This is a genomic window from Streptomyces sp. NPDC058246 (assembly GCF_042881985.1).
Lineage (GTDB): Bacteria > Actinomycetota > Actinomycetes > Streptomycetales > Streptomycetaceae > Streptomyces.
Window position 1 is genome coordinate 1 of record NZ_JBHVWZ010000033.1, and the last position, 57,671, is coordinate 57,671.

Here is a 57,671-nt window from a genome sequence, read left to right on the forward strand (position 1 = left end):
CCCCTGAACAGGGGCGCGGGGACCTGCGCAAGGGAAACCCTCAGTCGACCTCGGCGACCGCCTGGGCGAACTGGGCCTGGTACAGGCGCGCGTACGCCCCGCCCGCCGCGAGCAGGTCGGCATGCGCGCCCTGCTCCACGATCGAACCGTTCTCCATCACCAAAATGGTGTCCGCGTCCCGGATGGTGGACAGCCGGTGCGCGATGACGAACGACGTCCGCCCGTGCGCGAGCTTCGCCATCGCCTTCTGGATCAGCACCTCCGTCCGCGTGTCCACGGAACTCGTCGCCTCGTCGAGCACGAGGATCACCGGATCGGACAGGAACGCCCGGGCGATGGTGATGAGCTGCTTCTCACCCGCGCTCACCCCCGACCCCTCGTCGTCGATCACGGTGTCGTAGCCGTCGGGAAGAGTGCGGATGAAGCGGTCCGCGTGCGCCGCGCGCGCCGCCTCCTCGATCTCCCCGCGGGTGACGCCCACCCGTCGCCCACCACCACCCTTGCCGGAGGCGCTTCGCGCCGCCCCCTCCACTCCAGCCCCGTACGCGATGTTCTCCGCGATCGTGCCGCCGAACAGCCAGGTGTCCTGGAGCACCATGCCGATCCCGGCCCGGAGTTCGTCGCGGGACATCTGCGCCACGTCGACGCCGTCGAGGGTGATCCGGCCGCCGGTGACCTCGTAGAAGCGCATCAGCAGGTTCACCAGCGTGGTCTTGCCGGCGCCCGTCGGGCCCACGATGGCGACCGTCTGGCCGGGCTCCACCTTCAGCGACAGGCTCTCGATCAGCGGCTTCTCGGGGTCGTAGCGGAAGGACACGTTCTCCAGCGCCACCCGCCCGCGCAGCTCGTCGGGGCGGAGGGCGGGGACCGGGTCGGCCTCCTGCTCGTCCGCGTCCAGGAGTTCGAAGATCCGCTCGGCCGAGGCGACGCCCGACTGCACCAGGTTCGCCATCGACGCGACCTGCGTCAGCGGCATCGAGAACTGGCGGGAGTACTGGATGAAGGCCTGTACGTCACCGATGGACAGGGAGCCGGACGCGACGCGCAGGCCGCCGACCACCGCCACCAGCACATAGTTCAGGTTCGACACGAACATCATCAGCGGCTGCATGACCCCGCTGTTGAACTGTGCCTTGAACCCGGCCTCGTACAGCTTGTCGTTCTGCTCGGCGAACTGCGCCGCCGACTCCTCCTGCCGCCCGAACACCTTCACCAGGGTGTGGCCGGTGTACATCTCCTCGATGTGCGCGTTGAGCTTGCCGGTGGTGCGCCACTGCTGCACGAAGTGCGGCTGCGAGCGCTTGCCGACGCGGGTGGCGACGTAGAAGGAGAGCGGGACCGTGACCAGCGCGACGAGCGCGAGCAGCGGGGAGACCCAGAACATCATCGCGAGGACGCCCACGATGGTCAGCAGGGAGTTGATGAGCTGGCCCATCGACTGCTGGAGCGTCTGTCCGATGTTGTCGATGTCGTTCGTCGCCCGGCTGAGCACCTCACCGCGCTGCCGCTTGTCGAAGTACGACAGAGGCAGCCGCGAGAGCTTCGCCTGAAGGTCCTCGCGCATGTGGTAGACGGTCTTGTTGACGGCCCGGTTCACCAGCCGCGTCGCCACCGCCATCAGCAGGCCGGCCAGCAGGAACGTACCGAGCGCGAGCAGCAGGATGTTCCCCACGGCGCCGAAGTCGATGCCCTTGCCCGGGGTGAAGTCCGTCCCCGAGAGCATGTCGGCCATGCCGCCCTCGCCGCGCTTGCGCATGGAGGCGAGGACTTCGGCCTTGGTGGCGCCGGCCGGCATCTGGCGTCCGACGATCCCCGCGAAGACCAGGTCGGTGGCCTTGCCGAGGATCTTCGGGCCGACCACCGAGAGCGCCACGCTCAGGACGACGGCGACCAGCATCGTGTACATGGTGACGCGCTCGGGCTTGAACTGCGCGAGGAGCCGTTTTCCGGACCCCTTGAAATCCATTGAGCGCTGATCGGGGCCGCCCCCGGCCATCATCCGCCCCATAGGCCCGGCCATCAGGCAGCCTCCGCTTCCGTCAGCTGGGAGAGCACGATCTCCCGATAGGTCTCGTTGGACGCCATCAGCTCGTGGTGGCGCCCCGTGCCGACGACCCGGCCCTCGTCGAGGACCACGATGCGGTCGGCGTCCCTGATGGTCGACACCCGCTGGGCGACGATCACGACGGTCGCCTCGGCGGTCTCCTCGGCGAGCGCCGCGCGCAGCGCCGCGTCGGTCGCGTAGTCGAGCGCGGAGAAGGAGTCGTCGAAGAGGTAGATCTCGGGCCGCTGCACCAGGGTGCGGGCGATCGCGAGCCGCTGCCGCTGGCCGCCCGACACATTCGTGCCGCCCTGCGCGATGGGGGAGTCCAGGCCGTTCTCCAGCCGCTCCACGAAGCCCTTGGCCTGCGCCACCTCCAGCGCGTGCCACAGCTCCTCGTCGGTCGCGTCCGGATTGCCGTACCGGAGGTTCGTGGCCACCGTGCCCGCGAAGAGGTAGGGCTTCTGCGGGACCAGGCCGACCGTCTTGGCCAGCAGCTTCGGCTCGAGGGTCGCGACGTCCACGCCGTCGACGAGCACCTCGCCGTCGGTGGCGTCGAAGAGGCGGGGGACCAGACCGAGCAGCGTCGACTTGCCGCTGCCGGTGGACCCGATCACGGCGGTCACCTCGCCGGGCCGGGCCACCAGGTCGATGGCCTTGAGCACCGGCTCCTCGGCGCCCGGGTAGCGGAACCCGGCCTCTCGGATCTCCAGGTGGCCGTGGCGGCGCAGCTCGACGACGGGCGCGCTCGGCGGGACCACGCTGCTGTCCGTGGCCAGCACCTCCTGGATGCGCTCGGCGCAGACCTCCGCGCGCGGCACCATCATGAACATGAAGGTGGCCATCATCACGGACATCACGATCTGCATGAGGTAGGCGAGGAACGCGGTCAGGTCGCCGATCTGCATGCCGCCGCTGTTGATGCGGTGGGCGCCGAACCAGACGACCGCGATGGACGACAGGTTCACCACCGTCATGACGATCGGGAACATCAGCGCCAGCAGCCGCCCGGTGCCCAGCGACACGTCGGTCAGCTGGGTGTTCGCACCCTTGAAGCGATCCTTCTCGTAGTCGTCGCGCACGAACGCGCGGATCACCCGGTTGCCGGTGATCTGCTCGCGCAGCACCCGGTTCACGGTGTCCAGGCGGACCTGCATGGTGCGGAACAGCGGCCGCAGCCGGCGCACGATGAGGGTCACGCTGACGCCGAGGACCGGCACCACGGCGATGAGCACCCCGGACAGCGGTACGTCCAGGCCGAGGGCCAGGATGATGCCGCCCACGCACATGATCGGCGCGGAGACCAGGAGTGTGAACGTCATCAGGGTGAGCATCTGCACCTGCTGGACGTCATTGGTGGTGCGGGTGATCAGCGAGGGCGCGCCGAAGTGACCGACCTCACGGGCCGAGAAGGACTGGACGCGGTCGAAGACGCCCGCCCTGAGGTCCCGGCCCACGGCCGACGCCGTACGGGCGCCGTAGTAGACGGCCCCGATGTTGCAGACGACCTGGGCGAGCGAGATACCGATCATCACGGCGCCGAAGGACAGGATGTAACCCGTGTCCCCCTTCACGACACCGTTGTCAATGATGTGCGCGTTCAACGTGGGCAGATAGAGCGTGGCGCAGGTCTGCAGGAACTGCAGCAGCACCAACAGGGCGATGGGCTTCTTGTACGGACTGAGGTAGGTCCGAAGGAGTCGTATGAGCACGCGGGGTCTCTCGGAGTCGACGACGGCAGGGCGATCTACGGACGATCGGGGGTCGATCGGCGGGCGATCGGTGGTGCACCACCCCCTATCGTCGGACACTCCACCGGTGTTACCTCAACTGATTAACCCAACTGCGGGCCAAGGGTGGATGTGACCTCGGACCTCGGACGTACGCCGGTGGGGTGCTCACGCCCGGAATGCCCCCGGATGCGTCTGTTCCCGTACGGACACGTACTGCTGTCGTACGGCCTGTCCCACGGCGAGTTCCTCGCCGGGCTCCAGCACCTGGGCGACCGCACCCTGCCAGACCGGGGGCAGCCGTGGGTCGAGCGTGCCCTGGGAGACCCCGAGTGCCCAGGCCGCCTGGCGGGCCGCGCCGAGCGCCGCGTAGTCCGCGGGCTGCGGCACGACGACCTGCGCGCCGAAGAGCGCGGGCGCCACGGCCTGTACGGCGGGCAGCTCGGCGGCCGGCCCCAGCAGGAAGATCCGCCGTACGTCGACACCGCGCCCGCGCAGTACGTCCAGCGCGTCCGCGAGCCCGCACAGCATGCCCTCGAAGGCTGCCCGCGCCAGATGCTCGGGCCGCATCGACTCCCGCCGCAGCCCGGCCAGCGTGCCCGCCGTGTGTGGCAGGTTCGGCGTCCGCTCGCCCTCCAGATACGGCAGCAGTACGAGCCCGTGGGCGCCCGGCGTCGACTTCATCGCCAGGTCGGACAGGCCCTCCAGGTCGGGCACGCCGAGGAGTTCGGCGGCGCCGCGCAGCGCCCGTACGGCATTGAGCGTGGTGACGACCGGCAGATGCATCCCGGTCGCGTCCGCCAGTGAGGTGATCATCCCGGTGGAGTCCACCAGCGCCTCGGGGTGTACGGCCATCACGGATCCGGAGGCGCCCAGCGACACGACCGCGTCGCCGAGGCCGATGCCGAGCCCGAAGGCCGCCGCCATCGTCTCGCCGGTCCCGGCGGAGATCAGCAGCCCCTCCGGCGTCGTACCGGCTGCGTCGGACGGGCCGAGCACCTCCGGCAGCGCGGCCTGGTGCCCGAGCGCCAGCTCGACGAGATCTGCCCGATATCCACCGGTCGCCGCCGACCAGTAGCCGGTCCCGGAGGCCCCGCCCCGGTCGGTGGTCCGCCGCACGGGCCGCCCCAGCAGCTGCCAGACGAGCCAGTCGTGCGCCTGCAGGAGGACCGCGGTCCGCAGCGCGGCCTCGGGCTCGGTCTTGTTCAGCCAGCGCAGCTTGGTCACCGGCTGCGCGGCCTGCGGCACACAGCCCACGGCCTGCGCCCACGCCTCGCGGCCGCCGAGCGCGTCCACCAGGTCCGCCGCCGCGACCTGCGCCCGCTTGTCGCCGCCCACGAGCGCCGGCCGCACCGTGTTGCCCTGCGTGTCCAGCGGGACGAGCCCGTTCTGCTGCGCGGACACGCCGATGGCCTGCACGCCTTCGAGCAGCCCACCACCGGCGGCTTCGCCCAGGGACAGCAGCCAGGCCTGTGGATCGACGTCGGAAGGACGCCCGCCGCCCTCGGTGGCTTCCACCGGATGCGGCGCATACCCCTGCCTGAGCACGGCACCCGTGTCCGTGTCGCAGACGACGATACGAGTGAAATCGGGCGAACTGTCCAACCCGGCGACTATCCCCATGGCGGAAATTCTGCCGTACGACGAGGGGTGAGCGCGCCGCGCGGGCGCGCTCGGGCCGGGGCTAGGTGTTCGTGGTGCCCCAGTCGTCCTCGCCGCTGCCGTTGGTGTTCCGCTCCCGCAGCGACCGCACCCGGCCGGCCACCGAGTCGGGGACGTGGTCGCCCACCTTCTCGCCCACCGTGTGCAGTGCCTTGCCCGCGATCTGGCGGCCCTGCTGGGCTGCGGTCTCCGCGGTGTTGCGTACGGCGGGGTTCTGCGCGACCTGGCGCGCGGACTTCTTCAGCTGTTCGTAGCGTTCGCGCCCGGCGCGTGTGCCGAGCACGTAACCCACGATCAGTCCGGCGACGAATGTGAGCCGGTAGCGCATGACGGCCACCCTTCCCTTGCGTCGGCATCGGTGTGGGGGGAACCGATTGGCGGAGCACCCCCCTGCTTGCGCTAATGTATGTGTCGCAGCGAGCGCACGCCCCCTGGCGAATACCCAGGTAGGTGCGTTCGATGCAACGAGGCAATCCTCCGTAGCTCAATTGGCAGAGCAGCCGGCTGTTAACCGGCAGGTTACTGGTTCGAGTCCAGTCGGGGGAGCTCGATCTCCTGTAGCTCAATTGGCAGAGCAGCCGGCTGTTAACCGGCAGGTTACTGGTTCGAGTCCAGTCGGGAGAGCAGCGGAAGAGGACCCCTCCGGGGTCCTTTTTCATGTCCGCGGGAACCGCGCAGGCCGCGCCGAAGTCCTCATGGTCGTGCGATGCCGACCATCCGAAGCAGGAGATCGTATGAGCGGCTATGCTGCGGCAGACGGCGCGCACAAATGTGCGCGACGCGCCGTAATGGGGCGGTAGCTCAGCCGGTTAGAGCAGCGGACTCATAATCCGTCGGCCGTGGGTTCGAGTCCCACCCGCCCCACCACGCGCTACGCGTGAAGAAACGATCTGACCAGCAACTTGGCTGGAGGATCCGGCGAGTTGAGGGATCCCGGCGGCCCGCCTCGGTCACGCTTTCCTGGTCGACAGGATGGATTTGGGCCGCGGATTCCCGCCAAGTCCGACATGGGCCATATGGGGTGACTGTCCCTCGGGTGGAGCAGGTCTCCGCCGGCCCGTCCCCATCGGAGACGGCCCCAACCGAAAGCGGCCGGACGTCCCGGCACCCTCCGCACAGGCGGGCGTGTCCGTGCGCCGGGGCAGGTCCGGGTCCTGGAACGGGACAGCGGAGGGCCTCTCCTGGCACGTCTCCCACGCTCGGTCCGGCTGACCCCGATGGGCCGCGCGATGCTGCCCCACACCCGCGCCGCCCTCGCCGACGCGGCCCGCGTACGGCTCGAGACCCTGGCCGACCGCAGGTGGGTGCAGTACGCCGCGGGCGACGGCGTCGCCGAGATCTCGACCGGAGCTGCGCCGCGGCCGGTTTCCGGCCGCATCCGGCGGTGCGTACCGACCAGGCCGCATCCGGCGGTGCGTACCGACCAGGCCGCATCCGGCGGTGCGTACCGACCAGACGGCCGCCGCGCCCCTGCTCGCCGCGGCCCGCCCGGGGCCCACGCTGGTCCCCGCCGACGTCATTCCGCCTCATTTCGCGGGCCGCCTGCTCAGCCCCCGACCCCGCCCGTGCGCGGCACCCCGGCCGCGTGCACCCGGTCCCACCCGGACCCACTGACCACCGCGTTCCTCGACACGCTCGCCGATCGCGCCCGCGTCATGCCCTCGCACGTTCAGGATCAGCTCGGCCCCGGCCCGCAGCGAGGATGACCGAGATCGTGGCGTCGGTAGTCTTCCGGGCGCCGGGGTGCTTCCGGCTCCGTGCTCCCGGCCACTCGGAGTCCCTCGTCGAGGGAGCCGCCCCTTCCGTGGCCGCCGAGCTCGCGGTCCTGCTCGAAAGCCTGGAGGGCTGACGTCATGTCGTATCTGTTCCTGGGGTTCGTGGGTGTGCTCGCCGGCATCCGGGCCCTGGCGCTGCGCCGGCGGCAGCTGAGCACGGCCGCCGCGCCGTCCTCCTCGGTGATCCTCCGGCCGGGGGTCCTCGCGGTGCTCGCCGGGATCGTGATCGCGGGCGGGGCCTTCCTGCTGGCGGGCGGAATCGTGGCTCTGGTCCAGGGCTGAGGGCCGGGCGGCCCCTCGTCGAGCGAGGGGCCGCCCGGCGTCTTTCGTCAGAAGCCGACGGCCACCTCCAGCCACTGCGGGTTGCCGTGGGAGATGAAGGAGGACTGGCCCGCCACGTCGTCGTACGGGAAGCCGTAGGCGAGGTTGTTGATGGCGTTGTCGTGCCAGAACTTGGCGTAGTAGTTGGCCGGCGCCGACTTGTAGTACTGGGTCGGGTCCGACTGGCCGGAGGACGGCAGCGTGGCCACGTGCCGGTTGAGCGCGGCGCACATGTTCGGATTGCTCGCCATGCTTCCGGCGCAGCCGAAGATGTACTGCGTGGTCTCGTTGACGCCGACGGACTGGGCGTAGGAGGTGAAGTAGTTGGCGTTCGCCCCGCCCGGTTTGAAGCTCGGGTCGCTGCCGGGGGCGATGATCCGGTACGGGGCCTGGCTCTGCGCCAGCACCTTGAACTCCTGCGGGACGGCGTTGATGAAGTCCTGGAAGACCTGGGACCGGGACTTGGCGAAGAAGGCCTGGGTCTCGCCGACCTGGACGTCGTAGCCGTCATAGGCGTGCAGGCGCATCGCCAGGGGCAGCCCGTAGGCGTCCACGCGGGTGGTGTTGCCGTTGAAGACGCCACCGCCGACGGTGAACTCGATGAAGTCGTAGTACTGGCTGTTGGGTGAGCCGACGTAGAAGTACATCCGGCCGGACGAGTTGGCGGGCATGTCCAGGTAGGGCTGCTCCGCGATGGAGTGGGTCTGGCCGTTGAAGCTCCAGTAGACCTGGCTGTCCGGGTAGGCGCCGTTGGTCCGGTTGAGGATCGCCACCTCGATCGCGTTCTTGGCGGTCGGGATCTTGCTGGTGTCGCCCCAGAAGTCGCCGGTCGGCGGGGGTGTCGTCCCGCCGCCGGTGCCGTAGACCTGGAACTCCCAGAGCGAGTAGCCGTACGGGGTGGCCCGCGCTGTGCCGTACAGGCGGACGTACCGGCCGGAACCGGTGACGTTGAGGGTCTGCACCCCGCCGGTGCCGGCGGTGGTGGAGTAGATCGAGGTCCAGCTGGTGCCGTTGGTGGAGGTCTGTATCTGGAAGGCGGTCCCGTAGGCGGCCTCCCAGTTGAGCACCACCTGGCTGATCTGGGCCGTGGCGCCCAGATCCACCTGGAGCCACTGCGGGTCGCTGAACGCGCTGGACCATCGGGTGGTCGTGGAGCCGTCCACGGCGGCCGAGGCGGGGGTTCCCACCGCCTCCGTGGACGAGGCGGTGGCCGGCTTGCCCTGCGAGAGCAGGGTGCCGGCCGCGTGCGCGGAGGGCTGGTCCACCGCGACGACGAACGCCGCCAACAAGGCGACGAGCAGGGCGAGGAGGAGGGGGGTTCCGGGTCTGTCCTGAGCCGGCCGACGGCGCTGGTGCGCCGGCGCGGGGGGAATGCTCGGCATGGTTTCTCCTGAACAGGTGGGGGCCTGTGGATCCTGACGTGCCTGAGGTGCTGGCGTGCGTGAGGTGCCGGACGTGCCTGACGTGCTGATATGCCTGACGTGTGACGTGTCTCGCGTGTCTCGGTGAGCGTCGTAAGTACGAGAGAGCGCTCTCTCGGGTGGTTGGTATATACCTTCGCCGTGGTTCGGTGTCAACGGAACGAGCACGCGGACGTGCTTACCGGGCGCAGTCCCCAACTCCGGGAGTACGCCGCCCGGTTGAAGCGTGCCGGGACCGGTCCCGGGCCGGCGGTTCTGGCGTGACGGCTCGGCGGGGGCGCGTTTCCGAGGCGGACAGTGGCTGGTGAGGACCGATGGCTGAGATCAACGACGTACCGCGCCGAGTCCGGGCTCGCCGGCGCACGGGCCCTGGGGCTCTCGAGCTTCGGCGGCATCGGGATCATGGCCGGGCGGGCCGGCCGGGAGGGGTCCCGGCCGGCGTACGACCTCCGGGGCCCTCCCGGCGGACGTGGCGTCGAGTGGCCTGATATGAAGCCTGGTTGACCTGCGGATTCGTTTCGTCCGGTGGCCCGTTGGGCAGGGATCCGGCAGCGTTTGACCCGGTCCACCGGACCGAGGGAGGGGGAGCGCTGTGCGTGACCATGTACGGACGCCGGACGGGCGGCTGCTGCGCGTCGAGGTCTCGGGGGATCCGCGCGGTCGCCCGGTGTTCCTGCTGCACGGAATGCCCGGCAGCCGGGTCGGCCCCCGGCCGCGGTCCATGTTCCTGTACCAGCGAGGTACCCGGCTCATCAGCTACGACCGCCCGGGTTACGGGGGGTCCGACCGTATGCCGGGGCGGCGCGTCGTCGATGTCGTGCAGGACGTGGCGTGCGTGGCCGACGCCTTGGGTCTTGAGCGGTTCGCGGTGGCCGGGCGGTCCGGGGGCGCGCCGCACGCACTGGCGTGTGCCGCGCTGATGCCGGAGCGGGTGACGCGGGCCGCCGCGCTGGTCGGGCTCGCGCCGCGGAACGCGGAGGGGCTGGACTGGTTCGCCGGGATGGCGCCGTCGAACGTCCATGAGTTCCGGACCGCGTTCAACGATCCCGAGCGGTTCGTCGCTCGGCTGATTCCCCGGTCGGCTGCGATCAGGCGCGACCCGGTGCGGCTCCTGCAGGAGTTGCGGCACGAACTCACCGACGACGACCGGCAGATCGTGTCGGACAACACGATCCGGTCGATGCTGCTGCGCAACTACCGGGAGGCGCTGCGGACGTCTCCCTACGGGTGGGTCGACGACGCGCTGGCGCTCACGGGGGTGTGGGGGTTCGATCCGGCGGAGATTCAGGTGCCGGTGTTGTTGTGGCACGGGGTGAAGGACGTCTTCTCGCCGGCGTCGCACTCGTCCTGGCTCGCCGCCCGGATCCCGCGGGCCACGGCTGTCCTCGAACCTACCGCGGCGCACTTCGCGGCGTTGCGGGCCCTGCCCAAGGTGCTGACGTGGCTGCTGGGTGACACCAGGGTCTTCGCCCCCTCCGCCCCTGCCCGTCCCGTACCGGGGGCGCTGCCCCCGAACCCCCGCTCCTCAACCGCCGGAGGGGCTGTCCCCAGCCCGTCCGGCGTTTGAGGAGGCGGCACTCCTTCCGTCACACCGCCAGCGGTTCCAGGTCCCGGTAGATCCGGCGCTCGTCGGCCGCGACCCGGGTCATCCCGTTCTCGTCGCCGAGGAGCGCCCGCAGCTCGCCCAGCGCCTCGTCGCGCAGCCGGCGGGCCTCGTCCTTGCGGCCCAGTGCGGCGAGCGTGAGGGCGGAGTTGGTGACGACGGCGAGGGTTTCGGGGTGGTGGGGGCCGAGGACGGCGCGGAGGGTGATGACCGCGTTCTCCTCCAGTTTCCGGGCCTCGGCGAGACGGCCCTGGTCGGCGAGGACGTTGGCGTAGTTGATGCCGGTGAAGAGGGTGTGCGGGTGCTGTTTCCCGAGGACCTCGCCCATGCGGCGCAGGACTTGGCGGAAGACCGCCTCCGCCTCCTCCGTGTCGCCACAGCCCCAGTGGAATATCCCGAGGTTGTTGAGTGCGGCCTGGGTGTAGGGGTGGGCTTCGCCCGGCACCTTCATGTACTCGGCCACCGCCTTCCGGGCCACCTCGCGCGCGGCCTCCCGCTCGTCGGCCGCGAACAGGTCGGCGGCCATGTTGAGGTCACAGGCCAGCCAGTCCGGCGTCGGGGTGTCGTACTGAGCCCGGTACTGCGCGCACGTCGCCGTCGTCAGCCGCCGCGCGTCCTCGAACTGGCCCGCCCTGCGCAGCGACACGGCCAGCGACTTGGCGCAGCTCAGCGTGCCGGGGAAGTCCTTGCCGAGGATGCGTTTGTGGGCGTCGTAGGCGCGGGAGAGGAGGGAGACCGACTCCGTGTACCGGCCCACCTCGCGCAGGTCGCGGCCCAGCCGGGCCGCCGAGGCCAGCGTGTACGGATGGTCGGGGCCGAGCACCTCGATACGGCGGTCGTAGGTGTCCTGGTCGATGACGCGAGCCTCGCCGTAGCGGCCGACCATGCGCAGGGCGAGCGCGAGGTTGTTGGCCGCGCTGAGGGTGCGCCGGTGGGACTCGTGGAAGATCTGGCTGAAGCCCTCGTGCGCCTCCCGCGCGAACTCCACCGCCGACTCGTACACCCCGAGCGCCGCCAGGTCGCTCGCGAGGCCGGACATGGTGACGTAGGTGTGAGGGTGGGAGGGACCGAGAACCCGCTTCTGACGTTCCAGGAGCTCGCTGTTGATCTCTCGGGCCTCGACGTAACGGCCCTGCGAACGCAGGATGTTGCCGAGCTGGCAGCGCAGGTACAGGTACTGAACGTCGTCCTCGCCCAGAATCGGCTTCCAGTGGTCGAGGAGCTCCTCGGCGAGTGACTGGGCGCCGGAGAACTCGCCGCGCTTCCACAGGTAGCGGACGCGGTCGATGAGCAGCCTGCGGGTCGGCGCCTCCGTGCAGTTGCGGGCGTCGGAGGCGGCCAGGTGCGGCCAGATCACCGCGAACCTCGGCCAGGTATCGGGGTCGTCGATCGGCTCGTCGCCGTCGGGCCGGCAGCCCGCGAGTACGGTGTGCACGACGTGCCGGGCGTGCCGCTGCTCCTCCTCGCTGAGCTGCGAGCGGATCACCGCCTGGACCAGCCGGTGGACCTGGATGCTGTTGCTGACCTGGTCGACCTTGGCGAGCGCGAACCGGCCGATCTCGCGGATGACACGGCCGAGCAGCAGACTCTCCTGGAGGGCGGGATCGTACGGCCTGAGGGCGTCGATCATCTCCTTGCTGTACAGCAGGTGGGAGGAGATCGGTTCGGCGGCCAGAAACGCGCAGAGCTGGAGCAGCCGTACCGAGGCGGGGGAGCGTTCGCGCAGCCTCGCTATGGAGATGTTCCAGGTCGCGGCCACCGTCTTGGGGTAGTCGGCGGGCTGGTTGAGGTCCAGCACCTCCGTCGTCTGGTCGGCCAGCTGCCGCAGGTACTCCTCGATCGGGGTGGCCGTCTCGGCGAGCCAGGCCGCCGCCTGTTCCACGGCCAGCGGCAGGTCGCCCACCGCGATCGCCACCTGGTCGGCCTCCTCGGCGCTGAGTCCCGAGGCGCGCCGGGTGAGGTGCTCCACGCTCTCCTCGCGCAGGAACACGTCGATGGGAAGGGAGGCGCCCTGCTGGGCCCAGGCCTGGTTGCGTGAGGTGACGAGGATGTGGCCGCCGCCTTCGGTGGGGAAGTAGCGGGTGAGCTTCGCGGGGTCGTCGGCGTTGTCGAAGACCAGGATCCAGCGCTTGGTCGGCGCGCCGCGGCCGAGCATCTGCACGGCTTCCTGGCTGGCCAGGTTGATGTCCTCGCCGCCGGGCGCCCCGATGCGGGCGGCGAGTTCGGCGAGCGAGGAGACCACGTTGCCGGGGTCCTCGGCGGAGATCCACCACACCAGGTCGTAGTCCGCCATGAACCGGTGCACGTACTCCAGCGCCACCTGAGTCTTGCCGACCCCGCCGAGCCCGAACAGCGCCTGCGGCTGCGGCAGGACGACGGACATGCCACCGCCGAGCTGGTCACGGACCCGGTCCAGGATGACGTTGCGGCCGGTGAAGGTGTTGTTGCGCTGCGGCGCGTTCCAGATCGCCGGGGTACTGCCGGGGAAGCGGGGCCCCGAGGGGCCGCTGTCCAGGGGCCGGCCCGGCAGTTCCAGGACGCCGAGCAGCGCGCTGATGCACTGGGTCTCGTCGAGCCGGTGCAGATCGACCGGGTTGTGGTCGAGATACGACTCCGGCAGCCGGACCTCGTCGACCCGCAGCGGCACCAGCGTGCCGCCGGGGACCTCCGTGTCGGACGCGATGAGGGCGCGCCAGACGGTGTCGGCGTTGCGGGACTTGCGGAAGGCGTTCGACAGCAGGACGAGGGTGCGCTGCGCGGGGTCGGTGTGCTCGACGGGTCCGGTGGCGATGTCGTGCGGGACGACGTGACAGCCGGCCCGCTTGAGGAGCGCCTCGGCCCAGTCGGCCCACATCCGGTTCTCCGCCGCGTACACGATGACGACATCGGCCGCGGTGGTCATCGGCCGCCGCCGCAGGAACGCGTCGCGGCAGCGCAGCCGCACCGGCTCCGGCACCGGCGGCAGCGCGGTGACCTCGCCGTCCGAGATGACCGCCGTGAGCCGCTCGAAGGCGGACAGCAGCGAGTTGGCGATACCGCTCTCGTCACCGACGGTGGCGAGCGTCTCCTCGTACGCGTAGTACGGGCGGTACGGGATCTCGACGGCGCCCCAGTACGCGGTCAGCTCCTCGCCGCCGAGTTCCTCGCCCCCGAGCCCCTTGGGCAGCCCGTCGAACTTCAGCCGGGCAAGGGCACGTCCCGCGTCGACCTTCTCCTTCTCGCCCTCGTCGATCCGCATCGGCACGGGCAGCACCCGGATCCTGCGCTTGCGGTAGCCGTCCTCGACGCTGCGGGCGACGGCCGCCGCGCCGTCGAGGGACTGGTCGCTGAGCGTGAAGCAGTCCACGAGCACGTCGGGCATCTGCATGGTGCAGATGTCGGCGTTGTCCGAGAGCCCGGTCCGGCTGTCGATCAGGACGTAGTCGTACGACGCCTTCATGTCGTCGCGCAGCGCGTCGAGGAAGAGCCCGCCGCCGAGCCGCTCGTAGAAGTTGTCCCACTCGAAGGACGACACGGTCGCGGAGTACGAGCGGTCCTGGCGTCCCGCGGAGAGGAAGTCGAGCGAGCCGCCCTCCAGGAAGCGCAGCCCGAGCCGCTCCGGGGTGAGCGAGATGGCGTGCTGCTCCACGCGCGCGTAGTCCAGGTGCCAGGCGCCGGAGCGCTGGGTTCCGGTGGTCGCGGCCCAGGCGTACTCGTTGATGATGTCGATGACACCGGTGGTGGCCGCGAGCGCGTTGGGGTCGAGGAAGGGGTGGAAGAAGCGGTGCAGACCGGGGGCTTCCAGGTCCCAGTCGACGGCCAGGACGCGTTTGCCGTTGGCGGCGAGGATCCACGCGGTGTTGGCCAGGGCCATCGTCCGGCCGGTGCCCCCTTTGTACGAGTAGAAGGTGATGATGCGTCCGTCCTGCGCGGCCGTCATGCTTCTTCTCCTCCGTCGTCGGATCCGCCTTCGTCACGCGGCGAGTGAATGGGGCCCATCAGCCGGGGCCTGCTGATCGGCGGGCCCGCGGGCGGATGCGCCTCGGCATGCTTGAGGTACTGCCGGGTCGCGTGCGCGACGACGGCCGGCAGTACGTCGGTGAAGGCCTTCAGGGTGGGTACGCCGTTGACGGCGACCCGGCAGTCGGTGCGCCGGCCCCGGTCCAGGATGGTCGGCAGTGTCCGCTCCAGCTCCGCCGTCAGCTTGCGGCCCTCCTCGCCGTGGCACTGGATGTCGGCCCGGTTCCACGGGACGATCGCGCTGACCCAGGGACGCGCGTTCGCGTCGAGCGCCGCGAGTCTGCGCCGCCGTTCCTCGTCGGTGAGCGCCCATCGGTCGATGAGCAGAATCCCGGGGCGGCTCGGTGCCGCCTTGTCGGAGTCGTCCGTCACCAGGGTCTCGCCGGTGTCCTCGTCGTCGAACGACGACACCGTGATCCGGTAGTCGAGGGAGCGGATCAGCTCCTCGGCGAGCGAGGGCAGCGGCCGCGTCGACTCCGAGTGGTACGGGTTCCAGTCCTGCGCGTCCTCGCCGTACGGACGGGCGTCCCGGTGCTCCGGGATGGTGTGCCGGGTGGGCGCCGCCACGGTGAGATGAATGCGCCGGGGGCCCTCGCCGCGCGGCTTGAACGCGCTCGGCGTGCTCTCGTACGGCCGGGGCCTGCTGGACGGCAGCGGCGACTCGTGCGCGATCTGCACGATCCGCTGGGCGAGTCCGAGGACGGTCTCCTCGTACTCGTCGTGCAGCCGGTTGAGCTTGATCAGACCGTAGATCCCGTTGGCCGCGTACCGGTCTCCGAACGCCGCGTGATCCACGTGTATATGCCGTACGGAGTCCGGGAGTTGGGCGTAGTCGATATGCGTCCACAGGGCGGGGACGATGGCGGGCACGGCGCCGGAACCGGTGGCCCGCGCCCGCAGAATACGTTCGTTGAACGCGAACCATTCCCGACCGCAACTCTCACTCGTGAAGTACCGCGGCGAGAACAGCGGCACGAACACCCGGCACGTCGCGAGATTCTCACTGAGCTTTTCCGGCCACCCGTCACCCGAGCGCATCTCGCGGTCCATGAACCCGGCGGGCGCGCCCGCCGGGAGATCCGTGAGCGCCATGATGTGGTCGCACAGATCCGTGAAGAGGACGTGCACCCAGTGATCCGGATCGCCGTTGCCGGTCCCCCAGGCCGGTGTGTGGGCGTAACTCAGGAAGAAATACGGCCGGTTGTCCGATGCCCGTTCAGGTATGTCCACGCGCCCCCCTGCCTGTGGATGAGCCCCTACGGGATGTTCACCTGGCCGGAACCCACAATCTTCCCGACCGAGCGCCCACACGGGTCGCCTCTTTCACGTCAATCCATGGCGATATCCAGACATCTGGACACCGGCCTGGTCGACGGCTTCCCGCATCCCGAAGAGCAGCACCGTTTTCCCCGCCATTTCCCGTTCCGTCACGAGATCACGCGGCAGCCGTGCCCCGATCGCCCCGAAGTCCCCGTCGTACAGCACGATGTCCTCGTACGTGGTCCAGTGACCCGGTTCACTCACGACACAGTGGTACGCCCGGCGCGCGGGCGCGGGCCGCAGACGGTACTCGGCGAGATGGAACGCGCTGCACACCTCGAACCCCACCCGGAACAACAGGACTTGAGCGTCGGCCGCGTACAGCTTCGCCAGCGGGGAGCCCTCGCCGAGATGACAGTGCGGATCGTGCTCGCCCAGCAGCTCACCGGCCCGGGGGCCGAGCGCGGCCAGCGAGGTGTGCGGATGCCGGCTGCGTACCGCGCCCGGCGTGGTCCGCACGCACTCGGCGAGCACGCCCATCGTCGGACAGGGCGTCTCCTGGGGATCGAACGGAGGCATCGACGCCCGGAACGCCGCCTCCTCGCCCTCGGACATACCGTCGGTGAGCGCCTTGTACGCCCGGGAGGTGAAGGAGTTCTCGGGCGAGAAGGTGGGCACGACGAGCGTGCCCTCGGGGCCGAGCACGTCGAGCAGCGCGTCCCGCACCTCGGCGGCGCGCAGCCCCGCACTACCGAGGGAGGCGTGCACCATGAGGATCCCGCCGGGGCGTACGCCCAACTCGGCGAAGAGGGCGGCTAGTTGAGCGCGCGTCCGGGGAGTGCCCGGTCGGGTCCGGTCGCGTGGGGCGGCGGGAATGCTTCGGTCACCTGGGCCGGCCGGATCGCTTTGGTCATCCGGGTCGGCCGGTTGGGTGCGGTCGTGTGGGGCGGCGGGAATGCTTCGGTCACCTGGGCCGGCCGGTTGGCTTTGGTCATCCGGGTCACCCGGGTCGGCCGGTTGGGTGCGGTCACCTGGGTCGGCCGGATTGCTTTGGTCGTCCGGGTCGGCCGGTTGGTTTCGGTCATCCGGGTCGGCCGGTTGGGTGTCGTCGGGTGAAGGGGGCCGTCGGGTGCCGTCAGCCACGGTGGGCCGCCCATTCGGCTCGCAGCTCCTCGGCCAACACCGCTCCGGTCTCGGTCAGTTCGTCCTCCGGCCGGGCGGCCAGCCGCTCCAGGGCGCGGCCCGCCCGCTCCAGCGCGGCGGCGCGCGCATCCTCGTCGCCCGTCCAGTACGCGGCGTTGCCGAGCTCCCGGCTCGCCTCGTCGAGCAGCCGCCCTGCCCTGTTGCCCGGCACGTTGAGATCCACCGTCTCGCGCAGCGCCGTCAGCCGCGCGAGGCGTCCGACACGCGGCAGTTCCCGTACGAACTCCTCCGGCTCGAAGTCGACGGCCAGCCCCAGCGCGCCGAGCCCGTGCGCGCCGAGCCGCACTCCGGCGCCCGCCACGAGCGGGGTCACCGTGGTGACGTGCAGCGCGTTTACGTCGGCCGGCCGGCCGGGCTCGCGCTCGGCCGCCAACTCGTAGGCCGAGCGAAGCCGTTCGGCGAAGCGGGCGCGGTCGTCGGGGGCGAGAGGAGGAGCGACGGGCACCGGATAGCAGTCGCGGAGCGGATCGGCGTCGTCGAGACGCAAGCGGGTGCCGTCCGGGAGCGAAAGGGCGGCCAGCGGGCGCCACCCGCCGGGGCTGTCCTCGGGGGAGCACTCGTCGCCCGTCGCGGTACGGACCCGGAGCCGGCCGGCGGTCACCGCGACCTCGATCCGGCCGGGCTCGGGCAGAGTGAGGGTGCCCAGGGTGGGGAGGTACAGCTCGGGAGCGGTCTGGTCCCAGGTGAGCTTGAGGTCGGCTCGGGCGTGGACGGCGACGCCGACGGCCGCCGCGGCGAGCGGTGCGACGGTGGCCGGCTGATGATCAAGGGAGTGCCTCAGAGCGGTGCGCACATAAGGGTGAGCGAGGACCTCGTCGACATGGGTCATGCCGTCCGCCGCGCCGTCCAGGTCGAGGAAGGCCCGCCACAGTTCGTCCCAGTCCGGTTCCGCGGTGTGGCGAGCCGCGACGGCGGCGAGGAGAAGGCGGTTCAACTCGCCCTGGGACCACCAGAGTTCTTCCTGACTCTTGACGGCCGGGGAGAGCGCGCGCTCCGTGATCCGCTCGGCGACTCCTGCCACGAAGGCCTTCAGGTCGGCACAGAAGACGGACGGGTTGTCGAAGGCCCGCTCGCCGCTGTACCGGTGCGCGTAGAGACCTCCGCCGCATGATTCGACCACGGGGCAGCGGCGGCAGGTCTCGCTGACGCCCTCCAGTCCCAGCTGCCGTGCGCGTACGCCTGGGTGCCGCGCGAACTCCTCGAAACTGTGCCGGAAGACGTCGTACCCGGTCGCGGGAGCGCCGTCGTAGGCGGTCTTGAGTGAATCCGCCTGCTCGAAGCTGCCGTCGGTCTCCACCACGGCGAGGTCGCTCGGAGCGAGGCCCATGGCCTCCGTCAGGCTCGATCCGCCCCGCAGGGTGCTGAGGACCGAGTCGAAGGTCCGCACCGGCACGGTGCGCCCCTGCCGGTCCCAGTGATCAAAGATCTCGAGGAGCCAGTCGGCGTAGGCGGTCGGTGAATCCGCCGGTCTCGGCGGCGGGCTGTCCCAGGTCGAGTGCGGGAGCAAGTAGTCGATTCTGGGCGGTTGAAGCGATACGAGGGCGTCGTGCACCGCGAGGGGATCGTTGGCCACATCCACGGTGCAGAGCAGGCCGCTGTAAAGATGCCGGTACTCGGGAGAGCGCAGCAGGGTGATCGCCCGCAGCACCCGGTCGTAACTGCTGCGCCGTCTGCGGTCCAGCCTGTGCCGGTCGTTGGCCACCCGATCGCCGTCGAGCGAGATGCTGACTTTGACGCCGAATTCCTTGAACACATTGAGATGAGCGGTGTTCAGCTGCACGCCATTGGTGTGAATCCGGAGATCGAGAGTGGTGACCGGAGTGATAGTGCGAGTGAGTTCCGCACAAATGTTTCTCATACGAGCGGGGCCCACGAGAAGGGGTTCGCCACCGTGAAGGATCACCGAAACGGACGGTAGTTCATGTGCTTCCGCATATGCCGCGAATCTGCGCGCAACTTTCCCGACCGTTTCCTCGGGAATTGCGGGCGGGCGCCCTCGCCAGCTTTGGTCGGCGTGCTCGTACACGTAACAGTGATCACAGGCGAGGTCGCATCGGCTGTGAATTTTGAGAACGAGCTGCTGCAGCGTCACTCGGCGAAGGGTAGTGCCAGAGCGGGGTGGCGTGTACCAGTAACTTCTTGATCACGCAAGGCGGTTGATGGCTCCGGAGCGCGGGCACGGGCGCACGGGCGGTCGTGGAGCCGCCGGTGCGCCCATGGCGAAGTCTGACGCCTAGAGGGCCGAGTCGAAGGTGATCGGCTTGACCGGACGCCTTCCGGGGATGCCCGTCGCCCGTCCGGCAGCGGGGGCGATGGCCGACAGGGGCGTGTGCTGCTTGCGCACGGGCCGGAGGTCGGCTGGCTGGTGCGTCGTCGGCGTCACCGAAAGGTTCATTTTAGGACTTTCGAGTCTGAGGCGGGGGATATCTCTTCTTCTTAGGCGGACCCTACAGGAGATCAACGGCAATGGCCTGTGGGATCGGCCGATTCCGCCGCAATATTGCCGGGTCCGGCCGACGGTAATGCGGGTGGCGGTGGAACAGGAAACGCTGGGCTGTCCGAGTGAATGCTGAACGTCAGTTCGGCGGGTGTCCGCGGATCAGATCGGTGACTGCCAGGTGGCCGTCGTGCCCGTGTCGCCGGCGTCCGTGGCGCCGTCGTCGTGGACCGTCAGGCGGACGGCGGCGCGGCCGTCGGGCAGGGTCGCCGCCGCGTCGACCGTGACCTCGATACGGGACACCCCGGTGCGGTGCGAGGCGGCCGCCAGCGCGCGGCGCAGACTCGCGAGCAGATGACCGGCCACCGACTCCGGGACACGGCTTTCCACGGCACCGGTGAACCGGGTCGACGGCTGGAAACCGAGCACCGCCGCCGCGCCCGCCGTCTCGCGCAGCACCTTGCCGCGCAATGTGGTCGGGGCGTCGGCGGGCGGCTGTTGCAGCGCGAAGATGGCGGTACGCACTTCCTGGATGGTGGACTGCAACTCATCGACGGCCCGGCCGAGGATGGCGTACACGTCCTCGCCCGCACCGCCGCCGCCCGCGCCGGTATCGCCTGTGCCGCTGTCGCCCCTGCCGGCGTCGCCCGTGCCGCTGTCGGCCGTGCTCCTGCGCTGCGTCGATTCGAGCATCATGCCGGTCGCGAAGAGGCGTTGTACCACGAGGTCGTGCAGGTCGCGAGCGATGCGGTCGCGGTCCTCGTACACGGCGAGGCGCTCGCGGCTGTGCTGGGCGTCCGCGAGGACCAGGGCCAGCGCGGCCTGCGAGGCGAACTGCGTGGCCAGCAGCCGTTCCACCGAGGTGTACGGCCGGTCGCCGCGTCGGCGGGGCAGCGCGAGCGTGCCGATGAGCCGGCCGTCCGCCTGGAGGGGGAGCATCATGCTCGGCCCGAAGCGCGTGCGGACAGGGGTCGTCATCCGGGCGTCGGTCGCGGAGTCCTCGATGAACACCGGTTCACCACCGAGGAGTTGTTCGAGGACGGGACTGCCCGGGGCGATGGTGGTGCCGACGATGTCACCGGGGTCCTCCCGTGTGGACGCGGTCACGATCTCCATGCCGCCGTCATCGGTGGGCTGCAGGATGACGCCTGCCGAGGCGTCGGCGAGCATCCGGGCCCGTTCGGCGACGGTCATCAGCGCGTCGTCGGCGGCCTCGCCGTGGAGCAGTGCGGTGGTGACGGCCGCCGCGCCCTCGATCCAGCGCTCGCGCTGCCGTGCGGTCTCGTACAGGCGGGCGTTGCCGATCGCGATGCCCGCCTGGGTGGCGAGGACGCGCAGCAGCTGCTCGTCCTCGTCCGTGAACGGGCCGTCGAGCTTGTCGGCGAGAGAGAGATTCCCGAACATCTCCTCGTCGACGAGGATCGGGACGCCGAGGAAATCGTCCGACCGGCCGACGACGCCCCGGCCGTTCTCGACCGCGGCCTCGACCTCGGTCCCCGGCTCGGTCTCCGGCCGGCCCACCGTACGGACCTCCATCAGCCCGTCGTGCCCCGGGTCGACCATGCTCAGCGCCGCGTACCGCGCGCCCGTCAACTCGGCCGCGCCGTCAACGATGTGCTGGAGGGTGGCCCGCAGTTCGAGATCGGTACCGACACCGAGGACGGCTTCCAGGAGCGCGGGGAGACGGGGCACGGGGTCGCTCATACGGGGCCCTGGACGCTGGGGCCGTCAGCCCGCCGCGGGGTCGAGGACCAGCGGCTCGATCTTGCCCTCCAGCATGTAGCCCAGGCCCTGGACGGCACACACGTCGGGCCGCTCGGCGATGTGCACCGGCATGCCCGTCGCCTGCCGCAGCATCTGGTCGAGCCCGGGCAGCAGCGCACTCCCGCCGACCATCATGATCCCGCGGTCCGCGAGGTCGGCCACCAGGTCGGGCGGGCAGGAGCGCAGCACCTTGCCGATCCCGTCCAGTACGGCGGTGAGCGGGGTCTGGATGGCATCGCGTACGGCGGCGGTGTCGACCTGCACGGAACGGGCGAGGCCGGTCGCCACGTCGCGTCCGTGGATCTCGGTCGACGCCGGGCCGTGCGTGGTGAGGCCGTTCCCGGAGAGGGCGAGTTGCAGGGGCCGTACGGCCTGACTCGGCAGCATCAGCTCGTGGTGGTGCCGCAGATGCTGCACGATCGCGTGGTCGACGGCCTCGCCGCCGACCGGAATGCGTTCGGCGGTCACGATCGAGCCCAGCGACAGCACGGCCAGCTGGGTTGCGGCCGCCCCGCACACCATGACCATGGTGGCCTCGGGCTGCTCTACGGGCAGCCCGCATCCCACCGCGGCGGCGATCAGCGTGTCGACCAGCTCGACCCGCCGCGCCCCCAGACCCACCAGTGTCTCGATCGCGGCGCGCTGCGCCAGCGGGTCGGCGTCGTGCGGGGTGCAGGCGGCGGCCCGCAGCCGCGGCTTGCGGCGCAGCGTACGGCGGACCTTGTCGCCGAGCAGATGGCGCAGCATCCGCTGGGCCATCTCGATGTCGACGACCGTGCCGCCGGACACGGGCCGTACGACACGGATGTAGTCGGGCGTGCGGCCCGTCATCTTCTCCGCGAACTCGCCGACCGCGATCAGCGCGCCCGTCTTCGTGTTGATCGCGGCGACGCTCGGCTGGTCGACGACCAGGCCCGCGCCCTTCACGTACACACGGGTCCGCGCCGCGCCCAGGTCGACGGCGAAGTGGCAGCGGCGCAGCCGCTCCAGACTGGCGGTCATGGCAGGTCCTCCCGAGAGCGCAGACCGTGGGGACCCGCCGGTCGGCGGTCCTCTCTCGCATCGTGCGGGCGCCGCGTGCGGGGCGCTCTCTGTGGGGGGCCGGGCGGGGTGCCGCTGGATGGGTGATCTTGGGCTGTCCTGGCGGGAAGCCGCCAGGGCGCCTTCCCGCCAGGTTCCGGCAACTCCCCCGCAACACAAGGCCCCCGACACTCTTCGCAGCACGACCAGGGTCTGCCGCCGACGGCCGCTGACGAAGAGAGGCATCGATGACCAGAGAACCAGCGAGACGCGGAGCCGCGCTGCTGTCGGCCGGGCTCGTGCTCGCCCTGCTGCCCCCGGGGCAGGCGGACGCGCGGGACTCCGGCACCTCGGCGGAAGCGACGAGGCCCGCCTCCGCCACCCGCACCGTCTCCCTGGTCACCGGCGACAAGGTGACCGTCACCGACCTCGGCGGCGGCAAGAAGACGGTCACCGTCGAGCGCCCCGAGGGCGCCACCGGCGCCGTGCGCACCCAGGTGGTGAACGGCGCCGTCACCGTCGTACCGGACGAGGCGCTGCCGTATCTGCGGGCGGGCACCCTCGACCGACGGCTGTTCGACGTGAGCGAGCTGATACGGCAGGGGCTCACCGACCAGAAGACGGCGGAGCTGCCGCTGATCGTGACGTACGAGAAGCGGGCACGCGCCGTCACTCCGCGCGGCGCCGAGACGACGCGCGCCCTACCGAGCATCGGCGGCGCCGCCGTCGACGCCGCCAAGGGGCGGACCTTCTGGCAGTCCCTGACCCACCGGTCCGGCATCGGCAAGGTCTGGCTCGACGGACGCGTCAAGGCGGACATGGCCGAGAGCAACGCCCAGATCGGCACGCCGAAGGCCTGGGAGGCCGGGCTGACCGGGAAGGGCGTCACGGTCGCCGTCCTGGACACGGGCGTCGACACCGGCCATCCCGATCTCGCGGGACGGGTCTCTGAGACCAGGAGCTTCATCGACGGGCAGGAGGTCGCCGACCGCAACGGGCACGGCACGCACGTCACCTCCACCGTCGGCGGCAGCGGCGCCGCCTCCGACGGCAGGGAGCGGGGCGTCGCGCCCGGGGCCACGCTCGCCGTCGGCAAGGTGCTCAGCGACCAGGGCTCGGGCAGCGAGTCGCAGATCATCGCCGGTATGGAGTGGGCCGCGCGGGACGTGCACGCCAAGGTGATCTCCATGAGCCTCGGCTCGACCGAGCCCAGCGACGGCACCGACCCCATGGCCGAGGCGGTCGACACCCTCTCCCGGGAGACCGGCGCCCTCTTCGTCGTCGCCGCCGGGAACACCGGCGCCCCCTCCTCCATCGGCTCGCCCGGTGCCGCCGACTCCGCGCTGACCGTCGGCGCGGTGGACTCCGCCGACCAGGCCGCCTACTTCACCAGCGCGGGCCCCCGCTACGGCGACAACGCCCTCAAGCCCGACCTCGCCGCCCCCGGCGTCGACATCCTCGCCGCACGCTCAGGGCTCGTCGGCGGCAGCGGCTACTACACCTCCATGAGCGGTACGTCGATGGCCACCCCGCATGTCGCGGGCGTGGCCGCGCTGCTCGCGGAGGAGCACTCCGACTGGACCGGCGCCCAGCTCAAGGACGCGCTGATGTCGACGTCGAAGCAACTCGACTCCTCCGCGTATGTGCTGGGCGCGGGGCGGGTGAGTGTTCCGGACGCGGTGGACGCGAGCGTGACCGCCACCGGCAGCGCGGACCTCGGGTACTACAGCTGGCCGTACGAGGCGAACAAGCCCGTGACAAGGACGGTGACGTACACCAACTCATCAGGATCGGCCGTCGAGTTGAGCCTCGGTGTGCAGGGCGCTCCCGACGGCGTGGCCACTCTCGCCGACTCCACGCTCACCGTGCCCGCGCACGGCACCGCCTCCACGACGGTGACCGGCGACGGCTCGAACGCGCCGGTGGGCGACACCTCCGGGCAGATCGTCGCCTCCGTGGCCGGGACGCCCGTCGCGCACACCGCGTTCGGGCTGGTCAAGGAGGAGGAGCGGTACACGCTCACTGTGCACATCAAGGACCGGGAGGGTGCGGCCACGGCCGCCGACGTCGTCGTCCAGCAGCTCGCCGCGGGCGTCGACCCGTTCCCGGCGGCCGTCGGTGACTCCGGGACGGTGGAGCTCCGGCTGAAGCCGGGGACGTACAGCCTGACGTCCTTCCTCGACGTGCACGGCAGCCACGGCGCGGACTCGCTCGGCCTCGGCTTCCTCGCCGCCCCCGAGATCACCCTCGACCAGAACCGCGAAGTCACCCTGGACGGACGCCGGTTGCGGGAGGTGCGGGCGAAGGCCGACCGGCGGACCGAAACCCGGCAGCTGCTCATGGAGTACGACCGGAACGCGGGCGGCTCCGACCTGTTCGGCGCCGTTCAGGTGCCCGTCGCGTACGACAGCGTGTTCGCCGCGCCGACGCCGAAGGTGACGAAGGGCGGCTTCGAGTACCGGACGGTGTGGCGGCTCGGCAAGCCGCTGCTGGAGGTGGAGGGCATCGGCGAAGCGGTCGTCCAGCCGGGCGGCACGCTGATCGAGGGGCGCAGCAGGCTGCCGCTCGTCGATGTCGGGGACGGCGTCTTCACCGGCAAGGACGTGCGCGGCAAGGCCGTGCTCGCACGGCTCGCCGCCGGCGTCGAGCCCGCCGCGATCGCCCAGGCCGCCCAGGACGCGGGCGCCAGGGCCCTGTTCGTGACCGACGACTCGCCGGGACGCCTCAACGCCTGGTTCGGGACGGACGACGACGCGGACCGGCCGCTCCAGATCGCCACGGTGAACGCGGCGGACGCGGCGCGGCTGCGGGCACTCCTGGGGGTCTCCCGGGGTCGAGCGCCGTCCAAAGCCCGGGGGAGGGTCGACATGACCGGGACGCGCGACACGCCGTACGTGTACGACCTCTCGGAGGGCCACCAGGGTGCCATCCCGCGCGGGGACCTCACCTACGAACCCGGCAAGCACGAACTCGCCGTACTGGACACCCGGTTCCACGCGGTGAAGCCGGTCTCGGGCGGAGAGTTCCGGTACTCGATCACCGACGCCTTCCCCATCGGGATCGGCTTCCAGGAGCGGATCGACTACCCGGCCGAGCGGACCGATTATGTCTCCACGGGCGCCGGGCAGTTGTGGCACGAGTCCGTGAGTGTCGGGGACGGCACCCTGGAGGAGCGCAGCGGACTGATCCGGTACGAGGGAGGCACGCACCCGGCGCTGAACTGGTTCGGGCCCGTCTGGCACCCGTGGCTCGGCACCGGACTCGGCTGGGGACAGCAACGCGCCGGCAACCAGATCCAGTTCAACACCCCCGGCTGGGGAGACTCCGGGCCCGACCACACCGGCTTCGGCGACGTGTGGAGCGACGACACCGGGATGACCCAGGTCACCGAGGTGTACCAGGACGGTTCACTCGTCGACCGGCGGAAGGGCTCGGGTGCGTACGTGTGGGACGCGCCCGCCGACGAGCACACGTACAAGGTCGTCACGGACACGACGCTGGACGCGGACCGCTGGAAGCTGTCCACCGAGGGCCACTCCGAGTGGACCGTCAGATCGGCGGCCACCCCCGAGGACCACTACACCTTCCTCCCGCTCCTCAACCTCGGCTACGACGTCGACACCGACCTCGCGGGCGATGTGCGGGGCGGCAGCCGGGTGCCGGTGGGGCTCTACGCCGAGTACGTGAAAGGCGCGGCCGGCGCCGGGACGATCGGGGGAGGGCGGCTGGAGGTGTCGTACGACGACGGGAAGACGTGGCGGACGGTGCCGCTCACGGGCTCGCTCAGCGGCGGAAAGTCCTCCTGGGAGGGGACGTTGACCGTGCCGCGCGACGCGGACTTCGTCTCGCTGCGGGCCTCGGCCGGTGACGACCGGGGCGGATCGGTCCGGCAGGAGGTCGTCCGGGCGGTAGGAGTGCGGTAGCCGCCCCTCTGTGCAGGCGGTGTCGCCTCCCCTTGGGAGGGGGGAGGCGACACCGCCGACGTTCTCAGTTCCCGTGCTCCGTGATGCCCCGGATCACTCCCAGGTCTCGCAGGTCCTGCGGGCGAATGTGGAGCTGTCCGGCCGTCGCTTCGACCTCTGCCGGGGTCCGCTTCAGGATCGCGGCCGCGAGCTCCGGGGCGATCACCGAGAAGTAACTGTCCGGCGTGGCCCAGGTGTTGCCCGGAGCGGCCAGCGCCAGCGCACCGCCCGAGCCGCCCTCGCCGATCACCAGGGTGGTGACGGGCGTACGGGCGGTGGCCACCGCGGCGAACAGGTCCGCGATCGCGGCACCGGCCCCCTGCCGCTCGGCGTCCGCGTCGTTCGCGGCCCCCGGGGTGTCCACCAACGTCAGCACGGGGATGCCGAGTCGGCCCGCGAGACGGATCAGCCGGGCGGCGGTGCGGTATCCGGCCGGACGGGTCGCGGTCCCGCACTGGGCGGCGTAGGCTACCGGCCGCCCGTCCCGCGCGAAACCGAAGCCGCACAGCATGCCGTCGTCCGTGCCACCGCACCGGTCCCCGCTGATCGCCGCGCGGCGCGCGAAGTAGGCGTCCAAGTAGGCCTCCGCACGGGGCCGTTCGGGGGAGCGGGCGCGCTGAACGGCGTCCCAGCCGGTGGTGGGGAGGACGGGGGTGCCGAGGGCGGGCGGCACCGGCGCGGGGCCGGGTGAGGGCTCGGCGGGCGGGGGCTGCGTGGCGGACGCGTCCCCGGGCGTGGGCCTGGTGAGCAGGCTCAGCCACAGGGCGAGCGTGCCCCGTAGGTCTTCCGGCCGTACGACGGCGTCCACCGCGCCCGCCGCCAGCTGCGCCCCCGCCGTGTACGCGGCCGGATCCGCGTCCGGCGGCCGGACCCGGGAGCCCGCGAAGCCCACCTGGGCGCCGGGCAGCGCCAGTGTCACGTCGGCGCCCGCGCCCAGCGTGGCCCAGCCGCCGCCCGTCGTCGGATCCCGCAGTACGGCGATCTGCGCGAGCCCCGCCTCACGCGTGAGCGCCGACTGCCGTGCCACGCGCTGGAGTTGGGTGAGCGCGACCATGCCCTCCTGCATCCGGCTGCCGCCGGTCGCGACGAGCGAGACGACGGGGAGGCGGTGCTTGCGGGCGTGGGTGTACGCGGCCTCCAGGCGGTCGCCGGTGCGCTCGCCGAGCGAGCCGCCGAGAAAGCCGAACTCGAAGGCGATCAGTGCCGCCGGGGTGTCGCCGAGGGCCGCGGTGCCGCAGACGACGGACTCCTCCTCGCCGGTGCGGGCGACGGCGCGGGCGCGCGAGGCGTCGTACCCCTGCCAGGAGAGCGGCCCGTCGGACTCGTATCCCCTCGCCGGGGAGGGGAGTTCCGCAAAGCCGTCGGTGACCAGGGCGATGGCCTCGCGCGCCGAGAACCGTCCTTCAGTCACGCGGCAGCGCCCGCTTCAGGATCTTGCCCATGTCGTTGCGGGGCAGGGACGCGAGGAAGCGCACGGTGCGCGGCCGTTTGTGCGGGGCGAGGCGGCGGGCCACATGGTCGGCCAACTCGTCGGCGGACGGCGGTGACTTGGGATCGCCGGGGACGATCCAGGCCACGATCCGCTCGCCGAGATCGTCGTCGGGCTCCCCGGTGACGGCGGCCTCCCGTACCGCCGGATGCTCCAGCAACGCGTTCTCGATCTCCCCGGCGCCGATCTTGTAACCGCCGCTCTTGATCAGGTCGGTGGCCTTGCGGCCGACGATGCGGACGGAGCCGTCGGGGTCGATGACCGCCATGTCGCCGGTGCGGAACCAGCCGTCCTCGGTGAACGCGGCGGCGGTGGCCTCGGGCCGGTTCAGATAGGCGGTGAAGAGGTTCGGCCCGCGGACCTGGATCTCGCCGACGCTCTCGCCGTCGTATGCGCCGGTGGGGGTGCCGTCGGCGTCGTACGCCGCGATCGTCGTCCCGTCTTCCTCGACGAGCCGCAGATCGACGCCGGGCAGCGGTACGCCGACCGTGCCCGGGCGTGGCTCGCCGTCCGCCCGGACACTGGTGATCATCAGCGTCTCGGTCATGCCGTACCGCTCGACGACCCTGCGTCCGGTCGCCGCCGTGATCCGCTCGTGGTCGTGCACGGGAAGCGCGGCGGACCCCGAGACGAGCAGCCGGGCCCGGCCGAGCGCCTTGGCCAGCTCCACGTCCTCGGTGAGTGCCTCGGCGAGCCGGTGGTACATCGTCGGCACACCGAACAGCATCGTCGCGCCGTCGTTCAGCTCCCGCGCCACGCCCTCGGCGCTGAACCGCCCCAGATGCCGTACGGACCCGCCGCGCCGCAGCGGCCCCAGAATGCCCAGGATCAGCCCGTGCACGTGGAACAGCGGCAGCCCGTGTACGAGCACGTCGTCGCCGGTCCACTGCCAGGCGTCGGCCAGCGCGTCCAGGGTCGAGGCGATCGAGCGGCGTGGCAGGACGGCGCCCTTGGGCGGGCCGGTGGTGCCGGAGGTGTAGACGATGAGGGCGGGGTCGTCGGGGCTGGCTAGGTCGGCGGGGCCGGCGGGGTCGGCCTCCGGGGTCGGCACGGTGACTGCTCCGGTGCCGTACACCTCGACATCGATCCGCTCCAACCCCTCCACGCTCTCGGGCAGTTCATCACCCCGCCCGGCGAGCACCACCGACGGCGCACTGTCGCCGAGAATGTGCCCCAGCTCACCCTCCCCCGACTTCGGGTTGAGCGGCACGGCCGGCACCCCGGCGAGCAGCGCGGCCACCACTGCGACGGCCGTCTCCAGGGTCGGCGTCGCCCACACGGCGACCCTCCGGGCGCCGCCGAGCCGCGCGGCCAGTTCACCCGCCGAGGCGGCGAGTTCCGCGTACGTCAGGGACCGATCACCGAAACGCAGCGCGGACCGCTCCGCGACCGAGCCGCCCACCAGGGCCGGAAAGAGGGAGGACACGCGTACTCCTTGGCAGTAGAGGACCTTCTGCGGTGCCACGTCACCACACAACCGTTCCTACACCAGGGCGAGGGAAACCTGCCGGAGCACGAGATCGATACCGCCGACGTGATGCTCGGCATGGCGTGACGATCGTTCCCGAAGTGGGAACGATCGTTCGGGAAACCGTGGCGCCGGCCGCCCCGGCCACGTAGTCTCGGCCCACAGCGCGAGAACTTGACGAGTCAACTGCCGGGAGCCCCTTGGTGAGTGAGTCCCCGACGCCCCCGACGACCCTTCCCGAGACACTCGCCCGCCTCGACGCGTGGATCCGGGAGCAGGGCCTCGACCGGGGCGAAGTCCTCGACCCTCGTGTGCTGTCGGGGCGGACAGCCGTATCCGAGGGAGAGATCCGGGCGCTGCTCGACGGCGCGGCGCCGCACGAGGACAAGGTGGACGACCGCATCCGGGGGCGTGTGCGCGCGCTGTACGAGGCCTGTCTCGCGGAGAGCGGGAGGCGGCCCGCCGATGTGTGCCGGGAGGTCGCCGCCCGGCTCGGGATCAGCGAGAAGTGGGCACGTTCCCTGCTCAACGGCGACAAGATGCCGAACGTGCCGGATCTCACCCGGCTCGCGGAGTTCTTCCACATCGCCGAGGGCACGAAGTTCTTCACGGATCCGGCCGAAGTCGCCCTGAACGGCGCCCTTCAGCGCATCCTTCGGGAACTCGAAGGCACCGCGCAGGACGGACCGCTGCTCAGGTTCACGCTCAAGCACGGAGTCGTCACCCTCGCCCTGCGCGGCAAGCGGCTCACGCCCCGCAAGCAGGAGGCGCTGGCCCTCATGCTCGAATCCCTGCTCAGCGGCGAGGAGGCGGAGCGATGAGGATGGCCGGCACCTTCCGTCGGCTCACGGCGGCGCTGCGTACGCCCCGGGGCGACTCCGAGATGCGTGCCCTCGCGGTGGAGCTCAGCCGCGTACTGCGGAAGCGGATCGACATCCCGGTCGACGTACGGGAGCTCGCGGGTGCCCTGTGCGAGGAGATGAGCCGGCGCCGGGGCGGCCGACCCGTCCAGCTCCGCTTCGAGCGGTTCCCCGACGAGATCGAGGTCACCGGTCTGTGGATGGAGTTCCACGACTTCGACCTCGTCATCATCGAGGAGCGTGCTGAGACGGTGCAGCAACTCGTCATCCTGGGCCATGAGTTGTGGCATATGAAAGAGGGCCACCGCGACCACCACGTGGACGGCGCGGCGGCCGCCGCCCGCGCCCTGTCCAAGAACCCGGACTGGCACGGGCCCGACTCGCACGGGCCTGACTCGCACGACGCCGACTCCTCCGGTCGCGACCGGCGCGATCCTCACTCCTCCGGTCCGTACCGGCGCGATCCCCACGCCCATGGTCCCGACGGGCACGACGCCGACTCCTCCGGTCGCGACCGGCGCGATCCCCACTCCCACGGTCCCGACCGGCACGATCCCGCCTCCCACGGTCCGCACGAGCGCAGCCCCGACAAGCGCAGCCCCGTCTGGGAGGAGATCGCCCTCACCGTCGCCGCCCGCAACGGATCCCACGAGGCCGACGAGGCGGAGGCCGAGGACTTCGGCCTGCACCTCGCCAGCGTCTTCCGGTCCTGGGTGACCGGCTCCCGCACCAGCGGCCCCGTCGACCCGGTCGGCCGGGCCATCCAGGCGTCCCTCGGCTACCGCGGACCCGAGGACTGACCGGCGATGAATCCTTCCCGCTTCTTCGACGGCCTGTACATCTCCTTCTGGATACCGGCGGCCGTCCTCACCGCCGCCCTCGGGATCAAACTGCCCAGCATCATCAAGCTCTGGAAGGACCCGCTGCTCCGGGCGGTCGGCGGCCTGCTCGTCCTCGCCTGCGGGGTCTTCGTCTTCGCGGCGCCGTCCACCATCGCGTGGACCAACCGCGTCACCGGCGTACCGAACATCTCGGCCCCCCTCGTCTACAGCCTGATCACCGCGTTCTGCGGTTCCTGTCTGCTGCTGATCACCGCCTGGCGCAACGGCATCCCCGACCGCTCGGCGACGACCCGCCGGGCCACCCGGTGGGTGGTGAGCGTCTATTCGGGCGTGATCGTCGCGCTGTGGGTGCTGTTCGCGCTCGCCGACGCCCGTGTCGAGCGGGTGCGGGACCTCGACACGTACTACGCCACCACCGCGTTCATGCGCGAAGAGATCGTGCTCTACCTGCTGGCGCACACCGCGGCCTGCCTCATCACCTTCCGGCTGATCCGGAACTGGGTCCGCACCGACGGGCTCGACGTGTGGCTGCGCGGCGGTCTGAAGCTGCTCGGCGTGGGCTACGCGATGAACCTGATCTACGACAGCTCGAAGCTCGGCGCCGTCCTCGCCCGCTGGACCGGTCACGACCTGGACTGGCTGAGCACCGACCTGTCGCCGCCCGTCGCCTGTCTCTCCGCCATCCTGATCGCGGTCGGGTTCATCCTTCCGCACGCCGGGCAGTACCTGCACCGCCGCGCCCGCACCCGGCTCAGCCACTGGCGGCTGCGGCCCCTGTACCTGCTGACCCGGACCGTCACCGGCGGCCGGGTCCCCTTCAAGCTGCGGGCCACCCCCGAACTGCGCCTGACGCGCCGCGAGACGTTCATCCGGGACGCGTTGCTCCACCTCGCCCGCTACCTCGACGAGGACCTGGACCGGCGGGCGTACGACGCGGCGGTGGGTCTCGGGCGGGAGAAGGACCGGGCCCGCCCGCTCGCCCATGCCGTGACGATCCAGGACGCCATCGAGACCAAGCGGCGATACCGGGCCGCCACCGCGACCGCCCCCTTGAACTCCTCAAGTCCCTTGACCTCTAAGAGCCCTGTGAGCCCCATAAGCCATGGAAGCCACGCGAGCCACTCAGGCCACGCAAGCCCCTTGTGCCCCTTGAGCAGCCCGGACATCGAAGACCTGTTGGAGGGGATCGAGGACGTGTCCCGGGCCCTCCGCCACACCGACGACATCAGGGCGGTCCGCGAGCGCGCGGCCGCCGCGGCAGAGAGCGTGCCCGCTTCATGAGTGCCGGCCCCGTGAGCCAGGAACCCTCCAGTGCCCGGCCGCTGAGATCCGCGGTCGTCCTCGGCGGCAGTGTCGCCGGACTGCTCGCGGCCCGCGCCCTGGCCGAGTTCGCGGACGTCGTCACCGTCGTCGAGCGCGACGTACTGCCCGAGGGGCCCGAGCGCCGCAAGAACCTGCCGCAGGCGCTCCACGCCCATCTGCTGTGGTCCGGCGGTGCGCAGGCGATGGAGGAACTCGTCCCGGGTGTCACCGGGCTGCTCGCGAAGGCCGGGGCGCACCGGCTGCCGCTGACGACGGACATGGTCGCGCTGTCGTCGCAGGGCTGGTTCCGCCGCTGGGACGAGTCCCACCACATGACGCTGTGCAGCCGTGACCTCCTGGATGCGACGGTTCGCGCGCGGATTCTCGACGACGACCGGATCGAGCTCGTTCAGCGCGCCGAGGCACTCGGTCTGGAGGGCACCGCGACCGCCGTGACGGGTGTGCGGGTCCGAAGCCATGACGGCGCCGAGCGCACGCTCCCCGCCGAGCTGGTCGTCGACGCCACCGGACGCGCCTCCCGCGCTCGGGAGTGGCTCACCGCGCTCGGCCTGCCCGAGCCGGCGGTACGGCACGTCGACTCCGGCCTCGCGTACGCCAGTCGGGTCTTCCGCGCCCCCGAGAACGCGCGGCACGGCTTCCCCGTCCTCAATGTGCAACCCGATCCGCGCGACGGACGCCCGGGCCGGGGCGGCGTCCTGCTGCCCATCGAGGACGGGCGCTGGATGGTCACCCTGTATGGCACGCGGGGCGGCGAACCCGCCTCTGACGAGGGCGACTTCGAGCGGTTCGCCACCGAGGAGCTGCGCCATCCCCTGATCGGCGAGTTCATCGCGGGGGCCGAGCCGCTGTCCGGCGTCGCGTTCACTCGCACCACCGCGAACCGCCGTCACTACTACGAGCGTTCACGGCAGTGGCCCGAGGGCTTCCTCGTCATCGGCGACGCGCTCGCCGCGTACAACCCGGTCTACGGGCACGGCATGTCGGTCGCGGCCCAGAGCGCCGTCGCCCTGCGCGAGGTGATCCGGCGCCGGGGCTGGGGCACACCCCGGCTGGCCCGCGCCCTCCAGAAGGCGGTGGCCCGGCCGGTCGACGCGGCCTGGGACCTGGCCACGGGCCAGGACGTCTTCTTCCCGGGCGCGACGGAGACCGGCCCCACACTCAGGGACAGGATCCTGGCCGCGTACGTCGACCGGCTCCTGTACACCGCCACCGGCAACGGCCGTGTCGCGCGCCGCTTCACCGACGTGTCCTCGCTGGAGCGCGGCGCGCATGTCCTCCTCGCCCCCGGCATCCTCCTCGCCGCCGTCGTCGGGCCACTCAGGCCGCGCCTCACCGGTCCGCCCCTGACCGACGAGGAGTGGAAGGCGGCGGCCGCCCGCTCCGACTGAACCGCGACCCGGCAGCGGCACCCGCCTCCACCACGTCCGCCCAGCCATGCCACCGGCCGAGCCTGCTCCAGCTGCCCGACCGCGAGGTCAAATGGCTTGCGGCGTGAGCACCCGCGGTTGTTAGCCTGCCGCGGGATCGTCCCGGGATCGATGTACGAGGAGGGGGTCCGCCGTGGCCCGCACAGCCGACCGCGCCCGTATCGCGCTGGTCACCTACCGGCCGGGGGAGAAGGAGATCAGCGCGGACCGGGATCTTCCGGTGCTGAGGGCGGCTCTGGAGGCCGCCGGGGCCGAAGCCGTCGTCGCGTACTGGGACGACGTCGAGGTCGACTGGGCGGGATTCGATCTCGTGGTGATCCGGTCGACCTGGGACTACAGCTGGCGGGTGACGGAGTTCGTGGCGTGGGCCGAGCGCTGCGGGGGGCTGACGCGGCTCGCGAATCCGGCGGCGGTCGTGCGGTGGAACACCGACAAGCGGTACCTGGGGGATCTCGCGGCGGCGGGGGTTCCGGTCGTGCCGACCCGGTATCTCGCGCCGGGGGACGCGGTCGACCTTCCCGACGCCCACGAGTTCGTGGTGAAGCCCGCCGCCGGGGCGGGCGCGCGATACGCCGCCCGGTATGCGCCCGAGGAGCGGGAGACGGCCGTACGGCAGCTCGCGCGGATGCACGCGGAGGGGCTGACCGCGATGGTGCAGCCGTATGTGCGGAGCATCGACGCGGGTGGGGAGCGGGCGTTGCAGTTCTACGGCGGGCGGCTGCTGCACGCCAGCCGGAAGGGCGCCGTGCTGGAGCCGGGGACGCCGTTCGACGGCGCCAAGGTGCCGCATCCCCGGCTGCAGGTCTGGGAGCCGACGGACGCCGAACGGGCCGTCGCCGCAAGCGCGTTGGCCGCGGTACCGGGCGGGGCCGACACCCTCCTCTACGCCCGCGTCGATCTGGTCGACGGCGAGGACGGGGAGCCGTGCGTGATGGAGCTGGAGCTGGTCGAGCCGAATCTCTTCCTCTGGCTGCACCCGGGTTCGGTGTCCGCCGTCGTGGAGGCGATCGTCACGGCTGCAGCCCTTTGACGCCGACGCGTTGCAGCAGCCCCCACGTGAACTCCGCCGCGCACTCGTGGCGCACCCCCGACGCGTCGGGGGCCGTGAAGGCCAGGCCCCAGCGGGTGGGGGCCGTGCCCTCCAGGGGGCGGGCGGGGGCGAAGGCGTGGGCGGCCTCGTCGACCGTGCAGGACCAGGGGGTGAGGTCGTCCAGGGTCTCCAGGACCGGGCCGGGGGCTCCGGGGGCCCGCACCAGCCACTCGTTCCAGGCCACCCCGTTCGGGGCGACGAGGACCTCGAAGCGGAGGCCGGGCCAGAGGGGGACGGGCCAGAGGAGGGCCTCGCAGGCCAGGTCGCCGATCCGGCGGGGCGTGACGGACTCCGGCTCGCCGAGGATCGAGCGGTAGCGGGAGACCGCGCCGCGGGAGCGCGGGGCGTGCCGCATCGCCTGCCAGCGGCGGTTGGCCTCGCGCATGTCGGCGATGGAGACGCCCAGTTCGTGGCGGGCGCCCTCGACGAGGTCAGGGTTGTGGTCGGCCATGCGGCGCAGCAGGACCAGCTGGAAGTCGAGTGGGGTGAAGGGGCTGGTGGGGCGTTTGGCCGGCATGGGGTCCATGGTCGCGTACGCGGGCCTCGCCCGGGCGGCGGCCGTCCGGAAGGAACAGGACCGAGTTGACGTAACGGGGCCCGTGCGGCGGCAGCACCCGGCGCAGCAGGCCCTGGGAGACGACGTACGAGGTCGCGGCCTGGTGGGCCTCCAGGGGGAAGGAGGCGAGGGGGAGCCAGCCGGCGCCGGGGAGGACCCAGCCGTCGTAGCCGTGCTCGGTGAGGAGGGCGACGACCGGGGCGATCGGCTGGATACGGGACTCCAGCTCGACGAAGAGGGCCGGGCGGTCGCGGGTCAGCAGGGTGCGCGCCCCGCGCAGCACGGCCAGTTCGTTGCCGTCCACGTCGATCTTGATGAAGCCGACCTCGCGGAGGTCCAGGCTGTCGAGGGTGAGGCAGGGGACCGTCAGGGCGCGGGCGTGGATGTCCCTGCGGACCAGGGACGACACGCCTCGGTCGCCCGCGTCGTCCGGGGGCAGCCACAGGGGGGCCGTGCCCCGGTGGTCGGAGGCGGCGGCCCGGATCACGCGGACGTTCCCGGGGGTGGTGGCGGAGAGGAGCCGGGCCAGGTGGGGGACCGGTTCGACGGTCACCACGCGCCGGGCCCGGGTGGACAGCCGCCGGGTCCAGGGGCCGTACCAGCCGCCCACGTCCACGGCCGTCCCGCAGCCGGGCGGGCAGAGCTCGGAGAGCCGGGCCAGCTCGGGCTCGAAGCGCGGATACAGCCACCGGGCGGTGGCGGCGACCAGCCGGGTGGGCAGGAGCGGGGCGAGGCGGGCGGCCAGGGTCTTAGTCACGTGCCCCCTCCTGGGGCCGAGGTCTGTCATGGGGCCATCCGTTTGAGGAGTTCCTCGTGTTCGTCCTCCGTGACCTGCTCGCCGGAGGACGGCAGCAGTTGCGGGATGCCGTCGACGATCGGATAGCGGCGGTGCAGCCGAGGGTTGTAGAGAGCCTCTTGCGACGCGGAGGCGACCGACTCGTCCGGCAGGAGCAGAAGCAGCGGGCCCTTGTCGAGCGGGCAGGCCAGGATCTTCAGCAGCGGGTCGTCGGGGTTCATGGGGGCGTCAACTCCTTGGCACCGATGGGGGGTTGGGGCGCGGTGTCGTGCTTGGGCATGACGAGCAGCACCGACACCGCGAGGGCGGTGCCCGCCAGGCGCAGCGCGAGCCGCACCGGTTCGTGCGGGAGCGCCTCGCCGAACGCGAGCGTGCCGAGCACCGCCGTGAACAGACAGGTCACCGTCGTACAGACGGGCACGATCAGCGAGGCCCGGCAGCGCTGCAGCGCGGCCTGCGACATGACCAGGCCGAACGCGCCCGTGAAGAGGAGCAGATAGGGGTACGGGGAGCGGAGCAGGGCGACCACCGCGCCACCCAGGTCACGTGTGGTCAGGTAGCTGGACACGCCCTTGATGGCGAGCGAGCTGACGCCGTACAACAGGCCCACCGCCACGCCGTATTCGACGCCGGTGGTGGGCATCCGGTGCCGGTGCTGGGAACGGCGCTCGGCGGACGCGTACAGCCAGATGCCCGCCGCGAGCGAGGGCAGGCAGACCGTGAGGATCAGCGGTGCCGGGGCGCCGCGGCTCACCGTGTCCGTGCCCTGGCGCAGGGACAGCACGACCATCAGCAGGGCCGCGAGGATGGCGCCGAGCGCGTACCGCTCGCGGCCGGTCGTCTCCTCGCCGAGCAGCCGGGAGGACAGGAGCACCAGCAGGACCAGCCCGGAGACGAAGATGCCCTGGGCGGCGGCGATCGGAAGGGTGCGGTAGACGGCGAGCTGGGCGCCGAAGCCGGCGGCGAGGGCCAGTGAGCCGCCGATCCACAGCGGGCTGCCGAGGACCAGGCGCAGCAGCCGCGCCGGACGGCGGATGTCCACCTCGGGCAGGGCCGCCAACGCGCGTTTCTCCAGGACGAATCCGGTGCTGTACAGGACGTTCGCCAGCAGGGCCGCGGCCACTCCCCACCACATGGGCTACGTCCTTCGCGCGTGCAGCAGGAGGATGGAGGCCGCCGAGGGAACCGCGCAGGCCAGCCGGTCCAGCGGGCGCAGCGGGCGCGGTACGCCGTGGAAGGGCGCGCCCGCCAGCCGTACGACCTTAAAGCCCGACGCGGTCACGAACTCCCGCAGCGCGCGTGCCGTGTAGAGCCGCAGATGGCCCACGACCTCGCTGCCCGGGCGGCCGTGGATCGCGCGCAGGCTCACCTCCGAGAAGACCGGCTGGACGCCGGCGAGCAGCAGGGCGCGGTTGTACCAGGCGGCGAGGTTCGGGGTGGAGAGCATCAAATGGCCGCCGGGGCGCAGGACTCGGCGGATCTCGTCGAGTGCGCTGTCCGGGTCCACGAGGTGCTCGACGACCTCGCTGAAGAGCACCGCGTCGCCCGAGGCCGTCCTGAACGGCAGTCCGCCCTCGGTGAGTTCGCCGCGGATCGCGTACGGGATGCGGGCGTGGGCGCGTCTGAGGGCGTCCTGGGACCAGTCGACGCCGATCAGATGGTGCCCGGCGAGGAGGGGGGCGGCGGTCGCGGCGGCGGTGCCGTCGCCGCAGCCGATGTCCAGGACGGTCTTCACGCCCGCCGTGGCCGGGCCGAGCGCGGCGGCCAGCATGCGGGCCTGGCGCAGGCTGCGCGGAGTGCCGGAGGCGACGGGGACGGCGGGATCCTCGTAGAAGTCGCGAAGTCCCCCGCGTACGGCGGTGGTCGAGGTGGTGGTCGCGGGAGTCATGGAGAGCCCTCCTCCGTGGCGTGCAGGTAGTGCTCGAAGAGGTCGCGGAGATGGGCGCCGTCGCCGTGGCCGAGCAGGGTGCGCGACCAGCGCAACGCGAGGTGCAGGCGGCCCGCGGTGGACGCGGTCGTGACGGTGAGGCCACGGGGCATGCGGGCCGGGGCCGAGAACCACACCGCGTGCGCGCGGCCCGCCGTCCCGCCGAAGTCCAGGGAGTACGGGATCCGCCCGATGTTGCTCAGCAGGGTGGTCGACGTCCAGGGGCCGGCGGCCCTGCGCAGACCGCGGGTGAGGGCGGCGCGCCATGCCACCGGGACGATCGGGGCGGTCAACAGGTCTGCTCCGTGGCCCAGTTGGGGGCGGTCGAGGGACTTCAGGGCGCGGGTGCGGTTCGCCGTGCGGCGCAGCAGCTCGCCCATGGCGTGGGCGTTCACCTCGTCGGCGGCGAAGGTGACCTCGACGAGTCTCGTCCCGTTGCCGATCGGCATGTCCGTGCCCCGGGGGCGGTCGTCGACCGGCATCGTGATGCGCAGCGGGCGGGGGCGGGCGCCGTGTTCTCTGTTCCAGTGGGCGATCATCAGGGCGGTCGCGGCCATGAGCTGGTCGTTCACCGTGTACGGGGCGTTCCTGGGGCGGCGCGGGACACTGAGCTCGGTGACCAGCAGGCCGTTGCCGGGGGAGGGTTCGGGGGTGCCCGGGGCGACCCTCGCGGGTGGTGTCCAGGTGGAGGGGGCGTCCACCCGGGGGGTGTCCGTCGGGTCGGGGAGACGCACCGGGGGCGCGGCGGGCGTGTTGTCCTTGCCTCCGTACAGCTCGGCTGCCGTGGCCAGGATGCGGAGGCAGGCGGGGCCGTCCAGGGCCGTGTGGTTGATGGTGAGGAAGAGGACTGTGCCCCTGGGGTGTGGGTGCCCTGGGGCGGGGCCTGCGTGGGGGGAGGCCGGCGAGCCCGGCGCCCGCGGGGTGCCGCTGTGCCCACCCTCCCGCACGTTCTCGGCTTCGCTCGAACAGGGGGGACCCCCATCGCCCCTGGCGCCGCGCAGGCCCACAGCCGCGTCGGCCTCGACGGCGCCTACCGCGTCCGTCGCCTCGCTTCCCACCGCCGGGCCCGCGCCGTCCACCACCTCCAGGCGTATCGGTGGGGACAACGACAGGGGCGGGGTCTCCAGGAGGGCCCTGGTCCGCGCGTCCCGGAGGGCGTCGGAGCCGGCGGCTGTGAACGACACCACCTCCACGTCCGGGTCCGTGGTCAGTTCCCACTCGTAGCGCCGGCGGTACCAAGGGCCCGGGGCCTCGCGCATCAGGATGCGCGGGTGGCGGTGGAGGGCCTCGGTGAACGCGGTCTTCAGGCGGGCAGGGTCCAGGCGGCCGGGCAGGTGGACCTCGATGTGGACCGTTTCCGGCTCCTGCTCCTGGAGGCAGTGGCGGGCGACCTCGTCCACCACCGGGAACGGGACGCGGGCGGGAGGCCGGAGCGGACCGTCCGTGCCGTCCCGTGCCGGGTGCTCCACTGCTGTCATGGGGTGTCGCCCCTCCCCGTGTCGTTCTTGGCGCCGGGATCCTCGGGCTCAGTCGCCCGGAACCTCGGTCTGCGGAACGCGATGCGTGCCGTCGGGGGATCGGGCGGCTCGGGCTGCGCCGAACCGGGGCCGCGGGCGGAGACGGTCGGGCCGGCGGTCACACCGGAGGAGGCGGGTTCCGAAGCGCCGGGCTCCGTACCCGGCGTGCCCGCTGCAGGAGTGGCCCCGGGCCCCCCGCTCTCCCCCCGCACCCGCCGCGGCAGCGGTGCCGTCGGAGCCTGCGACGAGGCCGGCACCGGAGCCGCCGGGGGCACCGGGTGCGCCGCCCAGCGAGAGGCCGTCGCGCCGGCGGCGCGCGGTTCCCCGACGCTCACCAGACCGGCGAACAGGCCGATCAACGCCAGCAGTTGGGCCACCGGCCCGAACGCTCCCCCGTCCGCCGACACCGGCGAGCCCGCTCCCGTGGCGGCAGCGATCCCGGCCCCCGCGAGGGCGAGGAACGCGATCGGTACGAGCAGGGTGTGCCGGCGTCGGGCGAGCAGGGCGAGTGCCGGGACCAGCAGGGCGAAGAAGCCCGCGATCACGATCCCGACCAGGGTGAGGGCGACCAGCCCGAGCCAGAGCCCGGGCAGCGGCGGTACCGGCTGCGGCTCGTCGGGGTTGGGTGAGCGACGGCGCCACAGGACGAGGCCCACGAGAGCCGCCACGGCGACGCCGCCGCCGATCAGCCCGGCCTTGTACGTGGTGGCGGGCTCGTACGACAGCTTGACGGTGCCGCCCGCCCCGGACGGGATCCGCCAGCCCTGCTGCCAGCCGTCGAGCCGTACCGGCGTGAGCTCCTTGCCGTTCAGGGTGGCCTTCCAGCCGTCGTTGTAGTTCTCGTACGTCGTCAGGTACGAGGCCGCGCCCGAGCCGACCGTCACCGTACGGCGGTCGCCCAGCCAGTCCCGTATCGCGAGGTCGCGCCCGGCGGTGGTGGCCTCCGGGACGGTGCCGCGGGTCAGTGTCACGTCCGTGAGGGCGAGCGGTCCGCCGTCGCCCGCCTCGACACGGTGCGAGCCGCCGGTGAGCTCCAAGGCCGCGTCCGTGCGCCCTTCCTGGCAGGGCGTCACCTCGACGCGCCGACGCTCGACCAGGTCGCCCACCGTCCCCGTCACGCTCGTCTCGTACAGCTTCCCGTCCACCGCGACGACCGGGCCCTTACCGCAGGGGAGTGTGAACTTCCGGGTGCTGGAGGGTTGCGGGGTGCGGTACTGGTCCAGGCCCGGGATGTAGGCCTCCGTGAGTCCGACCGGGAGCTGCAGGTCGTCGTCGGCGACCGGGTTGTGGACGGTCAGGGGCGCGGTCTCGGTGACGGTGATGTCGAGGTGCTCGGTGGTGATGGGGTCGAAGCGGGCCCAGCCGTTCTCGTCGACGCCGACGATCGCCGCCCCGTCCGGGGAGCTGATGTTCACCTTCGTCGGGCGGGTCGACAGGCCTCCCGCCGGGGCGAGCACGATCGAGGAGACCGGCTGCTTGCCGGTCCAGCTCAGATGGATCGTCGGGTTGTCGCCCGCGATCCACGCGGTCGTCAGGTCACCGTCCGTGAGATTGCGCGCCGACAGACCGGCGCCCAGCCCGGCCGTCGAGTCCGCCGTCGCGGTGATCCGGCTCTGCTGCTCGGGCGCGACCTCGTAGAGCAGCTTGTCGAGGCCCTCGCCCGGCACCGGGACCGCGCTCGCCTTCATCTCGTACGATCCCGCCGTCGAGGTCGAGAAGGTGCGGTGCAGGCCGGCTTCGGTGCCCGTCGGGGAGAGTCCGGTCGGGTCGGTGGTGCGGTGCAGCGAGACGATCTCGGAGGAGGCGTCGGAACCGGAGGCGTCCGTGGGGAGCTTCAGCAGCCGGGTCACCTGGACGTCCGGCAGATCGATCTCCGAGAAGCCCGCGCCGGTGAGACCCGCGTGCTGCTCGGTGGAGCCGACGATCGTGATCTTCAGCCAACTCGTCGAGCCGGGGCGGGCCTTGATCGACTGGGCCATGCCGTTCGGCTGGAGATAGCTGGTGACGGAGCCCTTCTCCGTCTCCACCCGCACCCGCGTCGCCGCCGAGCGGACGCCGTCCTGGGGCAGCGGAGTCACCTTGAACGACGACGGGACGTCGACGGCCCCCTCGAAGCGGATCCGCAGCCACTGCCCGTTCGCCGAGCCCGCCGCGCCCTCGGCCCACGCCGTGTCGGGGTTGCCGTCGAAGGCGTTCACGGGGTCGTACTGCGGGAGGTGGAAGAGCCAGTTTCCGGTCGACGAGGCGGTCACCGAGCGGGCGCCGCGCAGTTGGGCGACCGTCTGGTGTCGGATGCCCTTGGCCGGCAGGATCTGGTGCGGTTTCGCGCCGGGGTTCTGGACGCTGTCACTGTCGTTGCGCTGATCGGGCGTGTAGGTGTACGAGGTGTTGCTGTTGAGCAGGCCGAAGCGGGTGTCGGCGCGGCGCAGCCCGTCCCCGACCACCTGCACCGGCGAGGTGCCAAGGCCCGGATGGTTGTCGCCGGTCAGCACGGCGGCGCGGCCCCGCATCGAGGGGTCGGCGGCCAGCGGGAGCAGGGCCTCGGGGCCGCCCGACACGACGGCCGTGTCCGCGATCGGCTTCAGCCCGGCCTGCCCGGGCCTCGGCACGTCCTGGTCGGCCGGCGCGTAGATCTCGACGGATCGCTGGCGCGGATACAGGCCCTCGACCTGCATGGGCGTGTCGTTCGCGATCCGCCCGCCGGTCGTCACCGGCCCGAAACCGGTGATGCGCCGGTAGCCGGACTCCTCCAGGCTCCGCTTCACGGTCGCGGTCGGCACATAGCCGATCTGGTCGGGGTCCAGGTCATTGCGTACGACGACGTAGTAGAGCCCGGCCCGGCTCAAGTAGTCGGCGAGGCCCGGGACTTGGCCGCCCGTCATCAGCGCCTGCTCGACGGCGTCCATGGCGCGCCGGTTGCCCGCGGTGCCGAAGGGGACGTAGTCCCGCTGGGCCCAGCGGGAGTCGGCGAGCACGTCGAGGGGCTGGTCGATGGGGGAGCCCCAGGTGTAGATGCCGTGCGCGGTGGCGGGCACGACGAGCGCACGGGAGTCCGGGGAGTACTTCTTCAGCCAGTCGGCCGTGGACTGCCAGTACGCGGGGAGCCGCTGGAACGAGCCCGGTTGCAGGATCGACCCGTTGAGATAGGGCCAGGCGAGCCCCGGCAGGATCAGCACCGCAGCGACGAGCGGCGCGAGACGACGGCCGCGTACGGGGCGGGCACCGCGCGTCTGGGAGGCGACGCCGACCAGATGCGCGAGGCCGAAGACCAGGGCGAGCGCCAGCCCCGTCTGGAACTTGTAGATGTTGCGGAAGGGGACGAGCCAGCCGTTCAGCCAGTCCTGGACCACCCCATGGAAGGGCGCTCCGAACGAACCGCCGTACCCGGCCAGGGTGATGAGCGCGACGGACACCACGGTGAGCACGAGCCAGCGGCGCTCCGGCATGTCGCGTCTCGCCAGCCCGGCCAGCCCCAGCCCGGCCGCGAGCGCCGAACAGACGATCACGATCGCCGAGGCGGCGACGGTCCAGCCGGCCGGCAGCCAGGCCTCGCCGAAATGCAGATACGCGACCCAGTTGCCGGCCCCGCGCAGGCTCTCGGTCGCCGACATGGTGCCGGTCGTGGTGGCCGAAGTCTCCACGTAGGGAAGGAAGTTCTCGCCGTAGACGCCGAGCATCAGCAGGGCGGTCCACCACCAGGCCGTCGCCAGGATCACGCCCGGCACCCACCAGGCGATCAGCTTGCGCTGCCGCGGCCCGCGCGGACGGGAGAGGAGATACAGCCCGACCGGGAGCAGCGAGGCCAGGGTCGCGGCCGCGTTCACACCGCCCATGAAGGGGACGACCAGCGCCGAGCGGAGGGCGGCGATCCGGGCCGAGTACCGCTCGTTCGTCAGCGGCAGCAGCACCCAGGGGAGGAAGGCGCCGGGCAGCGCGGCGGCCGAGGTCGAGCCGACGACGATCGTGAAGACCGGCCACAGCGCGTAGGCGACGGCGGCGAGCAGCCTTGAAGAGCCGCTCCCGATCCGCAGCCGCTCGGCCAGCCGCAGCGCGCCCCAGAAGGCGACGGACACCACGAGCGACAGCCACAGCCGCTCGGCCAGCCACACCGGCAGATGGACCAGCCTGCACAGGCCGTAGAACGGCAGCATCGGCCAGACGTAACCGACGTACTGGTCCTGGATGCCGCCGAAACCGCCCCGGTCGTGCCACAACTGGCCCAGATCGGAGAGGAACTGCCAGGGGTCGAGCGCGACACCGAGCTTGGTGTCGAAGGTCGTCCGCCCCGGGTGCACGACCAGGAACAGCACGAACACCACGGCCCAGAACCCCAGCAGCCAGCGCCGCGACCGCGGCCCCTCCGGCGGTCCGGAGGTGAGGGCCCCGGGGCGGACGGCTGCCGGGGGAGGAGCCTGGACCGTGGTCGTCATGGTGGGCACCGCCGGAGGATGAGGAGGAGATTCCAGGTGGCGAACTCGCGCAGCCCGGGCGCCTTCGCGACGGCTCCCGCGAGGAACGGCCAGTAGCGGGAGCGCGCCGCGACGACCGTGACGTCGTCGCGGGCGCGCACCTGCCGCAGGGTGGTGCCGATGTGCACGGCGAAGAGGTTCTCGCCGAGGGTGTGCTTGGCTGCCTTGCCGGTACGGCGGCGGTAGCGGGCCCGGGCCCGCTCGGCGCCGAAGTAGTGCCAGGGCGCCCACTCGTGGCCGCCCCACGGGGAGAGCCAGTTGGTGAACGAGACGTAGATCAGCCCGTCCGGGCGGGTCACGCGCACCATTTCGCTCAGGAACGTCTGCGGATCGGCCACGTGCTCCAGGACGTTGGAGGAGAAGCAGACGTCGGCGACCCCGTCCGCCAGCGGCAGCAGATACCCGTCGGCGACGACCGCGGCCTGCGGTGGCTTCGGCCCCAACTCCCGTACGTCCGGCTCGAAGAGGTACGCGTGCGCGCCGCGCCGCCGGAACTCCTCGGTGAAGTACCCGCTGCCGCCACCGACGTCCACGACGGTGCGGCCCGCGACGGTACCGCCGTACGCCTCCACCTGGTCGGCGGCGTCCCGGGCGAGCAGCGAGTAGCAGCCCTCGGGGTCGTCCTGCTCGTGCAGGAAGGCGCGGAAGAGGGCGACGGACCGGCGTATGGAGGGGTCCTTGAGGCCGGTACCCACACCCTCGTCGGGGGCTGTCACGGCGTCCAGCCCCTCACCGCCTCCGCGGCCACCGCTCTGAACTGGCGGACCGTGTGGTTCCAGCGGTAGCGGGCCGCGCGGTCGCGGGCCGCCTTGCCCATCAGGGTGCGGCGGTGGGTGGACAGGGCGAGCGTGCACCAGGCCGCCGCGAAGGAGGACTCCCCACGGGCCAGCAGACCCGTCTCGCCGTCCACCACGGAGTCGCGCAGTCCGGGTACGTCGAAGGCGATGGCCGGGGTCTCGCGCGCGGCGGCCTCGGTGACCACCAGGCCCCAGCCCTCCACGGCGGACGGATGCAGCAGCAGCCAGGCCGCGCAGAGCAGCCGGTGTTTCTCGGCCTCGGAGACATGTCCGGCGAACTCGACGCCCGGACCGGCGAGTTGTTCGAGGCGTTCCCGTTCGGGGCCGTCTCCGACGATCACCAGCCGGCCGCCGGTGACCGGGCGGACCCGCTCCCACAGCCGCAGCAGCAGATCGATCCGCTTGTACTCCACGAGCCGCCCCATCGCCACGAACAGCGGCTCCGGCGAGCGCGTGGCCCGCGGCCCCGGCTCCTCGACCCCGTTGTGCACGACCCGGATGCGGTCCCGCTCGACCCCGATCGCGCGCAGGGCGTGTGCCGTCGACGGAGAGACGGCGACCAGCAGATTACGGCGCTGTGCGCCGGCCAGCGCCCAGTGTTCGAGTCTTCGGCCCAGCCGGGCGGCGGGCGCCAGCGGTCCGCCGAACCGCATCTTCCACAGGTCCGTGTGGACGTGGTTGACCAGGCAGAGGGTCGGGCCGCGGTGCCACAGGGGGGCCAGGTACGGCAGGCCGTTGCACACCTCGACCAGCAGGTCGCAGTCGCCCACCTGGCGGTGGAACGCGGGGCGGGCGCGCAGAAAGTGGCCCAGGTCGCCGCCCGCTGAGACGACCCGGTAGTCGCGGTAGGCCGCGGGGCCGCCACACAGCAGGGTGACCTGGTGGCCGAGGCCGGTCAGCCCTTCGGCCAGCCGGTCGACCAGCAGTTCGGAGCCGCCCGCCGCCGGATTGCCGAGATCGCGGCGGGCGAGAAAAACGATACGGCGCGGCTGTGGGGGGAGCGCCGGGAGGTGCTGCGCGGGGCGCGGGAACGCGGCGCGCAGCGAGGAAGGCACGTGCTGGGGCATAGGTGCTCCAACTCGTCTCAGGGTGCGGAACTCAGCGTGGGGGGCAGGGCGTGGAACGGGTGGAACGGGTGGAACGAACCAGCGGGCGGAACGAACCAGTGGGGGCAATGGGCGAGCGGGTGGCGCATGTGGTGGCACTGGTGGTGGCACGGATAGCGCGGGTGGATCGGCCGAGCGGTCACGCGGGAGAATCTTCCGGGCTGTGGGGGTTTTGAGCGTTCGCTGTAACCGGGATGTGGGCGGGCTGTGCTCGGGTGGGGTTGGACAGTTTTCGCCCAGCGGTTCGATGCGGCTACTCACCGGGATGACAATTTCCGGGCTTTGTGGAGCTGACGCCGCATCACATCGTGAGCGGAGACGGGGACGACCCGGACGTATCGGGATCCGGTCGCCCGCGTACCACCAGAACGACACCCGCCACGGCCAGGACGAACCCGAGCACACCGGCACCGATGGGCAACGTCTGCCCCACCATGCGCAGTTGACCGCTCTCGGCCTTCGCCTGGTCCACCTGGTCCTTCTGTGTCGCGGCCGTGAAGGCCAGCTTCCGGCTGTCCAGGAGCACCGCGGCGTCCTTCTTGCCGCCCGGGGCGCGCAGTGTCTTGCGCGGGCCGACCTGCGCGTAGACCACCCGGCCGGTGCGCTGGTCGACGACCAGCTCGATCAGGTGGTTGGCGTACCACTCCTCGGCGAGCACCTGGCTGCGCTGCGGCTGCCCGACGATCGCGCCCGGCACCAGCCGGGTTCCGGTCCTGGTCGGGGGGACCGTTCCGGTGAACCGGTAGCCCTCGTACCCCTGGATCTTCTTGGTGCCCTTGTAGTGCAGGGTGACCGTCGCGCCCAGCGAGTTGTCCCACCAGCGGTACGAGCGTTTCTGCACGTCGAAGGGGAACTTGAGGTAGGCCTCGCCCTGGAAGTACGGCTTCTCCTGGCAGCAGTGGGCCGGCGCGTTGGTCCTCCGGTCGGTGACCCAGCGGCCCGGGGTGAACTCCAGGGCGTCGTGCGGGTCGGCCGCGGGCAGCGACTTGTCCGTGTCGACCGTGGTCGTCACGTCCCAGACGGCCTTTCCGCTGCGCTCGCTGTCGGCGACGTCGCCGCGCACCTTCTGGGTGACGGTGATCCGCTGTCCGGGCACGGTCGCGACCTTGTCGACGTCGAAGACGCTGCCCGAGCCGGTGTAGACGGCGGTGGTGTCGATGTCGATCGGGTTCACGGCGGCACGTGGTTCCACGTACCAGACCAGCATCGGGGCCAGCACGAGCAGGAAGGTGCCGAGGCCGAGAAGGATCAGTGAGGCGGGTGAGGCTGTGCGGCGCATCCGGGCACTCCAGGGGCGTGAGGAGGCTCGACGCACGGGTGATATCAGGTGGTACGAGGAGATACGGATGCGTCGACACCAGGAGGGAAAGTGCACGTGCGGTACGGGCCGGGAACCGTAGGCGCACCCTTGACGGAGTGTCAATGCATTGTCGAGACTGAGGACTTGCCGGACGGGACCGGCGAACCGTCACCGGGCGGGACCGGTGGACGGTCATCGGGCGGGACCGGTGGACGGTCATCGGGCGGGACCGGTGACCACTCACCGGAAGCGACCGGTGACCAGTCATCGGACGCGACCGGTGGACGGTTCACCGGAAGCGACCGGTGGACGGGAACGGGCAGGAGCCGCGGGGCCGCACGACCACGGCCGCGTGGAGTGCCGGGGTGGGGACGACCTCCGACAGAGAGGCTGACCCTGCGATGTCCAGACTGCTCGCCGCCGCACTCACCGTCGCGGCCGCTGCCGCGCTCGCCGTGGGCGCCGCGCTCGGTGTCGTCGCGCTGCTCGACGCGACCCCGGACCAGCCGAACACCCCATTGATCACCTACGAGAATGCCGGCCAGGAGCGTTGACCGTGACCGCCCGTCCGGGAACCGTCACCCTGCACTCGGCCTGGCACGCCGTTCCCCGCGTCCAGGTGCGGCAGTTCGCGGCGATCGCCATGGCCGAGGCACCCGCGCTCGCCGAGGAGATCCTGCGCGAGATCCGCCGCGAGTACCCGCATCTGCCGGTCGTCCTCGACGACTCCGGGGAACCGATGGCGCTGATCGGCATCCGGCGCGCCATCGAGGTCTTCGTGCAGCACCTGGAGACCGCCGAAGGGCGCCCGCGGGTCCATCCCGAGGTGTTCCAGGAGTTCGGCCGGGGCGAGGGACTGCACGGCCGCAGTCTCGACTCGCTCCAGGCGATCTACCGGCTGGGGGTCAGGCTCGCCTGGCGCCGGTTCGCCGAGATCGGGCAGCGGGTCGACATCCCGCCCCCGGCGATGTACGAGCTGGTCGACGCCGGATACGAGTATCTCGACGGCCTGGTGGATCAGTCCGTACGGGGTTACGCCGAGGCCGCCGCCCGGCAGGCCGGGGAGCGCCTCCGTCTCCAGCGGCGCCTGATGGACCTCCTGCTCTCCGAGCACCAGCACCGGGGCGACCCCGCCGAGGCGCTCGTCGAACGCGCCGCCCGGATCGGCTGGCCGCTGCCCGACCGGGTCGCCGTCGGGGTGCTGCTGCGGCCCGCCCGGGAGGCCGTCGCGCCCGCCGTCGGCCAGAGCGTGCTGCTCGACATGGAGTACGAGCAGCCGCGCATGGTGGTGCCGGAGCCGGACGCCGCGGGGCGGCCCGAGCTGCTGCACCGGGCGCTGGCCGGCTGGTCCGGCGCGATCGGGCCGCCGGTGCCGCTGGCCGACGCGGCGAAGTCGCTGCGCTGGGCGGAGGCCGCCGTACGTCTCGTGGAGCGGGGGCTGCTTCCCGCCGGGGAGGTCCTGCACTGTACGGAGCACACCGAGGCCCTGGTGCTGCTCCAGCCCGAGGAGCTCATCGACGACCTCGCGCTGCGGTGTCTGGCGCCGCTCGCCCACTGTGGGCCCACGCACGGGCGGCGGCTCGCGGAGACGCTGCTGGCGTGGCTGGAGACCCGGGGTGGGGCCCCCGAGGTCGCCGCCCGGCTCGGGGTGCACCCGCAGACCGTCCGCTACCGCCTCCGGCAGATACGGGAGCTGTGGGGGGACGAGGTCGACGACCCCGACCGGCGGTTCGAGCTGGAGCTGGTGCTGCGGGCGCAACGCCTCCGGGGTGAGCTGGGGGACCCCCGCGCCCGGCGCTGACCTCCCACCGGGGTCCGTCGCGTGCACCCCCGCCGGGGTCCGTCGCGTGCACCCCCGCCGGGGTCGTCGCGTGCACCCCCGCCGGCCAGGCGCCCGGGGCTGCCCTCCCGCCGGGCTCTTTCGCGTGCACCCCCGCCGGCCAGGCGCCCGGCGCTGCCCTCCCGCCGGTTTCCCACCCGCCCACCGGCCTCGGCCGGCCCGACGGTCGCCGACCCATTGCCCGGCCAAGCCCACTATGACTAGCCTGTGTTCGTCATGCCGATCGACTGTTGAAATTTCGAACACAAGGGAGGGGCCGGTTGTGGGACGCCTCGTACCTGCCGTGACCCGGGCTCTGGACATACTGGAGCTCTTCCTCGACGGGGACGGGACTCTCTCCGCCCCCGACATCGTGCGCAAGCTCCAGCTGCCCCGCACGACGGTGCACGAGCTGGTCACCACCCTCGCCGCCCGGTCGTACATCGTGCAGGTACCGGGCCAGCCGGGACGCTACCGGCTCGGCGTACGTCCGTACCAGCTCGGCAGCCGCTACGCCGAGCAGCTGGACCTCGCCGCCGAGGGCCAGCAGGTCGCCCGCTCCGTCGCCGAGACCTGCGACGAGACCGTGCACGTGGCCATCCTCGAAGGCACCGACGTCATCTACATCGCGAAGGTCGACTCCACGCACGCCGTGCGCATGGTGTCGGCGGCGGGCCGCCGACTGCCCGCGCACTGCACGTCCGTCGGCAAGATGCTGCTCGCCTCGCTCCCCGAGCCGGAGCTGACGTCCCGCATCCCCGACCACGCCGAGCTGGCCGCGATGACGCCCAACAGCATCACCGAGCCGGCCGCCCTGCGCGAGGCGCTCAGCGAGATCCGCCGCCGCGGCATCGCGGTGGAGAGCCGTGAGTCCAACCCGGACGTAAGCTGTGTCGCCGCCCCGGTGCGCGACCGCACGGGACAGGTCGTCGCCGCGCTCTCCATCTCCGTACCGATGATCCGCTGGAGCGACGAGCGCCGCGCCGAGCTGGAGCAGCTCGCCGTGAAGGGAGCCGCCGAGCTGTCCGAGCGGCTCGGTCACCGGAGCGTGGGATGACGGCCGTCGAGGTCGCGGTACGGGCGGAAGCGACGCTGGGGGAGGGCCCGACCTGGGACTCCGCCGCCCAGCGGCTGATCTGGGTGGACATCCTCGGCTCCCGGGTCCACACCTACGATCCCGTCTCCGGGCGCCGCACGGTCATGGTCACCGAGCAGCATGTGGGCGCCGCGAAGCCGCGGGCGGACGGCGGACTGGTGGTCAACCTCCGTGACGGCGTGGGGCTTTACGGCCCGCCGGGCACCGGGGAAGCCTTCCGGTGGCCGCACCGCGAGCCCGTCCCCGGCCGCCGGGGCAACGACGCGGCGGTCGCGCCCGACGGTGCGCTCTGGTTCGGCACCATGCGCTACGACGAGGCGCCGGGCGGCGGCACGCTGTCCCGGCTCGCACCGGACGGCACGGTCCGCACGGTCCTCACCGACGTCGCCGTCAGCAACGGCACGGGCTGGAGCCCCGACGGGCGCCTGATGTACTACATCGACTCGCCGACGCGCAGGGTCGACGTGTTCGACGTCGGCGAGGACCAACTGCCCGTCGACAGGCGAACGTTGGCCGTCATCGGGGAAGGCGAGGGTTTCCCCGACGGTCTCACCGTCGACGCGGACGGCTGCGTGTGGGTGGCCCTGTGGGACGGCGGCGCGGTCCGCCGCTACACGCCGGACGGGGACCTCGACCGGGTGATCGAGCTTCCCGTACGCCGCCCCACGGCCTGCGCGTTCGGCGGCGCCGACCTGGCCGACCTGTACATCACCACGGCCCGTACGGGACTTGACGCGCCGCACCCGATGTCCGGCTCGCTGCTGGTCGTCCCCGGCGCCGGAAAGGGCCTGCCGCAGCCCGCGTTCGCCGTCTGACAACTCCCCTCGCGTCCCCGCCCAGTTGCTGGGCGGGGACGTCCGCTTTTGCGCGAACCATTGACGCGCAAGCGCTTCGATCTTACGGTCCCGTTCGAAGTCGCGATCACCTGTCGAAATATCGAACAGTGATCTCTAGTAGTGAATCTCGAACAGCGAATCTCAAACAGCGAATCTCGAACAGTAGGGACCTGAACGCCCTGAGCCGGCCACCCCGAACACTCCGCGCCCCGAAAGGAAACCATGCGCCCCGCCCGCTTCACCCTCGACCCCGCCTTCACCGTCGGCAAGGTCGACCCCCGTGTCTTCGGATCCTTCGTCGAACACCTCGGCCGCTGTGTCTACACCGGCGTCTTCGAGCCGGGCCACCCGGCGGCCGACGAGTCGGGCCTGCGTACGGACGTACTGGAGCTGGTCCGTGAACTGGGCGTCACCGTCGTGCGCTACCCCGGTGGCAACTTCGTGTCCGGCTACAAGTGGGAGGACTCGGTGGGCCCCGCCGAGGACCGCCCCCGCCGCCTCGACCTGGCCTGGCGGTCGACGGAAACCAACCGCTTCGGCCTCTCCGAGTACATCGCCTTCCTCAAGAAGGTGGGCCCGCAGGCGGAACCCATGATGGCGATCAACCTCGGCACACGAGGAGTGTCCGAGGCCCTGGAACTCCAGGAGTACGCCAACCACCCCTCCGGCACGGCCCTCGCGGAACAACGCATCGCGCACGGTGACAAGGACCCGTTCGGCATCAGGCTGTGGTGTCTCGGCAACGAGATGGACGGCCCCTGGCAGACCGGCCACAAGACCGCCGAGGAGTACGGCCGTGTCGCCGCCGAGACGGCCCGCGCCATGCGTCAGATCGACCCGGGCGTCGAACTCGTCGCCTGCGGCTCCTCGAGCCAGTCGATGCCGACCTTCGCGCAGTGGGAGGCGACCGTCCTCCAGGAGACGTACGACCTGGTCGACTACATCTCGCTGCACGCCTACTACGAGCCGGTCGACGGCGATGTCGACTCCTTCCTCGCCTCGGCCGTGGACATGGAGTCGTTCATCGAGAACGTGGTCGCGACCTGCGACCACGTGGGCGCGAGGCTCAAGTCGAAGAAGAAGATCAACCTCTCGTTCGACGAGTGGAACGTCTGGTACATGTCGAGGTGGGAGGAGCACGCGAAGAACGCCGACCCGGCCGACTGGCCGGAGGCCCCGCGCCTCCTGGAGGACGTCTACTCCGTCACGGACGCGGTCGTCTTCGGCTCGCTGCTCATCGCCCTGCTGCGGCACGCGGACCGGGTGAGCGTCGCCTGTCTCGCCCAGCTCGTCAACGTCATCGCGCCGGTCATGACGGAGCCGGGCGGCCCGGCCTGGCGGCAGACGACGTTCTTCCCGTTCGCGCAGGCGTCGGCCTACGGACGCGGCCAGGTCCTCGACGTACGTGTCGACTCGCCCACGTACGCGACGAAGAGGTACGGCGAGGCGGACCTGCTGCACGCCACGGCCGTGCGCGCCGAGGACGGCTCGGTCACCGTCTTCGCCGTCAACCGCAGTCAGAGCGAGTCACTGCCGCTCGAAGTCGCCCTGAGCCGACTGGAGTTGACGTCTTTGATCGAGCACAGCGCGCTCGCCGACGCCGACCCGGACGCGAAGAACACCCTCGACGCCCCCGAGCGGGTCACCCCGCACACCATCGACGGCACCACCCTCCAGGACGGCAGGCTGACCGCCGTCCTGGAGCCCCTCTCGTGGAACGTGATCCGTTTGGGCTAGAGCCTGTCCGGCGCGATCCGCCGGACAGACCTAGTGCTTGGCGCTCGCGCGGCCGGGGGAGTCGACCGTCGTCACCGGCACTCCTCCGGCCGCGCTGCCCAGCAGCGTCAGTTTCACCTCGCCAGGGCCCGCCGCCGTGGTCCCGTCGGACAGGACGGCGAGGGCGAGTGTGTTGGAGCCACGGGTGCGCAGCAGCCCGTTCGGCAGGACGAAGGTGTGCTGGGGGCCCACGTCGTTGATGTACTGGCCCATGTTCCAGCCGTTCAGGAAGATCTGGACGCGGTAGGCGCGCGCCGGGTCGTCGGTGAGTGTGAGCCCGATCGAGGCGTCGACGGCGGGGTCGACGGCGAGCCGGAAGTCGGTGCGGTACCAGGTGACGCCCTGCCGCCGGTCGGCGCGCGGGAAGTCGACGACTTTCCAGCCGGTGGCGGCGAACCCCGGCAGATGCCAGCCGTGCCGTTCCCCGTACAGGCCGCCGTTGTTGACCGGCCCGCGCACCGGGTCCGGCGTCACCTCGCCCCGAATCCGCCAAGTGACCGATGGAGAGGACCCGTTGAAGGTCGCGGCGGTGAGCCCCCGGGCCACCTTGTGGGTGTCCTTCGCGGCGCCGTCCTCGTCGTGCTGCATACGGCGGACGAGGACGGACAGCACCCGCGCCCCTGTCCGGGCGGGGACCGGGTACGTCGCCGTGGCGGCCCACGTCCCCTGTCTGACCGTCTTCTTGTCCGGCACCGGCATCCGGTGCGTGCCCAGTGGCTTGCCGTCCAGCCAGGCCATCAGCAGCCCCTGCGCGCCAGAGACGTAGGAGAGGGACACCGCGTCCGTGGTGCCCACGTCGGTGAAGTGCCCCCGGTACCAGACATCGCCGTAGTGGTAGCCGTAGTCGTCGGCGAACAGCACCGGCTGCCCGGCGGGTACGGGGGTGATGCTGTACGAGGACTTCTTGTCGGCGACCTTCCAGCCGGAGTCGTCGTAGTCGGCGGCGGACTCCGGGTTCTCGGCCGACCGGAGCCAGTTGGTCAGCGCGGGCAACGGGACGCCGGGGACCCCGGGCAGCCGCTGCTGGGCCAGCAGGCTTCCGGACTTCGTGGCGAGGGTCTTCAACGTGCCGTTGTTCCACACCACTTCGCCGATCCCGCGCGGGCCCCACACCTCCAGCTCCGCCGACTCGACGGTGTCGCCGGTGAGATGGACGGTGGTGCCGCGCAGTTCGGCGGTGCGCAGCAGGGCGGGGCCGCGTACCAGCACCGGGCCCGACGGGGTGTCGTAGCGCCACAGCCGCCCGGAGGCCTCGTCGTCGACGAGCAGCAGCAGGAGGGGCGCCGCCGTCCCGCCGCCCTCCACCAGCACCCGGGTGGACGCGCACAGTTGGGCGTCGATGCGCAGGACGCCGTCGGCGTACTTGTGTTGTGCGCTCCCCTCCAGCACGGTGACCGTCGGCTCGCTCGCGCACTCCAGCGCGGTCTTCGTCGACTCGCCCGACCCGCCCGTGAAGACCGCGACGTCCTGGCGCCCGGCGGTCAGCCACAGCATCGGCTGGGCGCTGGAGTACCGCAGCTTCCGTCGCCCGAGGCCGATTCCGGAGACGAGCAGGCGGGCGTCGAGTCCGGGGACCAGGACCGGGACCGGGACGGCCGCCCCGGCGAGCGGTACGAGGGCGAGGGTCTCGGTGGAGGTGTCGTTGCGCAGCACGTAGACGTGGGCCTTGGTGTCCGGATTGACGAGGTGGTACGCCTTGATCCCGTCGTCGCCGACCGCGATGTCCGCCGCCCGGTCCAGCTTGGCGAAGTCGGGCACGCAGTGCAGGAGCTGCCCGATCTGGTGCATCGGGATCAGCTTCGGCGTGGGCTGCCGCGCCTCGTCGAGGGCCGCTCCGTAGTCGTACGAGGTGTAGACGATCGGCGCGGGCAGCCAGCCCCAGGATGTGCCGCCGAAGGTCATGTAGACGTTGTGGACCTTGATCCCGTTGGCGAGGTTGGTGAGGTAGAAGCGCCGCTCGTACGCCGCGTCCCGGGTCCGGCGCGACCCCGCGTACCCCTGGCCGCCGAACTCCACCCCGCCCCACGGATCGAACCAGCCGCCCCCGAACTCGGCCAGGAAACCCGGGGTGTCGGGGCTCGCGGTCGCGCCGCCCTGGGTACCGCCGATGCCGAAGTACCCCCAGTCCGGGGGCTGCCCGACGGGCGACGGATAGCCGTCGAAGGCGTACAGGTAACGCCCCTTCTCACCGCCCGTCCCGAAGGTCCCCGGGGCCCAGTACCCGTTCCTGCCCTTGTCGTTGTGGAAGAGCGGCACGTCGATCCCGTCGGCGCGGACCTTCGCGTACAGATGGCTCATGTAGTCGCGCCCCGCGGGCTCCGTCACGTTGTTCGCGTACTCGTTCTCCAGCTGGTAGAGGACGATCGTGCCGCCGCCGTCGGTGTAGAGGTGCCGGGCCGCGATCCTGTCGACGGCGGTCAGCCACTCGTCGACGTACTTCAGATAGGTCGGATCGGAGGTCCGGGCCGTGCCCTTGGTGACGGTCAGCCAGCCGGGGAAGCCGCCCGCGTCGACCTCGGCGTTGATGTACGGGCCGGGGCGCAGGATGACGTACAGGCCGGTCTCGGCGGCCGTCCTCAGGAACAGGTCGAGGTCGCGCACGCCCGTGAAGTCGTACGTCCCGGGGGCGGGGGAGTGGTAGTTCCACGACACGTAGATGCTGATCGCGTTGTATCCGTGGGCGCGCAGCTTCTCCAGCACGTCCCGCCACAGGGACGGGCTCGGCAGCCTGAAGGGGTGGACCTCGCCGGACCAGAGCACGAGCCGCTTGCCGTCGATCAGCATCGAGTAACGGTCGAAGCCGACGGTGTGCGCCTTGCGGTCGGCGGCGGGTGGTCCGGGCGCGGGTCCGGTGGGAGCGATGGGCGTCCTTCCGGCGGCGCTCGCCTCATCGCTCCCGCTGCCGCTCAGCGAGAAGCCGAGCGCGGCGGTGCCGGCGAGTGCGCTGAAGGTACGTCTGCTCAACACCATGCGGGGTCCTCCCGAGGACGGCGATGGGGCTCTCCCCCGCTGTCCGAGCGAAGCCGAGATATGGGGGAGGGGCTCCGGCCATTGTCCACAGCGGTACGTCCCACACCGGTCATGTGAGGATCACGGCGCGGGCGGATCACCCGGTACCGGCGGCATCGGAGCCGGCGCTACGGCAGGACCGCGGCCCGATCCTCTCCCTGCTCGGCGAACGGACCACCCGGATGGCGTACACCGGGCGGGTCCGGTACGCGCTGCGGGCCGCCGCCCTGACGTTCTCGATCCGCGTCCACCGCGAGGGGCGGCACGAGGAGGCCGAGAGCGTCGAGGAACGGCAGCCCGGGGCGGCGTACCGGAGTCGGCCTGTCAGGTGAGGCTGCGCTGGCTGCGGGCGGTGAGCTTGCCGTCGGTGAAGGTGAGGTAGGCGCTCGGCGGGAACAGGCCGGTCGCGGAGGGGCAGTAGTACTGCAGCGCGTGGCCGTCCGTGGCCGGCCAGTTGGCGTAGGTCTCCTGCTGCATCACACAGGAGTCCTTCGGGACCACCGCCCACACCTGCGGCTCGGTCATGCCCAGCGCCGTCCTGTTGTACTGGGCGAGCCTGATGGACGGCGTCTTCGCCTTGAACAGGAACTCGCTCCGCTTGTTGTACAGCTTCCCGTCCGCGGTGAAGCTGAAGCCGCCGTACGGCACGTAGTCGCCCGACTCGGCCCAGCACAGGATGCCGTCCCCGATGACCCCACCGGTCTCACACGCCTGCGAGCCCCCGCCGATCGCCCAGACCTGGTCCTTCGTCATACCGAACTGGATCTGGTTGTACTTCTCCGCCGTGAACCCGGAGTACGCCTGCGCGTCGGTCCCCACACCGAGGGCCACCGCACAGGCCGCGACCACGGCGCCCCCGTAACGCCACATGTTCACCATCGGATACGTCTCCTCACCCGCTGATCACGTCCTGCCGACGGGCGGGACACTAGCCACCGGCGGTCTTCAGCCCGTCTTCGCGCCCGAGAACGCATCGGGAACCCCGCTGCCGGCTCCGGGGCGGGGCGGCCCGCGGCGTCGCGGGCCGCCCCTGTCTCCGTGGGGGGAACGGGGGTGGTCAGCTCGTCTCGACGCCGACGGTCAGGGCGCCGGCGTAGCCGGAGGAGGTGGAGCTGCCCAGGGCGGTGAGGGTGAGGAGGCCGGAGGCGGCGCCTCCGTCGTCGTAGATGGAGTCCTGGGCGAGGGTGGTGCGGGTGACCGTGTTGGTCGAGTAGGGGGAGATCCTGGCCACCGCCGTGGTGACGGTCTCGCTGAAGAAGAGCTGGCCGGTGTGGAGTTCCTGGCCGCCCGTGAAGGAGCCGTCGGAGGTGAGGGTCACTCCCGTGTGCACCTTCAGGTGGATGTGGATGCAGCGGCCCCGGTACCAGCCCGGGTAGATCGTCGTGATCTTCGCTACGCCGTCCGTGCCGGTCAGGACGCCGCCGCGCAGGAACGTGCCGTCGTCCGGCTCCGAGTGGCCGTTGCCGCCGACGAACCCGGAGTACTCGCCGAGCGCGTCGCAGTGCCAGATCTCGACGAGGGCGTTGTCGAGCGGTGCGCAGGTGTCGTCGTCGACGACGGTGAGCGTCAGCTTGAGCGGGATGCCCGCCTTGCCTTCGGTGATGTCGGAGCGGACGAGCTGTCCGTCGAGGTAGTAGGGGCCTTCGGTCATCTCCTTGGTGAGGGTGCAGACGGCCGCCGCGGCGACGGGGGTCGCGTGCGCCGCGTCGGCTGTGGGGGTCGCGGGCGCCGCGGCGCCCACGGCCAGCGCCGCGGCCGTCGCACCCGTGGCGATCAGCACGGTGCGGCGCCCGATCGGGGTTCCCGCTGCTGCTGTGCCGTCCAGAGCTGTGTCTTCCGAAGAGGAGTCTGTCATGGACATGGCACCGTAGGAGCCGAAGCTGTCCCCCAGCTGTCAGTCAGGCAAAGTGACGAAGCGTCAAGTTGTTTGTGAGACACGGGCGGAGAGGGGCGAGGAGAGGTGGTGGGGC

At 71.6% G+C, this 57,671-nt stretch carries 42 protein-coding genes and 3 tRNA genes; 18 read left to right on the top strand and 27 right to left on the bottom strand.

Annotated features, from left to right (window positions below):
• Positions 1-40: 40 nt before the first annotated feature.
• The 4 genes from ACFVXA_RS33315 to ACFVXA_RS33330 all read right to left on the bottom strand — a co-directional run bounded on the left by ACFVXA_RS33315 (position 41) and on the right by ACFVXA_RS33330 (position 5,761).
• On the bottom strand, positions 41-2,020 hold the full coding sequence (locus ACFVXA_RS33315; protein ID WP_390028139.1) for an ABC transporter ATP-binding protein: 1,980 nt from the start codon (positions 2,018-2,020) through the stop codon (positions 41-43).
• Positions 2,020-3,753 (bottom strand): ABC transporter ATP-binding protein, encoded by a 1,734-nt coding sequence (locus tag ACFVXA_RS33320; RefSeq protein WP_362024519.1) that lies wholly within the window; start codon positions 3,751-3,753, stop codon positions 2,020-2,022. Before ACFVXA_RS33320 ends, ACFVXA_RS33315 begins: the two co-directional genes overlap by 1 nt.
• Before the next feature lie 186 nt (positions 3,754-3,939).
• Positions 3,940-5,394, bottom strand: a complete 1,455-nt coding sequence (locus ACFVXA_RS33325; protein WP_389755921.1) for an FGGY family carbohydrate kinase — start codon at positions 5,392-5,394, stop codon at positions 3,940-3,942.
• A 61-nt stretch (positions 5,395-5,455) separates the two neighbouring features.
• Positions 5,456-5,761, bottom strand: a complete 306-nt coding sequence (locus ACFVXA_RS33330) for a YtxH domain-containing protein (RefSeq protein WP_362024525.1) — start codon at positions 5,759-5,761, stop codon at positions 5,456-5,458.
• Positions 5,762-5,906: 145 nt separating this feature from the next.
• Here ACFVXA_RS33330 and ACFVXA_RS33335 point away from each other — a divergent pair.
• From ACFVXA_RS33335 to ACFVXA_RS33355, 5 genes are all read left to right on the top strand, one after another.
• A tRNA-Asn gene (locus tag ACFVXA_RS33335) sits at positions 5,907-5,979 on the top strand.
• Positions 5,980-5,984: 5 nt separating this feature from the next.
• Positions 5,985-6,057: transfer RNA gene (locus ACFVXA_RS33340), tRNA-Asn, on the top strand.
• Between the two features lie 166 nt (positions 6,058-6,223).
• Positions 6,224-6,300: transfer RNA gene (locus ACFVXA_RS33345), tRNA-Ile, on the top strand.
• An 847-nt stretch (positions 6,301-7,147) separates the two neighbouring features.
• Positions 7,148-7,282 (top strand): hypothetical protein, encoded by a 135-nt coding sequence (locus ACFVXA_RS33350; RefSeq protein WP_390028141.1) that lies wholly within the window; start codon positions 7,148-7,150, stop codon positions 7,280-7,282.
• A gap of 4 nt (positions 7,283-7,286) precedes the next feature.
• A complete protein-coding gene (locus tag ACFVXA_RS33355) occupies positions 7,287-7,490 on the top strand; it encodes a hypothetical protein (protein ID WP_383748470.1) in 204 nt (67 codons plus the stop codon).
• 47 nt (positions 7,491-7,537) lie between these two features.
• Here ACFVXA_RS33355 and ACFVXA_RS33360 read toward each other — a convergent pair whose 3' ends face one another.
• Positions 7,538-8,911 (bottom strand): beta-1,3-glucanase family protein, encoded by a 1,374-nt coding sequence (locus ACFVXA_RS33360; RefSeq protein ID WP_362024535.1) that lies wholly within the window; start codon positions 8,909-8,911, stop codon positions 7,538-7,540.
• 631 nt (positions 8,912-9,542) lie between these two features.
• On the opposite strand from ACFVXA_RS33360, the gene ACFVXA_RS33365 reads away from it, so the two are divergent.
• Positions 9,543-10,517: an alpha/beta fold hydrolase gene (locus ACFVXA_RS33365; protein ID WP_383736171.1), complete on the top strand. Its 975-nt coding sequence runs from the start codon at positions 9,543-9,545 to the stop codon at positions 10,515-10,517.
• A gap of 19 nt (positions 10,518-10,536) precedes the next feature.
• Here the strand turns inward: ACFVXA_RS33365 and fxsT are convergent, their stop codons facing one another.
• The 7 genes from fxsT to ACFVXA_RS33400 all read right to left on the bottom strand — a co-directional run bounded on the left by fxsT (position 10,537) and on the right by ACFVXA_RS33400 (position 22,218).
• The gene (gene fxsT / locus ACFVXA_RS33370; protein WP_390028143.1) at positions 10,537-14,472 is read right to left on the bottom strand and encodes an FxSxx-COOH system tetratricopeptide repeat protein; all 3,936 of its coding nucleotides are present in this window, start codon (positions 14,470-14,472) and stop codon (positions 10,537-10,539) included.
• Positions 14,469-15,782, bottom strand: a complete 1,314-nt coding sequence (locus ACFVXA_RS33375) for a TIR-like protein FxsC (RefSeq protein ID WP_362024542.1) — start codon at positions 15,780-15,782, stop codon at positions 14,469-14,471. Before ACFVXA_RS33375 ends, fxsT begins: the two co-directional genes overlap by 4 nt.
• Before the next feature lie 93 nt (positions 15,783-15,875).
• Entirely contained in the window at positions 15,876-16,583 is a 708-nt protein-coding gene (locus ACFVXA_RS33380) for an AAC(3) family N-acetyltransferase (RefSeq protein WP_383736165.1), read from the bottom strand.
• A gap of 364 nt (positions 16,584-16,947) precedes the next feature.
• On the bottom strand, positions 16,948-19,107 hold the full coding sequence (gene fxsBH / locus ACFVXA_RS33385) for a radical SAM/SPASM protein FxsBH, inactivated beta-hydroxylase extension form (protein ID WP_383736162.1): 2,160 nt from the start codon (positions 19,105-19,107) through the stop codon (positions 16,948-16,950).
• A gap of 141 nt (positions 19,108-19,248) precedes the next feature.
• Positions 19,249-19,410, bottom strand: coding sequence for a hypothetical protein (locus ACFVXA_RS33390; RefSeq protein ID WP_390028145.1), 162 nt, complete (start codon positions 19,408-19,410; stop codon positions 19,249-19,251).
• 204 nt (positions 19,411-19,614) lie between these two features.
• On the bottom strand, positions 19,615-21,156 hold the full coding sequence (locus tag ACFVXA_RS33395) for a GAF domain-containing protein (protein WP_390028146.1): 1,542 nt from the start codon (positions 21,154-21,156) through the stop codon (positions 19,615-19,617).
• Between the two features lie 24 nt (positions 21,157-21,180).
• Entirely contained in the window at positions 21,181-22,218 is a 1,038-nt protein-coding gene (locus ACFVXA_RS33400; RefSeq protein ID WP_362024555.1) for a rod shape-determining protein, read from the bottom strand.
• Between the two features lie 266 nt (positions 22,219-22,484).
• On the opposite strand from ACFVXA_RS33400, the gene ACFVXA_RS33405 reads away from it, so the two are divergent.
• A complete protein-coding gene (locus ACFVXA_RS33405) occupies positions 22,485-26,159 on the top strand; it encodes a S8 family serine peptidase (protein WP_390028148.1) in 3,675 nt (1,224 codons plus the stop codon).
• A 64-nt stretch (positions 26,160-26,223) separates the two neighbouring features.
• On the opposite strand, the gene ACFVXA_RS33410 is transcribed toward ACFVXA_RS33405, so the two are convergent.
• On the bottom strand, positions 26,224-27,609 hold the full coding sequence (locus tag ACFVXA_RS33410; protein WP_389471011.1) for a carboxyl transferase domain-containing protein: 1,386 nt from the start codon (positions 27,607-27,609) through the stop codon (positions 26,224-26,226).
• Positions 27,602-29,113, bottom strand: coding sequence for an acyl-CoA synthetase (locus ACFVXA_RS33415; RefSeq protein WP_390028149.1), 1,512 nt, complete (start codon positions 29,111-29,113; stop codon positions 27,602-27,604). Before ACFVXA_RS33415 ends, ACFVXA_RS33410 begins: the two co-directional genes overlap by 8 nt.
• A gap of 245 nt (positions 29,114-29,358) precedes the next feature.
• On the opposite strand from ACFVXA_RS33415, the gene ACFVXA_RS33420 reads away from it, so the two are divergent.
• The 5 genes from ACFVXA_RS33420 (at position 29,359) to ACFVXA_RS33440 (ending at position 34,637) form a co-directional block, all read left to right on the top strand.
• A complete protein-coding gene (locus tag ACFVXA_RS33420) occupies positions 29,359-29,976 on the top strand; it encodes a transcriptional regulator (RefSeq protein ID WP_389749431.1) in 618 nt (205 codons plus the stop codon).
• Positions 29,973-30,815 carry a toxin-antitoxin system, toxin component gene (locus tag ACFVXA_RS33425; protein ID WP_384401581.1) on the top strand — a complete coding sequence of 281 codons (843 nt, stop codon included), beginning with the start codon at positions 29,973-29,975 and terminating at the stop codon, positions 30,813-30,815. Before ACFVXA_RS33420 ends, ACFVXA_RS33425 begins: the two co-directional genes overlap by 4 nt.
• Before the next feature lie 6 nt (positions 30,816-30,821).
• A complete protein-coding gene (locus ACFVXA_RS33430; RefSeq protein WP_390028150.1) occupies positions 30,822-32,138 on the top strand; it encodes an MAB_1171c family putative transporter in 1,317 nt (438 codons plus the stop codon).
• Positions 32,135-33,568 (top strand): FAD-dependent monooxygenase, encoded by a 1,434-nt coding sequence (locus tag ACFVXA_RS33435; protein WP_390028152.1) that lies wholly within the window; start codon positions 32,135-32,137, stop codon positions 33,566-33,568. The genes ACFVXA_RS33430 and ACFVXA_RS33435 overlap by 4 nt, the downstream gene beginning before the upstream one ends.
• 172 nt (positions 33,569-33,740) lie before the next feature.
• Complete coding sequence (locus ACFVXA_RS33440; RefSeq protein WP_390028153.1) at positions 33,741-34,637, top strand: hypothetical protein; 897 nt, start codon at positions 33,741-33,743, stop codon at positions 34,635-34,637.
• Here ACFVXA_RS33440 and ACFVXA_RS33445 read toward each other — a convergent pair.
• The 10 genes from ACFVXA_RS33445 to ACFVXA_RS33490 form a co-directional block, all read right to left on the bottom strand.
• Positions 34,618-35,223 (bottom strand): hypothetical protein, encoded by a 606-nt coding sequence (locus tag ACFVXA_RS33445; protein ID WP_390028154.1) that lies wholly within the window; start codon positions 35,221-35,223, stop codon positions 34,618-34,620. The genes ACFVXA_RS33440 and ACFVXA_RS33445 overlap by 20 nt on opposite strands.
• Entirely contained in the window at positions 35,129-36,010 is an 882-nt protein-coding gene (locus tag ACFVXA_RS33450; protein WP_390028155.1) for an FkbM family methyltransferase, read from the bottom strand. Before ACFVXA_RS33450 ends, ACFVXA_RS33445 begins: the two co-directional genes overlap by 95 nt.
• Before the next feature lie 26 nt (positions 36,011-36,036).
• Positions 36,037-36,270 carry a Trm112 family protein gene (locus ACFVXA_RS33455; RefSeq protein WP_362024586.1) on the bottom strand — a complete coding sequence of 78 codons (234 nt, stop codon included), beginning with the start codon at positions 36,268-36,270 and terminating at the stop codon, positions 36,037-36,039.
• The gene (locus ACFVXA_RS33460; RefSeq protein WP_362024743.1) at positions 36,267-37,172 is read right to left on the bottom strand and encodes a hypothetical protein; all 906 of its coding nucleotides are present in this window, start codon (positions 37,170-37,172) and stop codon (positions 36,267-36,269) included. Before ACFVXA_RS33460 ends, ACFVXA_RS33455 begins: the two co-directional genes overlap by 4 nt.
• Before the next feature lie 15 nt (positions 37,173-37,187).
• On the bottom strand, positions 37,188-37,937 hold the full coding sequence (locus tag ACFVXA_RS33465) for a class I SAM-dependent methyltransferase (RefSeq protein WP_384401569.1): 750 nt from the start codon (positions 37,935-37,937) through the stop codon (positions 37,188-37,190).
• Complete coding sequence (locus ACFVXA_RS33470; protein ID WP_383909289.1) at positions 37,934-39,454, bottom strand: condensation protein; 1,521 nt, start codon at positions 39,452-39,454, stop codon at positions 37,934-37,936. The genes ACFVXA_RS33465 and ACFVXA_RS33470 overlap by 4 nt, the downstream gene beginning before the upstream one ends.
• Positions 39,451-43,923: an alpha-(1->3)-arabinofuranosyltransferase family protein gene (locus ACFVXA_RS33475; protein ID WP_390028174.1), complete on the bottom strand. Its 4,473-nt coding sequence runs from the start codon at positions 43,921-43,923 to the stop codon at positions 39,451-39,453. The genes ACFVXA_RS33470 and ACFVXA_RS33475 overlap by 4 nt, the downstream gene beginning before the upstream one ends.
• Positions 43,920-44,678 (bottom strand): class I SAM-dependent methyltransferase, encoded by a 759-nt coding sequence (locus ACFVXA_RS33480; protein WP_383736121.1) that lies wholly within the window; start codon positions 44,676-44,678, stop codon positions 43,920-43,922. Before ACFVXA_RS33480 ends, ACFVXA_RS33475 begins: the two co-directional genes overlap by 4 nt.
• Complete coding sequence (locus ACFVXA_RS33485) at positions 44,675-45,826, bottom strand: glycosyltransferase family 4 protein (RefSeq protein ID WP_383909292.1); 1,152 nt, start codon at positions 45,824-45,826, stop codon at positions 44,675-44,677. Before ACFVXA_RS33485 ends, ACFVXA_RS33480 begins: the two co-directional genes overlap by 4 nt.
• 340 nt (positions 45,827-46,166) lie before the next feature.
• Positions 46,167-47,144, bottom strand: coding sequence for a DUF3068 domain-containing protein (locus tag ACFVXA_RS33490; protein WP_362024604.1), 978 nt, complete (start codon positions 47,142-47,144; stop codon positions 46,167-46,169).
• 422 nt (positions 47,145-47,566) lie between these two features.
• Here ACFVXA_RS33490 and ACFVXA_RS33495 point away from each other — a divergent pair, with 422 nt between their 5' ends.
• The 5 genes from ACFVXA_RS33495 (at position 47,567) to ACFVXA_RS33515 (ending at position 52,653) form a co-directional block, all read left to right on the top strand.
• Complete coding sequence (locus ACFVXA_RS33495; RefSeq protein ID WP_362024606.1) at positions 47,567-47,719, top strand: hypothetical protein; 153 nt, start codon at positions 47,567-47,569, stop codon at positions 47,717-47,719.
• Positions 47,720-47,721: 2 nt separating this feature from the next.
• Positions 47,722-48,966: a helix-turn-helix domain-containing protein gene (locus ACFVXA_RS33500; protein WP_362024609.1), complete on the top strand. Its 1,245-nt coding sequence runs from the start codon at positions 47,722-47,724 to the stop codon at positions 48,964-48,966.
• A 301-nt stretch (positions 48,967-49,267) separates the two neighbouring features.
• Positions 49,268-50,041 carry an IclR family transcriptional regulator gene (locus tag ACFVXA_RS33505; RefSeq protein ID WP_383736113.1) on the top strand — a complete coding sequence of 258 codons (774 nt, stop codon included), beginning with the start codon at positions 49,268-49,270 and terminating at the stop codon, positions 50,039-50,041.
• A complete protein-coding gene (locus tag ACFVXA_RS33510) occupies positions 50,038-50,895 on the top strand; it encodes an SMP-30/gluconolactonase/LRE family protein (RefSeq protein WP_384024470.1) in 858 nt (285 codons plus the stop codon). Before ACFVXA_RS33505 ends, ACFVXA_RS33510 begins: the two co-directional genes overlap by 4 nt.
• A 243-nt stretch (positions 50,896-51,138) precedes the next feature.
• On the top strand, positions 51,139-52,653 hold the full coding sequence (locus ACFVXA_RS33515; protein ID WP_390028158.1) for an alpha-N-arabinofuranosidase: 1,515 nt from the start codon (positions 51,139-51,141) through the stop codon (positions 52,651-52,653).
• A gap of 30 nt (positions 52,654-52,683) precedes the next feature.
• On the opposite strand, the gene ACFVXA_RS33520 is transcribed toward ACFVXA_RS33515, so the two are convergent.
• Entirely contained in the window at positions 52,684-55,662 is a 2,979-nt protein-coding gene (locus ACFVXA_RS33520; protein ID WP_390028160.1) for a beta-galactosidase, read from the bottom strand.
• Positions 55,663-55,775: 113 nt separating this feature from the next.
• Between ACFVXA_RS33520 and ACFVXA_RS33525 the strand changes: the two genes are divergently transcribed.
• Positions 55,776-56,033, top strand: coding sequence for a hypothetical protein (locus ACFVXA_RS33525; protein ID WP_384024464.1), 258 nt, complete (start codon positions 55,776-55,778; stop codon positions 56,031-56,033).
• On the opposite strand, the gene ACFVXA_RS33530 is transcribed toward ACFVXA_RS33525, so the two are convergent.
• Both ACFVXA_RS33530 and ACFVXA_RS33535 read right to left on the bottom strand, forming a co-directional pair.
• Positions 56,026-56,580, bottom strand: a complete 555-nt coding sequence (locus ACFVXA_RS33530; RefSeq protein ID WP_383736099.1) for a BLIP family protein — start codon at positions 56,578-56,580, stop codon at positions 56,026-56,028. The two genes, ACFVXA_RS33525 and ACFVXA_RS33530, sit on opposite strands and share 8 nt — an antisense overlap.
• 178 nt (positions 56,581-56,758) lie before the next feature.
• Positions 56,759-57,556: an intradiol ring-cleavage dioxygenase gene (locus tag ACFVXA_RS33535; protein ID WP_383909308.1), complete on the bottom strand. Its 798-nt coding sequence runs from the start codon at positions 57,554-57,556 to the stop codon at positions 56,759-56,761.
• Positions 57,557-57,671: the final 115 nt, after the last annotated feature.

Coding starts and splice junctions, on each gene's coding strand:
- ACFVXA_RS33315 (WP_390028139.1), bottom strand. CDS start 2,020: ATGGCCGGGCCTATGGGGCGGATGATGGCCGGGGGCGGCCCCGATCAG.
- ACFVXA_RS33325 (WP_389755921.1), bottom strand. CDS start 5,394: ATGGGGATAGTCGCCGGGTTGGACAGTTCGCCCGATTTCACTCGTATC.
- ACFVXA_RS33330 (WP_362024525.1), bottom strand. CDS start 5,761: ATGCGCTACCGGCTCACATTCGTCGCCGGACTGATCGTGGGTTACGTG.
- ACFVXA_RS33355 (WP_383748470.1), top strand. CDS start 7,287: ATGTCGTATCTGTTCCTGGGGTTCGTGGGTGTGCTCGCCGGCATCCGG.
- ACFVXA_RS33360 (WP_362024535.1), bottom strand. CDS start 8,911: ATGCCGAGCATTCCCCCCGCGCCGGCGCACCAGCGCCGTCGGCCGGCT.
- fxsT (WP_390028143.1), bottom strand. CDS start 14,472: ATGACGGCCGCGCAGGACGGACGCATCATCACCTTCTACTCGTACAAA.
- ACFVXA_RS33380 (WP_383736165.1), bottom strand. CDS start 16,583: ATGGTGCACGCCTCCCTCGGTAGTGCGGGGCTGCGCGCCGCCGAGGTG.
- ACFVXA_RS33390 (WP_390028145.1), bottom strand. CDS start 19,410: ATGAACCTTTCGGTGACGCCGACGACGCACCAGCCAGCCGACCTCCGG.
- ACFVXA_RS33395 (WP_390028146.1), bottom strand. CDS start 21,156: ATGAGCGACCCCGTGCCCCGTCTCCCCGCGCTCCTGGAAGCCGTCCTC.
- ACFVXA_RS33400 (WP_362024555.1), bottom strand. CDS start 22,218: ATGACCGCCAGTCTGGAGCGGCTGCGCCGCTGCCACTTCGCCGTCGAC.
- ACFVXA_RS33405 (WP_390028148.1), top strand. CDS start 22,485: ATGACCAGAGAACCAGCGAGACGCGGAGCCGCGCTGCTGTCGGCCGGG.
- ACFVXA_RS33425 (WP_384401581.1), top strand. CDS start 29,973: ATGAGGATGGCCGGCACCTTCCGTCGGCTCACGGCGGCGCTGCGTACG.
- ACFVXA_RS33430 (WP_390028150.1), top strand. CDS start 30,822: ATGAATCCTTCCCGCTTCTTCGACGGCCTGTACATCTCCTTCTGGATA.
- ACFVXA_RS33435 (WP_390028152.1), top strand. CDS start 32,135: ATGAGTGCCGGCCCCGTGAGCCAGGAACCCTCCAGTGCCCGGCCGCTG.
- ACFVXA_RS33445 (WP_390028154.1), bottom strand. CDS start 35,223: ATGGACCCCATGCCGGCCAAACGCCCCACCAGCCCCTTCACCCCACTC.
- ACFVXA_RS33455 (WP_362024586.1), bottom strand. CDS start 36,270: ATGAACCCCGACGACCCGCTGCTGAAGATCCTGGCCTGCCCGCTCGAC.
- ACFVXA_RS33465 (WP_384401569.1), bottom strand. CDS start 37,937: ATGACTCCCGCGACCACCACCTCGACCACCGCCGTACGCGGGGGACTT.
- ACFVXA_RS33470 (WP_383909289.1), bottom strand. CDS start 39,454: ATGACAGCAGTGGAGCACCCGGCACGGGACGGCACGGACGGTCCGCTC.
- ACFVXA_RS33475 (WP_390028174.1), bottom strand. CDS start 43,923: ATGACGACCACGGTCCAGGCTCCTCCCCCGGCAGCCGTCCGCCCCGGG.
- ACFVXA_RS33485 (WP_383909292.1), bottom strand. CDS start 45,826: ATGCCCCAGCACGTGCCTTCCTCGCTGCGCGCCGCGTTCCCGCGCCCC.
- ACFVXA_RS33490 (WP_362024604.1), bottom strand. CDS start 47,144: ATGCGCCGCACAGCCTCACCCGCCTCACTGATCCTTCTCGGCCTCGGC.
- ACFVXA_RS33495 (WP_362024606.1), top strand. CDS start 47,567: ATGTCCAGACTGCTCGCCGCCGCACTCACCGTCGCGGCCGCTGCCGCG.
- ACFVXA_RS33510 (WP_384024470.1), top strand. CDS start 50,038: ATGACGGCCGTCGAGGTCGCGGTACGGGCGGAAGCGACGCTGGGGGAG.
- ACFVXA_RS33515 (WP_390028158.1), top strand. CDS start 51,139: ATGCGCCCCGCCCGCTTCACCCTCGACCCCGCCTTCACCGTCGGCAAG.
- ACFVXA_RS33520 (WP_390028160.1), bottom strand. CDS start 55,662: ATGGTGTTGAGCAGACGTACCTTCAGCGCACTCGCCGGCACCGCCGCG.
- ACFVXA_RS33530 (WP_383736099.1), bottom strand. CDS start 56,580: ATGGTGAACATGTGGCGTTACGGGGGCGCCGTGGTCGCGGCCTGTGCG.
- ACFVXA_RS33535 (WP_383909308.1), bottom strand. CDS start 57,556: ATGACAGACTCCTCTTCGGAAGACACAGCTCTGGACGGCACAGCAGCA.